Annotated in this window: 41 protein-coding genes, 1 rRNA gene and 1 pseudogene (1 of these 43 only partly in view); 12 read left to right on the forward strand and 31 right to left on the reverse strand. The window is 71.3% G+C overall.

The features are described 5' to 3' along the window. The 3 genes from RBJ65_RS38265 to RBJ65_RS38275 all read left to right on the forward strand — a co-directional run. Positions 1 to 37, forward strand: partial view of an AfsR/SARP family transcriptional regulator gene (locus RBJ65_RS38265; protein ID WP_306332200.1) — the 3' end only. 2645 nt of this gene lie to the left of the window's left edge; only the last 37 of its 2682 coding nucleotides appear in the window; its start codon lies beyond the left edge, outside the window; it ends in the stop codon at positions 35 to 37. A 62-nt stretch (positions 38 to 99) separates the two neighbouring features. Beyond that, on the forward strand, positions 100 to 555 hold the full coding sequence (locus RBJ65_RS38270) for a peptidoglycan-binding protein (RefSeq protein WP_306323986.1): 456 nt from the start codon (positions 100 to 102) through the stop codon (positions 553 to 555). After that, positions 549 to 1484, forward strand: coding sequence for a hypothetical protein (locus tag RBJ65_RS38275; RefSeq protein WP_306323985.1), 936 nt, complete (start codon positions 549 to 551; stop codon positions 1482 to 1484). Before RBJ65_RS38270 ends, RBJ65_RS38275 begins: the two co-directional genes overlap by 7 nt. A gap of 39 nt (positions 1485 to 1523) precedes the next feature. Here RBJ65_RS38275 and der read toward each other — a convergent pair whose 3' ends face one another. The 6 genes from der to RBJ65_RS38305 all read right to left on the reverse strand — a co-directional run bounded on the left by der (position 1524) and on the right by RBJ65_RS38305 (position 6543). Next, the gene (gene der, locus RBJ65_RS38280) at positions 1524 to 2999 is read right to left on the reverse strand and encodes a ribosome biogenesis GTPase Der (protein ID WP_306323984.1); all 1476 of its coding nucleotides are present in this window, start codon (positions 2997 to 2999) and stop codon (positions 1524 to 1526) included. 82 nt (positions 3000 to 3081) lie between these two features. After that, positions 3082 to 3729, reverse strand: a complete 648-nt coding sequence (locus tag RBJ65_RS38285; RefSeq protein ID WP_306323994.1) for a 1-acyl-sn-glycerol-3-phosphate acyltransferase — start codon at positions 3727 to 3729, stop codon at positions 3082 to 3084. An 8-nt stretch (positions 3730 to 3737) separates the two neighbouring features. Beyond that, entirely contained in the window at positions 3738 to 4433 is a 696-nt protein-coding gene (gene cmk, locus RBJ65_RS38290; RefSeq protein ID WP_306323983.1) for a (d)CMP kinase, read from the reverse strand. Between the two features lie 112 nt (positions 4434 to 4545). Beyond that, on the reverse strand, positions 4546 to 5631 hold the full coding sequence (locus RBJ65_RS38295; RefSeq protein WP_306323981.1) for a prephenate dehydrogenase: 1086 nt from the start codon (positions 5629 to 5631) through the stop codon (positions 4546 to 4548). Further along, positions 5628 to 5990 carry a chorismate mutase gene (gene aroH, locus RBJ65_RS38300; RefSeq protein WP_306323993.1) on the reverse strand — a complete coding sequence of 121 codons (363 nt, stop codon included), beginning with the start codon at positions 5988 to 5990 and terminating at the stop codon, positions 5628 to 5630. Before aroH ends, RBJ65_RS38295 begins: the two co-directional genes overlap by 4 nt. 118 nt (positions 5991 to 6108) lie before the next feature. Then, positions 6109 to 6543, reverse strand: coding sequence for a YidB family protein (locus RBJ65_RS38305; RefSeq protein ID WP_306323980.1), 435 nt, complete (start codon positions 6541 to 6543; stop codon positions 6109 to 6111). Between the two features lie 128 nt (positions 6544 to 6671). On the opposite strand from RBJ65_RS38305, the gene RBJ65_RS38310 reads away from it, so the two are divergent. The 4 genes and pseudogenes from RBJ65_RS38310 to RBJ65_RS38325 all read left to right on the forward strand — a co-directional run. Next, positions 6672 to 7349: a hypothetical protein gene (locus tag RBJ65_RS38310; protein WP_306323979.1), complete on the forward strand. Its 678-nt coding sequence runs from the start codon at positions 6672 to 6674 to the stop codon at positions 7347 to 7349. A gap of 26 nt (positions 7350 to 7375) precedes the next feature. Continuing rightward, positions 7376 to 7960 (forward strand): DUF6529 family protein, encoded by a 585-nt coding sequence (locus tag RBJ65_RS38315; RefSeq protein WP_306323978.1) that lies wholly within the window; start codon positions 7376 to 7378, stop codon positions 7958 to 7960. Beyond that, positions 7957 to 8433, forward strand: coding sequence for a Rieske (2Fe-2S) protein (locus RBJ65_RS38320; RefSeq protein ID WP_306323977.1), 477 nt, complete (start codon positions 7957 to 7959; stop codon positions 8431 to 8433). Before RBJ65_RS38315 ends, RBJ65_RS38320 begins: the two co-directional genes overlap by 4 nt. A gap of 11 nt (positions 8434 to 8444) precedes the next feature. Beyond that, positions 8445 to 8564: pseudogene (locus tag RBJ65_RS38325) on the forward strand (nucleotidyltransferase); the annotation flags it as partial. On the opposite strand, the gene RBJ65_RS38330 reads toward RBJ65_RS38325, so the two are convergent. The 11 genes from RBJ65_RS38330 to RBJ65_RS38380 all read right to left on the reverse strand — a co-directional run bounded on the left by RBJ65_RS38330 (position 8561) and on the right by RBJ65_RS38380 (position 21420). Then, complete coding sequence (locus RBJ65_RS38330) at positions 8561 to 9592, reverse strand: ADP-ribosylglycohydrolase family protein (protein WP_306323976.1); 1032 nt, start codon at positions 9590 to 9592, stop codon at positions 8561 to 8563. The pseudogene RBJ65_RS38325 and the gene RBJ65_RS38330 sit on opposite strands and share 4 nt — an antisense overlap. Next, entirely contained in the window at positions 9589 to 10335 is a 747-nt protein-coding gene (locus RBJ65_RS38335) for an NUDIX domain-containing protein (protein ID WP_306323975.1), read from the reverse strand. The genes RBJ65_RS38330 and RBJ65_RS38335 overlap by 4 nt, the downstream gene beginning before the upstream one ends. A gap of 78 nt (positions 10336 to 10413) precedes the next feature. Beyond that, positions 10414 to 11541, reverse strand: coding sequence for a pseudouridine synthase (locus RBJ65_RS38340; RefSeq protein ID WP_306323974.1), 1128 nt, complete (start codon positions 11539 to 11541; stop codon positions 10414 to 10416). 10 nt (positions 11542 to 11551) lie between these two features. Then, positions 11552 to 12187, reverse strand: coding sequence for an SMC-Scp complex subunit ScpB (gene scpB / locus RBJ65_RS38345; protein ID WP_306323973.1), 636 nt, complete (start codon positions 12185 to 12187; stop codon positions 11552 to 11554). Further along, entirely contained in the window at positions 12184 to 13284 is a 1101-nt protein-coding gene (locus RBJ65_RS38350) for a ScpA family protein (RefSeq protein WP_372341460.1), read from the reverse strand. Before RBJ65_RS38350 ends, scpB begins: the two co-directional genes overlap by 4 nt. Before the next feature lie 18 nt (positions 13285 to 13302). After that, positions 13303 to 13926 (reverse strand): hypothetical protein, encoded by a 624-nt coding sequence (locus tag RBJ65_RS38355; protein ID WP_306323972.1) that lies wholly within the window; start codon positions 13924 to 13926, stop codon positions 13303 to 13305. Further along, positions 13911 to 15092, reverse strand: coding sequence for a ParA family protein (locus RBJ65_RS38360; protein WP_306323971.1), 1182 nt, complete (start codon positions 15090 to 15092; stop codon positions 13911 to 13913). Before RBJ65_RS38360 ends, RBJ65_RS38355 begins: the two co-directional genes overlap by 16 nt. A gap of 342 nt (positions 15093 to 15434) precedes the next feature. Next, positions 15435 to 16550, reverse strand: a complete 1116-nt coding sequence (gene ald / locus RBJ65_RS38365; protein ID WP_306323970.1) for an alanine dehydrogenase — start codon at positions 16548 to 16550, stop codon at positions 15435 to 15437. A gap of 146 nt (positions 16551 to 16696) precedes the next feature. Continuing rightward, positions 16697 to 18679, reverse strand: coding sequence for a tetratricopeptide repeat protein (locus RBJ65_RS38370; protein ID WP_306323991.1), 1983 nt, complete (start codon positions 18677 to 18679; stop codon positions 16697 to 16699). Positions 18680 to 19016: 337 nt separating this feature from the next. After that, a complete protein-coding gene (locus tag RBJ65_RS38375; protein WP_306323969.1) occupies positions 19017 to 19655 on the reverse strand; it encodes an NUDIX domain-containing protein in 639 nt (212 codons plus the stop codon). Positions 19656 to 19743: 88 nt separating this feature from the next. Then, positions 19744 to 21420: a CTP synthase gene (locus RBJ65_RS38380; protein WP_306323968.1), complete on the reverse strand. Its 1677-nt coding sequence runs from the start codon at positions 21418 to 21420 to the stop codon at positions 19744 to 19746. A gap of 492 nt (positions 21421 to 21912) precedes the next feature. Between RBJ65_RS38380 and RBJ65_RS38385 the strand changes: the two genes are divergently transcribed. Beyond that, positions 21913 to 23715: a glycoside hydrolase family 15 protein gene (locus tag RBJ65_RS38385; protein ID WP_306323990.1), complete on the forward strand. Its 1803-nt coding sequence runs from the start codon at positions 21913 to 21915 to the stop codon at positions 23713 to 23715. On the opposite strand, the gene RBJ65_RS38390 is transcribed toward RBJ65_RS38385, so the two are convergent. Then, entirely contained in the window at positions 23712 to 25325 is a 1614-nt protein-coding gene (locus RBJ65_RS38390) for an NAD(P)/FAD-dependent oxidoreductase (protein WP_306323967.1), read from the reverse strand. The two genes, RBJ65_RS38385 and RBJ65_RS38390, sit on opposite strands and share 4 nt — an antisense overlap. 34 nt (positions 25326 to 25359) lie before the next feature. Next, entirely contained in the window at positions 25360 to 26895 is a 1536-nt protein-coding gene (locus tag RBJ65_RS38395; protein WP_306323966.1) for an APC family permease, read from the reverse strand. 163 nt (positions 26896 to 27058) lie between these two features. Here RBJ65_RS38395 and RBJ65_RS38400 point away from each other — a divergent pair, with 163 nt between their 5' ends. Beyond that, positions 27059 to 28816 (forward strand): PucR family transcriptional regulator, encoded by a 1758-nt coding sequence (locus tag RBJ65_RS38400; protein ID WP_306323965.1) that lies wholly within the window; start codon positions 27059 to 27061, stop codon positions 28814 to 28816. Positions 28817 to 28819: 3 nt separating this feature from the next. On the opposite strand, the gene RBJ65_RS38405 is transcribed toward RBJ65_RS38400, so the two are convergent. The 5 genes from RBJ65_RS38405 to RBJ65_RS38425 form a co-directional block, all read right to left on the reverse strand. Then, a complete protein-coding gene (locus tag RBJ65_RS38405; protein WP_306323964.1) occupies positions 28820 to 29950 on the reverse strand; it encodes a glycosyltransferase family 4 protein in 1131 nt (376 codons plus the stop codon). Between the two features lie 303 nt (positions 29951 to 30253). Then, positions 30254 to 31978 carry a DNA repair protein RecN gene (gene recN, locus RBJ65_RS38410; protein WP_306323989.1) on the reverse strand — a complete coding sequence of 575 codons (1725 nt, stop codon included), beginning with the start codon at positions 31976 to 31978 and terminating at the stop codon, positions 30254 to 30256. A gap of 163 nt (positions 31979 to 32141) precedes the next feature. After that, positions 32142 to 33071 carry an NAD kinase gene (locus tag RBJ65_RS38415; RefSeq protein ID WP_306323963.1) on the reverse strand — a complete coding sequence of 310 codons (930 nt, stop codon included), beginning with the start codon at positions 33069 to 33071 and terminating at the stop codon, positions 32142 to 32144. Beyond that, complete coding sequence (locus RBJ65_RS38420) at positions 33068 to 33883, reverse strand: TlyA family RNA methyltransferase (RefSeq protein WP_306323962.1); 816 nt, start codon at positions 33881 to 33883, stop codon at positions 33068 to 33070. The genes RBJ65_RS38415 and RBJ65_RS38420 overlap by 4 nt, the downstream gene beginning before the upstream one ends. Before the next feature lie 6 nt (positions 33884 to 33889). Then, a complete protein-coding gene (locus RBJ65_RS38425) occupies positions 33890 to 34159 on the reverse strand; it encodes a hypothetical protein (RefSeq protein WP_306323961.1) in 270 nt (89 codons plus the stop codon). 42 nt (positions 34160 to 34201) lie between these two features. Between RBJ65_RS38425 and RBJ65_RS38430 the strand changes: the two genes are divergently transcribed. Next, positions 34202 to 34549, forward strand: coding sequence for an SCP2 sterol-binding domain-containing protein (locus RBJ65_RS38430; protein WP_306323960.1), 348 nt, complete (start codon positions 34202 to 34204; stop codon positions 34547 to 34549). Here RBJ65_RS38430 and RBJ65_RS38435 read toward each other — a convergent pair. The 3 genes from RBJ65_RS38435 to RBJ65_RS38445 all read right to left on the reverse strand — a co-directional run bounded on the left by RBJ65_RS38435 (position 34533) and on the right by RBJ65_RS38445 (position 37533). Beyond that, the gene (locus RBJ65_RS38435; RefSeq protein WP_306323959.1) at positions 34533 to 35360 is read right to left on the reverse strand and encodes an ABC transporter ATP-binding protein; all 828 of its coding nucleotides are present in this window, start codon (positions 35358 to 35360) and stop codon (positions 34533 to 34535) included. The genes RBJ65_RS38430 and RBJ65_RS38435 overlap by 17 nt on opposite strands. Positions 35361 to 35425: 65 nt before the next feature. After that, positions 35426 to 36490 (reverse strand): iron chelate uptake ABC transporter family permease subunit, encoded by a 1065-nt coding sequence (locus RBJ65_RS38440; protein ID WP_306323958.1) that lies wholly within the window; start codon positions 36488 to 36490, stop codon positions 35426 to 35428. Then, positions 36487 to 37533 carry an iron ABC transporter permease gene (locus RBJ65_RS38445; protein WP_306323957.1) on the reverse strand — a complete coding sequence of 349 codons (1047 nt, stop codon included), beginning with the start codon at positions 37531 to 37533 and terminating at the stop codon, positions 36487 to 36489. The genes RBJ65_RS38440 and RBJ65_RS38445 overlap by 4 nt, the downstream gene beginning before the upstream one ends. A 63-nt stretch (positions 37534 to 37596) precedes the next feature. On the opposite strand from RBJ65_RS38445, the gene RBJ65_RS38450 reads away from it, so the two are divergent. Continuing rightward, complete coding sequence (locus RBJ65_RS38450; protein WP_306323956.1) at positions 37597 to 38415, forward strand: siderophore-interacting protein; 819 nt, start codon at positions 37597 to 37599, stop codon at positions 38413 to 38415. Positions 38416 to 38465: 50 nt separating this feature from the next. Here RBJ65_RS38450 and RBJ65_RS38455 read toward each other — a convergent pair whose 3' ends face one another. Further along, positions 38466 to 39533: an HAD hydrolase-like protein gene (locus RBJ65_RS38455; protein WP_306323955.1), complete on the reverse strand. Its 1068-nt coding sequence runs from the start codon at positions 39531 to 39533 to the stop codon at positions 38466 to 38468. 72 nt (positions 39534 to 39605) lie between these two features. Between RBJ65_RS38455 and RBJ65_RS38460 the strand changes: the two genes are divergently transcribed. After that, positions 39606 to 40907 carry a DUF1015 domain-containing protein gene (locus RBJ65_RS38460; protein ID WP_306323954.1) on the forward strand — a complete coding sequence of 434 codons (1302 nt, stop codon included), beginning with the start codon at positions 39606 to 39608 and terminating at the stop codon, positions 40905 to 40907. Positions 40908 to 40975: 68 nt separating this feature from the next. Here the strand turns inward: RBJ65_RS38460 and RBJ65_RS38465 are convergent, their stop codons facing one another. The 3 genes from RBJ65_RS38465 to rrf form a co-directional block, all read right to left on the reverse strand. Next, the gene (locus RBJ65_RS38465) at positions 40976 to 41716 is read right to left on the reverse strand and encodes a tetratricopeptide repeat protein (protein WP_306323988.1); all 741 of its coding nucleotides are present in this window, start codon (positions 41714 to 41716) and stop codon (positions 40976 to 40978) included. Next, positions 41608 to 42681 (reverse strand): hypothetical protein, encoded by a 1074-nt coding sequence (locus tag RBJ65_RS38470; RefSeq protein ID WP_306323995.1) that lies wholly within the window; start codon positions 42679 to 42681, stop codon positions 41608 to 41610. Before RBJ65_RS38470 ends, RBJ65_RS38465 begins: the two co-directional genes overlap by 109 nt. 32 nt (positions 42682 to 42713) lie before the next feature. Continuing rightward, a 5S ribosomal RNA gene (rrf, locus tag RBJ65_RS38475) occupies positions 42714 to 42830 on the reverse strand. Positions 42831 to 42942 lie beyond the last annotated feature (112 nt).

Here is a 42942-nt window from a genome sequence, read left to right on the forward strand (position 1 = left end):
CCTCGACGCGGCGGAGGAGGACGACTCCCGCGACTGAACGGATTGTGAACACCCACTCCTTACGGTGCCGTTCAGCCGACCCCGAGAAGGAGCGTCCCTATGGCACCCACATCGTTTCCGCGCCGCCGCGCCGCCGCACTCGCCGCCGGCTTCGCCCTGGGGCTCGGAGCCCTGACGGCGGGCGCCCTGCCCGCGGGCGCGTCGCCCGCGCAGCAGCGAGCGGTCGACTACGCGGCGGCCGACTACGACTGCACCTTCAGTTCCGAAGGGCCTCAGCTGTACGCCGGGCACTACGCCGGCTCCACGGCGGTGCCGGCGCGGCACGCGGTCTCGGCCCCCGGCATCGAGGCGCAGTGCCTGCTGCTCTCCATCGGGTACGACCCCGGCCGGATCGACGGCGTCTTCGGGCCCCGCTCGCAAGACGCGATGAAGCGGTTCCAGCGCGTCTACCTGGGGGACCCGGACGCCGACGGAATGCCGGGCCCGAACACCTGGACCACGCTGCGCTACACCGCCTACGACCCTTCGACCGACGACGGTGCGACGACATGGTGACTCCGGGGCCTGACGACCGTACCGCCGAGACGCCTCGCCTCTCCTGCCTGGGCCTCGTGGCCGTGGCCGGCGTACTGGTGATCGTCACGTCGCTGCTCGCCGGGAACAGCCTGCTGCTGTGGGTGGCAGTCGTCGTCGCCGCCGACTGGTGGATCGCGCGGGCCCCGGAGCGCCGCGCCTTCCCCGCGCTCCCTTCGACCGGTCTCGGCGCGGCGGGCGCCGTCTGGAAGTGGTGTTTCGCCGCGCCCGTGTACTGCGCCGAGCGGTGCTTCGGGCCGCGCGGCGAGCGGCGGATCGACGATCCGTTGGCGGCGGAGGTGAGCCGCTGGCGGGCGGCGCTGGGGCTCGGGTTCGTCATCGGCGTGCACCAGTTGGTGCTGCACGACACGGGCGCGCACGCCGGGGCGTTCGCGGACGCGCTGCTGAGCACGGTGGTGCTGCTCGCACTCGGGGTCCCCTTGACGGTGGGCCTGTTCCTGCTGGTGGCGCGACCGGCCGACCGGGCGGGGATCCGCCCCGGGCTGCTGCACGGGGTCCTCGCCCTCGGCGCGTTCGCGGCGACGCTGGCCGCGCTGGCCGGTGTCTCCGCGCTGACCGGCCTCATCGGCGGTCCCGTGGCCGTGCTGATCGGCGTGCTGGTGGTCAGCTGGGGGCTGCTGTTCCTGATGGCCGCCGCGTTCGAGGTACAGGAGCACTACTTCGGGGTGGCCGACATCCACCCGCTGCTGCTGCCGGTCACCGCGGTCGTCGGCGTCTGGCTGCTCAACGTCGTGTCCCCGCTGCTGGGTTCGGACCGCAACCAGAACGCCGCCGAGTGGATCCTCTCCCTCGGCGGCGCCCTGTCGGTCACTGCTCTTGCCGTGTGGCAGTTCCACCGCATGCGCAGCGTGCACGGAGTGCGGCTGCGCGGCACGGTGGGCGCGGGCTGAGCCGCGTACTGCTCCTACCCGCGTACTGCTCCTATCCGCCTACTTCTTCTTGCCGCGCTTCTCGCGCACCCGCACGGAGATGTGGATCGGCGTGCCCTCGAAGCCGAACTCCTCGCGCAGCCGGCGCTCGATGAAGCGCCGGTAGCCGTGCTCGATGAAGCCGGAGGCGAAGAGCACGAAGCGCGGCGGCTTGGAGGCGGCCTGGGTGCCGAACAGGATGCGGGGCTGCTTGCCGCCGCGCACCGGGTGCGGATGGGAGGCGACGAGCTCGCCGAGGAACGAGTTCAGGCGGCCCGTCGGGATACGCGTCTCCCAGCCCTCCAGGGCCGTCTCGATCGCGGGGACCAGCTTCTCCATGTGGCGTCCGGTGCGCGCCGACACGTTCACCCGGGGCGCCCACGCGACCTGGCCGAGCTCGGTCTCGATCTCGCGCTCCAGGTAGTAGCGGCGCTCCTCGTCGAGGGTGTCCCACTTGTTGTACGCGAGGACGACGGCGCGGCCCGCCTCGACGGCCATCGTCACGATCCGCTGGTCCTGGATGGAGATCGACTCGGAGGCGTCGATCAGGATGACCGCGACCTCCGCCTTCTCCACGGCGGCGGCGGTGCGCAGCGAGGCGTAGTAGTCGGCGCCCTGCTGGAGGTGGACGCGCTTGCGGATGCCCGCCGTGTCGACGAACTTCCAGGTGACACCGCCGAGTTCGATCAGCTCGTCGACCGGGTCGCGGGTGGTGCCCGCCAGTTCGTTGACGACGACGCGGTCCTCGTCGGCCACCTTGTTCAGGAGCGAGGACTTGCCGACGTTCGGGCGGCCGATGAGCGCGATGCGGCGCGGGCCGCCGAGCCCGGCGCCGCCGAAGGTCTGCTGCGGGGCCTCGGGCAGGGCCTCGAGGACGGCGTCGAGCATGTCGCCTGTGCCGCGGCCGTGCAGCGAGGAGACCGGGTGCGGCTCGCCGATGCCGAGCGACCACAGGTACGCGGCGTCCGCCTCGCCGCTGGGGCCGTCGACCTTGTTGGCGCACAGCACGACCGGCTTGTTGGCCTTGCGGAGCAGGCGTACGACGGCCTCGTCGGTGTCGGTGACGCCGACCTTGGCGTCGACGACGAAGACGACCGCGTCGGAGGCCTCGATCGCGTACTCGGCCTGCGCGGCCACGGACGCGTCGATGCCGAGGACGTCCTGCTCCCAGCCGCCGGTGTCGACGACCTTGAAGCGGCGGCCCGCCCACTCGGCCTCATAGGTGACGCGGTCACGCGTGACGCCGGGCTTGTCCTCGACGACGGCCTCGCGGCGCCCGATGATGCGGTTCACCAGGGTCGACTTGCCGACATTGGGGCGGCCGACGACGGCGAGCACCGGCAGCGGTCCGTGGCCCGCGGCGTCGATCGCGCCCTCGACGTCCTCGAGGTCGAAGCCCTCCTCCGCGGCGAGCTCCATGAACTCCGCGTACTCAGCGTCGCCCAGCTCCCCGTGCTCGTGTTCCGGGGAGCCCTCGGGCTGGATCTGGTCGTTCATGAAGTCCGTACCTCGTCGTTCATTCGTGGTGATCGGTGCGCCCGCTTCGCAAGGGAAGCCGGTGCACTACTGAAAGTCTCGCTCAGCGCCCGGTCAGGCGCCTGGCGTTTTCCAGGTGGCCGCTGAGCCGCTCCTGGATGCGCACGGTGGCCTCGTCGAGCGCCTTGCGCGTGCGCCGCCCGCTGCCGTCGCCCGCTTCGAAGGGGTCGCCGAAGACGACGTCGACCCGGCTGCGCAGCGGGGGCAGCTTCTTTATCAACCGTCCCGAGCGCTCCGTGCTTCCCAGTACGGCGACCGGGACGATCGGCGCCCCGCTGCGCACCGCGAAGTACGAGAGCCCGGCCCGCAGCGACGCGAAGTCGCCCTCGCCGCGCGTGCCCTCCGGGAAGATTCCGAGCACGCCCCCGTCCCCCAGCACATCGAGCGCACGGGTGATGGCCGTACGGTCGGCGGAGCTCCGGTCGACCTTCACCTGCCCGATCCCCTCCAGGAACGGGCCGAGCGGTCCGACGAACGCCTCCTGCTTGATCAGGAAGTGTGTCGGACGCGGGGCGACGCCCATGACCATGGGGCCGTCGATGTTGTGGGAGTGGTTCACCGCGAGGATCACCGGGCCGCTCGCCGGGACCCGCCAGGATCCCAGGACCCGCGGCTTCCACAGCCCGTACATGAGGCCGACGCCGATCCGCCGACCGACCTCGGCGCCCCGCTCGGAAGGCGCGTCGCTCACCGCGTCGGTCACTTGGAGGCTCGCTTCTCCTCGACCAGGGTGACGACGCACTCGATGACCTGCTGCAGCGTGAGGTCGCTTGTGTCGACCTCGACGGCGTCGTCGGCCTTGGCCAGCGGAGACGTCTTGCGGCTGGAGTCGGCCTTGTCGCGGGCGACGAGGGCCTCCTGCGTGGCCTTCACGTCGGCGCCCTTGAGCTCGCCGGAGCGGCGCGCGGCGCGGGCCTCGGGCGAGGCGGTGAGGAAGATCTTGAGGTCGGCGTCGGGCAGCACCGTCGTACCGATGTCACGGCCCTCGACGACGATGCCCTTCTCGGCGCCGAGCGCGATGGTGCGCTGCAGCTCGGTGATCCGGGCGCGCACCTCGGGCACCGCGCTGACGGCGCTGACCTTGGAGGTGACCTCGGTCGTACGGATCGGGGCGGACACGTCCGTGCCGTCCACCGTGATGGTGGGGGCGGACGGGTCGGTGCCCGAGACGATGTCGGCCTTGCCGGCGACGGCAGCGATGGCGGACGGGTCGTCCAGGTCGATGCCGTTGTGCACCATCCACCAGGTGATCGCCCGGTACTGGGCGCCGGTGTCCAGGTAGCTGAGGCCGAGCTGGGCGGCGACGGCCTTCGAGGTGCTCGACTTGCCCGTGCCGGAGGGTCCGTCGATGGCGACGATCACTGCTGCCGGGGCGGCGGTCGCGGCGGTTTCCATAGGTGACGGACACCTTTCTCAGTGCACGGGGGCATGGGTACGGAGCGCGGAAGCGCCCCGCACAAGGTTACTGGCTCTGGAAGACCCCTCTTCACCCACGGGCCCCCGCGGCCTACTGGCGCATCGCCCAGCCGCGCTCGCGCAGCGCGGCGGCCAGCTTGGGAGCCGCGGCGGGCTGCACCATGAGCTGGATGAATCCGGCCTGCTGCCCGGTCGCGTGCTCGATCCGCACATCCTCGATATTGACGCCGGCGGCGCCCGCGTCCGCGAAGATCCGCGCCAGCTCGCCGGGCTCGTCGGAGATGAGGACGGCCACGGCCTCGTACGTCGCCGGGGCCGCGCCGTGCTTGCCGGGGACCCGGGACTGGCCCGCGTTCCCGCGCCGCAGCATGGTCTCGACGCCGTCCACGCCCTCGCGCCGCTTGGCGTCGTCGGAGGACTGCAGGGAGCGCAGCGCCCGCACCGTCTCCTCCAGGTCGCCCGCGACGTCGGAGAGCAGGTCGGCGACGGGGCCCGGGTTCGCGGAGAGGATGTCGATCCACATCCGCGGGTCGGAGGCCGCGATCCGTGTCACATCGCGGATGCCCTGGCCACAGAGGCGTACGGCGGACTCGTCGGCCTTCTCCAGGCGGGCCGCGACCATGCTGGAGACCAGGTGCGGCATGTGCGAGACGAGGGCGACGGCCCGGTCGTGGGCGTCCGCGTCCATGACGACCGGGACGGCCCGGCACAGCGCGACCAGTTCGAGGGCGAGGTTCAGGACCTCGGTGTCGGTCCCGCGGGTCGGCGTCAGCACCCACGGCCGCCCCTCGAAGAGGTCGGCGGTGGCGGCGAGCGGGCCGCTGCGCTCCCGGCCGCTCATCGGATGCGTACCGATGTACGGGGTGAGGTCGAGGCCCAGCTCCTCCAGCTCGCGGCGCGGGCCGCCCTTGACGCTGGCGACGTCGATGTAGGCGCGGGCGGCACCGCGCCGCATCGCGTCGGCGAGCGAGGCGGCGACGTGCGCGGGCGGCACCGCGACGACGCACAGGTCGACGGCTCCCTCGGGCGCCTCGTCGGTGCCCGCGCCGAGCGCGGCGGCGGTGTGCGCCTGCGACGGGTCGTGATCGGCGAGGTGCACGGTGACGCCGCGCGAGGCCAGGGCCAGGGCGGCGGAGGTGCCGATCAGGCCGGTGCCGATGACGAGTGCGGTTCTCACTGGGCGATGTCCTTGCGGAGAGTGGCCGCGGTACCGAGGTAGACGTGCGCGACCTCGGCCTTGGTCCGCTCGGTCTCGATGTGCGCGAGGATCCGGACGACGCGCGGCATGGCCCCGGCGATCTCCAGCTCCTGCGCGCAGATCAGGGGGACGTCGACGATGCCGAGCTTGCGGGCGGCGGCCGCCGGGAAGTCGGAGTGCAGATCGGGGGTGGCCGTGAACCAGATCGAGATCAGGTCGTCGGCGGTCAGCTCGTTCCGCTCGAGGACGGCGGTGAGCAGCTCGCTCACCTGCTCGTCCATGTGCCCCGCCTCGTCCCGTTCGAGTTGGACGGCGCCCCGGACCGCTCGTACCGCCACGGTGTTCACCCCTTGATTCTGTGCGTACGTCGTTGCGCCGCCCAGCGTAATTGGGGCCGTACGCGCGAGTACGCGGCGCCCGTCCTTCGAGACGGCCGCCGCGCATCGTGGGACCCGGCTACATCTTCTGCCGCTGGACCAGCTCGTCGAGCGAGAGGCCGGGGACCTCCCCGTCGGGGGTCAGCTTGTCGACGGCCGTGGGCAGCGCCCCGGCGATCTCCTTCGCGGCCTCGTCGGGCGTGACGCCGGACTCGGCGGCGACCTTCTGCAGGGTCACCTCCGGCAGTCCCTCCTTGACCTGGTCGGGGGTGAGCGACTTGTTCTCGCCCTTGCCGACCCAGGAGTCGACCTGCTCCTGACCGACAAGCCCCGACTTGGTGATCTGCTCAAGCAACCCGCCCAGTGGGTTGCCGCCCGCCGAACCGCTCTGCCCCTTGGTGAAGGCGGCGAGCAGCGACGTGAGCACGCTGCCCGCGGAGCCACTGCCTCCCTTGTCGCCCAGGAGACCGCCGAGAAGACTGCCCAGGTCCAGGCCGCCGTTGTTGCTCGCCATGAGTCACGCCTTTCGCGACGTACTTCGGGATCCCTGCCAATGTCACCCGAACCGCCCCCTGTCGCCACTCGACCGGAGCTGCTTGCATGGAGGGCGGTACCGCTGCCGCCTCGGGGGGAGGCTCGGCCATGAAGCGCTCGGGACCGCTGTTCACACTGCTCGCCGGACTGGCCCTCGGCCTGTTCGTGCTGTCGCTCAACGCGACGACGGGCGAGGGCACTTCGTCGTACGGGAAGGCGCCCGCGGCGTCGGTCGCGGACTCGCCGTCCGCGAAGCCGTCCGCGAAGCCCTCCAAGAAGTCCTCCGAGAAGCCGTCGAAGGCGAGCCCCACCCGCACCGCCCGCCCCAAGACGAACTACGCGGGCCGCACCGACGACGACTCGTCCGCGATCTCCATCTCCGTACGCGGCGACAAGGCGATCGCCTACTTCTGCGACGGCCGCTCCAAGGAGTCGTGGCTCAAGGGCCCCGTGGAGGACGACGGTTCGATGAAGCTGACCGGCAAGAACGGCGCGAAGCTGGACGGCAAACTCACCGGCGACCGGGTGCGCGGCACCACGACCATCGAGAAGCACCCCTACGGCTTCACGGCGAAGAAGGCCGTCAAGCCGTCCGGCCTGTACCGGGCCACCACCGAGGTGCGCGGCGCGAAGATCGACGGCGGCTGGATCGTGCTGCCCGACGGCCGGCAGGTCGGCATCGTGCGCCGCGACGACAAGCCGAGCGGCGCGCCGCCCATCGACCCGGAATCGGGCGCGGTCACGGTCGACGGCGACCGTCTGACGGCCCGCCCGGTGACGCCGTGACCCTGTGACCTGCTGAGAGGGTTCCGATGACCGTCGACCCGAACGCCGCCACCCAGGGCTTCCCGAGCCCCGACCCCGACCACCGCCGCCCGTCCGCGGCCCGCTACCTGGTGCCCGCGATCGTGGCGGCGGCGGTGGCCGTGGCGCTCGGCGCGTACGGCAAGGTGCACGACCCGGAGGGCACGGCCTTCAACCTCGCCGGGTTCTCCAGTACGAGCGCGGTGAAGTCCTGGCTGGCGACGGCGGCCTTCGCCTTCGCGCTCGTCCAGATCGTCTCGGCCTTCATGGTGTACGGGAAGCTGCGCGGCCCGTCGTGGGCGCCGGCGCTGCACCGCTGGTCGGGCCGGGTCGCGTTCCTGCTCGCGGTGCCGGTGGCGGTGCACTGCCTCTACGCGCTCGGCTACCAGACGTACTCGACGCGGGTGATGTGGCACTCGTTCCTGGGCTGCTTCTTCTTCGGCGCGTTCAGCGCCAAGATGCTGCTGCTGCGCACGGAACGGCTGCCGGGCTGGCTGCTGCCGGTCGTGGGCGGCCTCGCGTTCGCCGTTCTTACGCTGCTGTGGCTGACGTCGGCGCTGTGGTTCTTCCGGACCGTGGGGGTGACGACATGAGGCGCGGCACGGCGTCCCGCAGGAGCGTGCTGATCGTGGGTGCGGCGGCGCTGGCGGCGGGCTGCAGCAAGTACGGGGACGAGAACGAGGGCGGCAACGGAGAAGCCCAGAAGTCGAAACCCGCACCCTCGGCCTCGGCCTCGGCCTCGAAACCGACGGGCACCGGCTCCCAACAGCCGCCCGCCGCCGACGCGTTGGCGAAGACCTCCGACATCCCGGTCGGCGGCGGCAAGGTCTTCCCCGACGACAAGGTCGTGGTGACCCAGCCGGCCAAGGGCGACTTCAAGGCGTTCTCCGCGATCTGCACGCACCAGGGCTGCACGGTCAAGGACGTCTCCGGCGGCACCATCAACTGCCCCTGCCACGGCTCGAAGTACAAGATCGCCGACGCGTCGGTGGCGGGCGGCCCGGCGCCCCGCCCCCTCGACAAACGCCAGATCAAGGTCACCGGAAACTCGATCACGCTGGCCTGACGACTCCGCGGCCGACGCACGTCGAGAGCCCGGCCGATGAACGGTTCCCGTGGGAGCTGGAGCGCTTCTGCGAACTGGCGCTGCGCGAGGCGTTCCTCTCCCGCCAGACACACGAGACATTCGCCCGCTACACGGCGTCCCACTCCGCCCCGAACTCCAGCAACTCCTCCCGGTGTTCGATCCGCGCCACCCACTCCCGGGGCCACGCGCCGGCGCCGCAGTACGCCCCCGCGAACGCCCCGGTCAGCGCCGCGATCGAGTCGGAGTCGCCGGAGGTGCAGGCGGCGCGGCGCAGCGCGAGCACCGGCTCGTCGACGAACAGCAGGAAGCACAACAACCCCGTGGCGAGCGCCTCCTCGGCGATCCAGCCGGCGCCGGTGGCGAGGCACGGATCCGTCTCAGGGGACTGCTCGCGCAGCGCGCCCCGCAGCCGGTCGAGGACGCCGAGACACTCGTCCCAGCCGTGCGCGATGAACCGCTGCGGCGTCGGCTCCGAGCCGCGCCGCCACAGGTCACCGAGCCAGGCCTCGTGGTACGTCTCCCGGTTCTCGTAGGCGTACGAACGCAGCATGCCGACGAGACCCGTCGGCTCGGCGCCCTGCGCGAGGAGCCGTACGGCGTGCGCGGTGAGGTCGGCGGCGGCGAGGCCCGTGGGGTGGCCATGGGTGAGTCCGGCCTGCAACTGGGCGGCGCCCGCCCGCTGTTCATCGCTCAGCCCAGGGACGAGCCCGAGCGGCGTGACCCGCATATTGGCGCCGCAGCCCTTGGAGTGGATCTGGCTGGCGTCCTGCCACCCCCGGCTCCCGGTCTCCAGCAGCCCGCACGCGCGCAGGCAGGTCCGACCGGGCGCGCGATTGTTGTCCGGCGAGCGGAACCAGTCGACGAACTCCTCGCGCAACGGCCGCTCGAACCCCTTCGGCCCGAGCGTCCCCCGCCCCGTCCCCTCGCGCAGCGCCCGCGCCACGGCGAGCGCCATCTGCGTGTCGTCGGTGATGTACGCGACGGAGCTGCCGGGCAGCTCCATCTCCCGCCACGGCCCGCACTTGTCGAGGATCGCCGGTACGTCGTGGAACTCGGTCGGGAAGCCGAGCGCGTCGCCGAGGGCGAGGCCGAGCAGCGAACCGGTGGCGGGGCGGCGGGTCGTCGTCATAGGCGTCATCGGCGGCCTCCTTCCGAGGGTTCGTGCGCGGGCCGCAGCAGCGGCGGGTGCAGGGACATCGCGCCGCCCGCCGCGTACAGCGCCGCCGGCTTGCCGCGCCCGCCGGTGAGCCGGGACGCGCCGGGGATCGGCTCGACGAAGCCGGGCGTCGCGAGCACCTTGCGGCGGAAGTTCGCCGGGTCGAGATCGGTCCCCCACACCACCTCGTAGACCTGCCGCAGCTCGCCGAGCGTGAACTCGGGCGGGCAGAACGCGGTGGCCAGGCAGGTGTACTCCAGCTTTCCGCCGATCCGGTCGTGGGCGTCGGCGAGGATCCGGTCGTGGTCGAAGGCGAGCGGGCCCTGCGTCCCGTACGGCAGCCAGGCGGCCCGCGCCGCGTCCCCGCCGCCGTACGCCTGCGGGGCGTCCGGCACGAGCGCCGCGAACGCGACGGACACCACCCGCATCCGCGGATCGCGGCCCGGTTCGCTGTACGTACGCAGCTGTTCCAGATGCAGCCCGGCGACATCGGCGAGCCCGGTCTCCTCGGCGAGCTCGCGCCGCGCCGCGCTCTCCGCGGACTCGTGCGGCTCCAGGAACCCGCCGGGCAGCGCCCAGCGCCCCGCGTACGGCTCGTGCCCGCGCTCGACGAGCAGGATCTGCAGGGCGCCGCCCCGGAGCGTGAAGACGGCGAGGTCGACGGTGACGGCGAACGGTTCGTAGGCGTACTTGTCGTAGCCCGGCACGTGGCTGTTGTCGGACATGCGGAGACCCCCTCCCTTATTGGTCCAATCGACTTTAAAAGGAGGGGGTCTCCGCACACAAGACCTGTGCGGCCGTGCCTACAGGTCGACCTCCTGCATCAGCATGCCGACCTCGGTGTTCGACAGGCGCCGCAGCCAGCCCGACTTCTGGTCGCCCAGGGTGATCGGCCCGAAGGCGACCCGCACGAGCTTGTCGACCGGGAACCCGGCCTCGGCGAGCATCCGCCGCACGATGTGCTTGCGGCCCTCGTGCAGGGTGACCTCGACGAGGTAGTTCTTGCCGGTCTGCTCGACGACGCGGAAGTGGTCCGCGCGCGCGTACCCGTCCTCCAGCTCGATGCCGTCCTTGAGCCGCTTGCCCAGGTCGCGCGGGATCGGCCCGACCAGGTGCGCGAGGTAGACCTTCTTCACGCCGTACTTCGGGTGCGTGAGGCGGTGGGCCAGCTCGCCGTGGTTGGTGAGCAGGATGACGCCCTCGGTCTCCGTGTCGAGGCGGCCGACGTGGAAGAGCCGCGTCTCACGGTTCTGCACGTAGTCGCCCAGGCACTGCCGCCCCTCGTTGTCCTCCATCGTGGAGACGACACCGACCGGCTTGTTCAGCGAGAAGAACTGGTACGACTGCGTGGCCACGGTCAGCCCGTCGACCTTGATCTCGTCCTTCTCCGTGTCGACACGGAGGCCCTGCTCCATGACGATCTCGCCGTTGACCTCGACGCGGGCCTCGTCGACCAGCTCCTCGCAGGCGCGCCGCGATCCGTAACCGGCGCGGGCCAGCACCTTCTGCAGCCGCTCGCCCTCCTGCTCGGCACCGGGGAACGTCTTCGGGAGCTTGGCCGCCGGCTTACCGGCGTACCGCTCGCGGTTGCGCTCCTCGGCCCGCGTCTCGTACTCGCGCGAACGCGAGGGAGCCGTACGGCCGCGGCCCTGGTCCTGGCCGCGCTTGGGGCCGCCCTTCGCGCCGCCGCGCGCGGAGGCGCCGCGGCCCGACTTCGGGCCCTCCTTCGAGGCGTTCGGACCTACGTCGTAGAGCCGCTCCTCGGGACGCGGCCGCTTGGGGCGGCCGCTGCCCTGCTGCTTGTCGTCGCGGTTGTTGCCGGCGCCGCGGTAGTTGCCCCGGCCCCCGCTCTTCCCGCCGCGGCCGCTGCTGTTGCCACCACGGCTCCCGCCGTTGTTTCCGCTGCTGTTCCTGCCGCTGTTGCTTCGCATCAAATTTCCGTTAGTCGTGTACTGCCTCGACACCCGGCGCATCGGGTGCGTCCGGGTCGAACGACGGGACCCCTTCCTGCGTATCGCCCTCGATCGCGTCCGCCTCGGGGAGGAAGGGCGCGAGTTCCGGCAGCTCGTCCAGGCCGCGCAGGCCCATCCGCTCCAGGAAGTAGTTCGTCGTCCTGTACAGGATCGCACCTGTTTCGGGTTCCGCGCCCGCCTCCTCCACCAGCCCCCGCTGCAACAGGGTCCTCATGACCCCGTCACAGTTCACTCCGCGCACGGCGGAGACCCGGGAACGGCTGACCGGCTGCCGGTACGCGACGACGGCGAGCGTCTCCAGGGCCGCCTGGGTGAGCCTCGCCACCTGCCCGTCGAGCACGAAGCCCTCGACGGCGGCCGCGTACTCGGGCCGGGTGTAGAACCGCCACCCGCCGGCGACGAGCCGCAGCTCGAAGCCCCGCCCCTGCACGCGGTACTCGTCGACGAGCTCGCGCAGCGCATCGCTCACGGCCCGCCGTGGCCGCCGCAGGATCTTCGCGAGGTGCTCCTCGGTGGCAGGCTCGTCCACGACCATGAGTACGGCTTCCAGGGCGGGCTTGAGCTCCAGTTCCGCCACCCCACCGGGATCGTCCTGCACACTCACGCGACAGCCTCCTTCTGCTCCGGCCCCTCGGGCCCATCGGGCACCTCGGGCGCCCGGTCGAACTCGTCCGTGACCACGGGCTCGTCGTCCCCGTCCCCACCGGTCCACCGCACGAGCAGCTCGCCCAGCGGAGTCTCCTGCTCGAGCCCGACGGCCTTCTCCCGGTACAGCTCCAGCAGCGCGAGGAACCGGGCGACGACGGTGAGCGTGTCGTCGGTATCGGCGACCAGCTCCCGAAACGGCGCCTCCCCGACCTCCTTGAGCCGCGCCACGACGTACTGCGCCTGCTCCTGCACGCTCACCAGCGGCGCGTGGATGTGCTCGATGTACACCTGCGGCTTCGGCTTGGGCTGCATCGCCTTCACGGCGAGCTTCGCGAACCCCTCGGCGCCGATGTTGATGACGACGTCGGGCAGCAGCTCGGCGTGGTGCGGTTCGAGCCCCACGGTCCGCGGATACCTCCGCGCCTCGTCGTCCATCCGCCCGCTGAAGATGTCGGCGATCTCCTTGTACGCGCGGTACTGCAGCAGCCGCGCGAACAACAGGTCCCGCGCTTCGAGGAGGGCCAGATCGGCCTCGTCCTCCACCTCTGCGGCGGGCAGCAGCCGGGCGGCCTTCAGATCGAGCAACGTAGCGGCGACGACGAGGAACTCCGTCGTCTGATCCAGGTCCCAGTCACTGCCCATGGCCCGGATGTGCGCCATGAACTCATCGGTGACCTTGGACAGCGCGACCTCGGTGACATCGAGCTTATGCTTCGAGATCAGCTGCAACAGAAGGTCGAACGGCCCCTCAAAATTGTCCAGCCGAACCTTGAACTTCCCATCACCAACCTCGGCCTCCCCCGCCTCGCCCTCCGGCTCCGCCAGCCCCGCCTTGGGCAATCTGCCGCCTAGTGGGGTCTCCCCTGCTCGGAGCTTGTCGGAGAGCTTGGGGAAGGCAGGGTGGGCAAGGCGGCCCCCGGTTCCGGCCGCAGGGTCGGACGACGCCGACTCCGGCGCGGCAAGCGCACCCCGCCCCAGCGCACGCCGAGTCGCACCCCGGTCGGGCGAAGGCAACGGCGAAAGCGAAGACGCGGCAGGTTCGTTATCGGGCATCACTGCCGGAGGCTACCGCTACCGCCCACGCAGCCGACGTACAAGAATGCTCGCGTCACCCCGCGACTCCAGGTCGGCCAGGACCACGGCGACCGCCTCACGCACGATCCGCCCGCGGTCGACCGCGAGCCCGTGCTCACCGCGCAGCACGAGCCGCGCGTGCTCGAGGTCCATCAGCTCCTCGGCGGACACGTACACCGTGATCTTCTCGTCGTGCCGCTCACGCCCACTGGGCCGCCGGTTCGCCGCACGCGACGAGGACGACCTCTTCCGCGCCTGCCCACCGGAACCGGCACCGCCACCGGCCCCTCGCCCACCGGAACCTTCCTGCGCCCCGCCGGAGGCCCTCCGTACGGTCTTGTCCGCGGCCTCCGCGGCGGCCCGACTCCGCGATCCGGCCTCCGACTCGGCCTCCGCGGCGGAGTGTTCACCGGAACCGGAGGACGCGGGAGCCGACTCCCCGTCACCGTCCTGCCCACCGCCCGACGACGCTGCCGCCGCCTCGTCACTCTCCCCGGCGGGCCCCGGAACCCTCGCGGCCTCCCCGTTCGCCGAACGTCTCGGCGAAGACGCCTGCAGTCCCATGCCCCCGGTCGTACGGAACAGTTCGTCGGCCCCCGGCAGACTCACTCGGCGTGACACCGGGCGAGCACCTCCCTGGCGAGCTGGCGATAGGCGGCGGCACCGACGGAGTTGGACGCGTACGTGGTGATCGGTTCACCGGCGACCGTGGTCTCCGGGAAGCGCACGGTCCGGCCGATCACCGTGTGGTAGACGTTGTTGTCGAACGCCTCGACCACCCGCGCGAGCACCTCACGGCTGTGCACGGTCCGCGAGTCGTACATCGTGGCGAGGATCCCGTCGAGCTCCAGGTCGGGGTTGAGCCGCTCCTGGACCTTCTCGATCGTCTCGGTCAGCAGCGCCACACCGCGCAGCGCGAAGAACTCGCACTCCAGCGGGACGATGACCTTGTGAGCGGCGGTGAGCGCGTTCACCGTCAACAGCCCCAAGGACGGCTGACAGTCGATCACGATGTAGTCGTAGTCGGCCATCAGCGGCTTGAGCGCCCGCTGCAGCGTGGACTCGCGCGCGACCTCGCTGACCAACTGCACCTCGGCAGCGGACAGGTCGATGTTGCTTGGCAGCAGGTCCATGTTCGGAACCGCGGTCTTCAGCAGCACCTCGTCGGCGGCCATGCCCCGCTCCATGAGCAGGTTGTAGACCGTGAGGTCGAGCTCCATCGGGTTCACACCCAGGCCCACGGAGAGCGCGCCCTGCGGGTCGAAGTCGACGAGCAGGACGCGGCGTCCGTACTCGGCGAGCGCGGCACCCAGGTTGATGGTCGACGTGGTCTTGCCGACGCCGCCCTTCTGGTTGCACATCGCGATGATCTTCGCCGGCCCGTGGTCGGTCAGCGGTCCTGGAATCGGGAAGTACGGCAAGGGACGTCCGGTGGGGCCGACGCGCTCGCGGCGCTGGCGGGCAGCGTCGGGTGCGAGCGTGGCCGCGTACTCGGGGTCGGGCTCGTATTCGGCGTCGGGGTCGTAGAAGTGCCCCTCGGGCAGTTCGTCGTAGTCGGCGAAGCGGCTGTTTGCGTCGCCACTTCGGTCGCCGGCCATGGCGTTCACGTGATGGCCATCCATGCTCTGGTGTGCTGTCTGCGTCGGCGTCTGCTGGGGGATGCCCTGATAACTGCTCTGCTGCTGGGCAGCGAAGGTACGCACAGCGACGGAGCCGACAGCCTGAAGCCCCGCGGGAACCTGTCCGCCTGGCTGGCCACCTCCGGGAGTAAATGTCGACTCATTCACAAGTCGTCTTACCTCCTTGGATATGACCAGGAACATTTATCGATAGGTCAGCGTGGCACCATGCCGACGGTTGGCGACTCTATGGCGTGTCACCGCTCCGCAGCAACACAATCCGCCGGACCCGGCACGATGTGTCGGTAACGAAACACCCTCATGTCAAGGGCGTACGACGGCTCTTCGGTGCATTTCGTCGGTGCGCGAATCGGTTAAAGGGTTACGTTCAAGGCGAGTTGACCATGTCCGGACCCGTACCGTTCCCCTACACGTACGGCCGGACCCCTATCAAGGTCCGGCCGTAGGCGTGAGATTGACGACTTTTGTTGACGTCGCCTTGGAGACAGGTCAGCCGAGGAGGCTCTCCAGGTCGAGGTGCTCGAGGCCGTGCGCCTCGGCGACCTCCTTGTAAACGACCTTGCCGTCATGGGTGTTGAGGCCCAGGGCGAGAGCGTCGTCGCGGCGCAGGGCCTCGGCCCAGCCGCGGTTCGCCAGCTCGACGATGTACGGGAGCGTGGCGTTGGTCAGCGCGTACGTCGAGGTGTTGGGCACCGCGCCGGGCATGTTGGCGACGCAGTAGAAGACCGAGTTGTGCACCTTGAAGGTCGGCTCGGCGTGCGTGGTCGCGTGCGAGTCCTCGAAGCAGCCGCCCTGGTCGATCGCGATGTCGACAAGGACACTTCCCGGCTTCATGCGCGATACGAGCTCGTTGGTGACGAGCTTCGGGGCCTTGGCGCCCGGGATGAGGACGGCGCCGATGACGAGGTCGGCGTCGAGGCAGGCCTTCTCCAGCTCGAAGGCGTTGGAGACGACGGTCTGGATCTTCGTACCGAAGACCTTGTCCGCTTCCTTGAGCTTGTTGATGTCCTTGTCGAGCAGGGTCACGTGGAAGCCCATGCCGATGGCGATCGTCGCGGCGTTCCAGCCGGAGACGCCGCCGCCGATGACGACGGCCTTGCCCGCGTGCACGCCCGGGACACCGCCCGGCAGCACACCGCGGCCACCGTTGGCGGCCAGCAGGTGGTAGGCGCCGACCTGCGGGGCGAGGCGGCCCGCGACCTCGGACATCGGGGCGAGCAGCGGCAGCTGGCGGTTCGCGGTCTCGACCGTCTCGTACGCGATCGCGGTCGTGCCCGACTCCAGGAGCGCGTCCGTGCACTCCTTGGACGCGGCCAGGTGCAGGTACGTGAAGAGGGTCTGGTCCTTGCGGAGGCGGTGGTACTCCTCCGCGATCGGCTCCTTGACCTTCAGCAGCAGGTCGGCCGTGGCCCAGACCTCGTCGGCTGTGCCGAGGATCTGCGCGCCCGCCGAGACGTACTCGTCGTCCGTGATCGAGGAGCCCACGCCGGCGTTCTGCTCGACGAAGACCTGGTGGCCGTGACGGACCAGCTCGTGGACACCGGCAGGGGTGATGGCCACCCGGAACTCGTTGTTCTTGACCTCGCGGGGGATGCCGACCTTCATCGTCGATCACGGTCCTTGGCTCAGGGGGTTAAAACGGGCAATGCACTACGAACCGGTACATCACGGGACGCACCGGGAGACGCCACGGATCACCGCGGCAGAGCCAGTCTAATGAAGGTTTTTGAGCTGTCTAGCCTTCCGATGCATCAATCTTCTGCGGATGTGCTGCGGATTTCGCAGGCGTTAGGTTCCTGTTCCGAAGGTTTTGCTTCCGCTCCTTCCGGAGCCGCCAGCTCCTCTCCCAGCATGCGCTCGGCGGCACCCCGGTGCAGCTTGGCCGAGGCCGGGTCGCCGAGCCGGTCGAGGGTGTCGGCGAGCCGCAGCTGGAGCGCCGCCTGCAGCCGTACGTCGTGGGCCTGGCGCGCCCACTCGACCGCCTCCCGGCAGGTGTGCAGCGACTCCTCGGGGCGGCCCGCGTATTCGAGCACCCGGGCCAGCTCGCTCAACGCCCGTGCCTGCGCGGGCACATCGCCCTCCTTGCGGTACCCGGCGACGGCCGATCGCCAGCTGCGCAGCGCCTCCCCGTATCTCCCCGCGTATGTCTGGACTCCCGCGATACGTCCGTGCAGGCGCGCGGCGTCGGCCCGCTCGCCGCGCGTGAGCCGCTGGGCGAGGGCCCGGCCGTACCAGTCGGCGGCCCGCTGCCAGTCCCCCAGCTCCTGATGGGCGCCGCCTACGGATTCCATCGCACGGCCGGTCGCGTACGGGTCCCGGGCCTCGCGCCCCGCGTCGAGCGCGGCCCGGTAGCGGGTGAGCGCCTCCTGGGTACGTCCCGTCCTGGCGTCGAGGTCGGCCAGGTTGAGCAGGGCGGCGGCCTTCTCCCTCGGGAGGTCGCGGCGCTCGGCGACGTCGAGCACGAGCCGGTGCAGCCCGTACAGCTCGGGGGCGGCCTCCTCGGTCCCCTTGTGCGCCACCACCGCGCGTACGAGAGCGGCCATCAGGCGGCGTGCGAGGGTGTCCAACTCGCCGTCGGCGACGGCCAGTCGGGCCGCGGCGAGCAGTGCGGGCTGCCGTACGCGCAGCCATTCGGCGGCCGTCTCCCGGTCGGCGAAGCGCAGCGCCGTCGGCAGCCCCGCGAGCTTCTTGCGGGCCGCGGAGCCCTCGGGTTCGGTGACGGCGCGGCACGAGGTGAGCAGCCGCACGGTCCGCTCCAGCATCCGGGCGCGGGCCAACTGCACTTCGGCGGGCCGGTCGAGGGTCTCGGTGAGGCCGCGCAGGAACGGCGCGAGGCACCCCGGCACCTCGTACTGCGGCAACTCGGAGTCCACGGGCCGGACCAGGCCGAGCGTGACGAAGGCGTCGAGGGTGCTGTGGGCCGCGGCGACGGAGCAGCCGGCGAGGGCGGATGCGGTGTGCGGATCGACGTAGCCCTCGGGGGCGAGGCACAGATAGCGCAGTATCCGGGCGGCGGGCCCGGGCAGCGCTTCGTACGCGAACCGGAACACGCGCGCGAGGGCGGAGCCGTCCGGCTCCAGGGCGTGCAGCTGCTTCGCCAGATCGGCGACGGACTCCTTGGGGCGCGCGGCGAGCCAGCCGCCCGCGATGTTCAGGGCGGCGGGTTCGGCGCCGCACAGTTCCACGAGCGATTCCGCCGAGCGCGGGTCGCAGGTGACACGGACGGAGCCGGTGTGCCGGGTGAGGAGTTCGAGCGCGGCCTTGGTGTCGAGCCCGCCGAGCGTGCAGGGCCGGACATCCGGGATGCCGGTGAGCGGCCCCTCGGCGACAGCCACGGCGAGGCAGTCCGGGGTGTCCGGCAGCAGCGGGTCGACCTGCTCGGCGCTGCCCGCGTCGTCGAGCAGCAGCACGACGCGGCGCACGGCGAGGCCTTCGCGGAGGCGTTCGGCGAGGTCGTCGGCGTTTTCGCCGGGGGGTGCGGGGAGGTCGAGCGCCGTCAGCAGGTCACGCAGGACCCGGTCGGCGGGGATCGGGGTGCCGTCGGGGGCGGTGAGCCGGGTTCGCAGGGTGCCGTCGGGGTACTGGTCGGCGACCTTGCGCACCAGTTCCTCGGCGAGGGCGGTACGCCCCGTGCCCGGGCGCCCCGCGATGAGGAGCACCCGCGCACGTGGCGCCTTCCGCCCGGAGAGCGTGTCGAGTCCGGCCCGCTCGATGTCGGCCCGGAGCTGCGACAACTCCCGCTTGCGCCCCAGGAACTGACGCTCCGCCACCTCTTGCCCCCGACGGGTGCGACGCCGCTTGCGGGACCGTCCGGGGGCCGACTCGACCTCCGTCACGTCGTCCGACTCGACCGCCTGATCCGTCACGGGCCACGCTCCGTCTCACCCATCCCCTCCGGGGGTCGGCAGGGGGCGTTCCCGAGCCTAGTTGAGGGGGTGTGGGTGGCCCTGGCGGGCGGCGCGCGTGGATCGCCTGATCGGATCAGCGGATCGTGTGACCACATCAAGCCCCTCCGGCGATTGAGGAGCGGGGTCCGGGGCAGAGCCCCGAGACCGTAACGGCGTCGCGGCGCTACGCCTCGAAGGGGCGCGCCGGCCACTCCGCCTGGGCCGGACGGAGCGCGTCAAGACCGTCACCCGCAAGCACCGCGGCCAGCGAAAGCGCACCGACGACAAGGCAGTTGTTGTGCAGCTCGCCCGCGAGCACACCCCGGACCAGCTCCGGCAGAGGCACCCGCGCGAACTCCATGTCCGCCTCTTCCTCCTCCACCTCGAACCGCTCACCGTCCGCCTCGGAGAGGTCCCGCGCGAGGAAGATGCGTACGGCCTCGGAGCAGCCGCCCGGCGTCGTGTAGACGTCGGTAAGGACCCGCCAGTCCTCCGCCTTGACGTGCACCTCTTCGTACAGCTCGCGCTGCGCGGCGTGCAGCGGGTTCTCGCCGGGGATGTCGAGCAGGCCCGCCGGGATCTCCCAGAGCTTCTCGCGCACGGGGTGCCGGTACTGCTTGAGCAGCAGCACCCGGTCCTGGTCGTCGAGCGCGACAACCGCCACCGAGCCGGGGTGCACCTGGTAGTCGCGCCGGGCAACGGATCCGTCCGGCATGACGACGTCGTCCGTACGTACCGAGGTCTTGTTCCCGACGAAGGGGGTCGCGGTCCCGCGGACCTCCCACTCCTCGGCCGTGTCCACGAGCGGCGTCTTGGCCGTCATACCGAAAGCCCTCCTACGTAAGAAACCGGGGTGCATGCCCACAAAAGGCATGCACCCCGGTAACCGTACATCGCTTGTGTTACAAGCCTTACTTGGCCTTCTTGGCCCCAGCCTGCGCACCCTTCACCTTGCGCTCCACGGCCGCCTTCACCAGTCCGGCGAACAGCGGGTGCGGACGCGTCGGGCGCGAGCGCAGCTCGGGGTGCGCCTGGGTGGCGACCAGGTACGGGTGGACCTCGCGCGGGTACTCGACGTACTCGACGAGCTTGCCGTCCGGGGAGAGGCCGGAGAACTGCAGGCCGGCCTTCTTCTCCAGCTCGGCGCGGTACGCGTTGTTCACCTCGTAGCGGTGCCGGTGGCGCTCCTCGACGTACTCCTTGTCGCCGTACACCTCGCGCACGATGGAGCCCTCGGCGAGCTTCGCCGGGTACATGCCCAGCCGCATCGTTCCGCCCATGTCGCCCTCACCGGCGACGATGTCGAGCTGCTCGGCCATGGTGGAGATGACCGGGTGGGCGGTCGCGGCGTCGAACTCCGTGGAGTTGGCGTCCGGGATGTCGGCCAGGTTCCTGGCCGCCTCGATGACCGTGCACTGCAGGCCGAGGCAGAGGCCGAGCAGCGGGATCTTGTTCTCGCGGGCGTACTGGATCGCGCCGACCTTGCCGGACACGCCGCGGTCGCCGAAGCCGCCGGGGATGCAGATCGCGTCGACGTCGCCGAGCGTCTTCTTGGCTCCGGCAGGCGTCTTGCAGTCGTCCGACGTGACCCACTTGATCTTGACCTTGGCCCGGTTGGCGAAGCCGCCGGCGCGCAGCGCCTCGGTCACCGACAGGTAGGCGTCCGGCAGGTCGATGTACTTGCCGACCAGCGCCATGACGATCTCGTGGTCCGGCTTGTGGACGCGGCCGAGCAGGTCGTCCCACTGCGTCCAGTCCACGTCACGGAACGGCAGGTCCAGCTTGCGGACGGCGTACGCGTCCAGGCCCTCGGAGTGCACGACCTTCGGGATGTCGTAGATCGAGGGGGCGTCGGGGCAGGCGACGACCGCGGCCTCGTCGACGTCGCACATGAGGCTGATCTTGCGCTTGATCGCGGTCGGCACCTCGCGGTCGCAGCGCAGCACGATGGCGTCCGGCTGGATACCGATATTGCGCAGCGCCGCAACCGAGTGCTGGGTCGGCTTCGTCTTCAGCTCACCGGACGGGCCGATGTAGGGAAGGAGCGAGATGTGGACGACCAGCACGTTGTCACGGCCGACCTCGTGACGGACCTGCCGGACCGTCTCCAGGAACGGCAGCGACTCAATGTCGCCGACGGTGCCGCCGACCTCGGTGATCACGACGTCGACCTCGTCCGTCGCCATGCGGCGGATGCGGTGCTTGATCTCGTTCGTGATGTGCGGGATGACCTGGACGGTGTCGCCCAGGTACTCGCCGCGCCGCTCCTTGGCGATGACCTGCGAGTACACCTGGCCGGTGGTCACGTTGGCCGAGCCGTCGAAGTCGATGTCGAGGAAGCGCTCGTAGTGGCCGATGTCCAGGTCGGTCTCGGCGCCGTCGTTGGTGACGAACACCTCGCCGTGCTGGAAGGGGTTCATCGTGCCGGGGTCGACGTTCAGGTAGGGGTCGAGCTTCTGCATGACGACACGGAGGCCACGGGCCTTGAGCAGCATGCCGAGGCTGGAGGCGGTCAGGCCCTTGCCGAGCGAGGAGGCGACACCCCCAGTGACGAAGATGTGCTTGGTCGTCGAAGATTTCGGCTGCATGGCCAAGAGGGGGCTCCCGTGGTCGCGGTCGTGGGGTGCGTGCCGACGCGCTCTGCCGTTTTTTCGGGAGGCGCCGTCGCTGCGGTTCGGGGGTTCGATGACCACCGGCTCACGGGCTACCAGGGTATCAGCGACGAGACGAGGCTGCTTCCGGCCACGCTCCGCGCACGGGTCAGCAACCCATCGCGACGAACGGTCCGCGCTCACCCGTACGGCCCAGACGTGTTGGAGTGAGCGGCACGCGGATCACTTGAGCGCGTCGTATCCTGCTCGGACACTCGGCTGGCGAGTCACAACGGAAAACGGCGTCACGACGGCAACACCCCCGCCCGTTCCCCACCGTTCCTTCGGAGCACCACGTCCGATCGCCGCACTCCCCACCCGGAACAACCGGCTCGTCAGTTCGTTTGACAACGACGTATCCGGACGGCGTATCAACGGACAGCAGGATCCGCCGTCTTCACAACCGTGGCCGTTCGACTGGAGATGCACGTGGCCGGGCGCATCGAGGATTACGCACTCATCGGAGACATGCAGACCGCCGCCCTGGTCTGCCGGGACGGCACAGTGGACTGGCTGTGCCTGCCCCGCTTCGACTCGCACGCCATTTTCGCCGGGCTGCTCGGCACCGAGGATCACGGCTTCTGGCGCCTCGGCCCCGCGCACGCCGCCGACGCCGAGCCACCAACGGCGGCGCGGCGCGAGTACCGCGGCGATTCACTGGTCCTGGAGTCCGAGTGGGACACCCCGCGCGGCACCGTGCGGGTCACCGACTTCATGCCGCCGCGCGACGGCGCTCCCCAACTGACCCGGATCGTCGAGGGCGTGAGCGGACGGGTGCCGATGCGCTCGGCGCTGCGGATGCGCTTCTCGTACGGGCGGATCACTCCGTGGGTGCACAAGGTGGACGGCCGTACGGTCGCCGTGGCGGGGCCCGACTCCGTATGGCTGGACACGTCGGCGGAGACGTACGGCAAGAACCTGACGACGTACTCGGACTTCACCGTGGCGCCCGGGGACCGGGTGGCCTTCACGATCCAGTGGCAGCCCTCGCACAAGGAGCAGCCGCCGCTGCCCGACCCGGAGTGCGCGCTCACCGCGACCGAGCAGTTCTGGCGGGAGTGGGTCGAGCACTGCACGTACCACGGGCCGTACCGCGAGGCCGTCGTGCGCTCGCTGATCACACTGAAAGCGCTGACGTACGCGCCGACCGGTGGCATCGTCGCCGCGCCGACGACCTCGCTGCCCGAGGAGATCGGCGGCGTACGGAACTGGGACTACCGGTACACGTGGCTGCGGGACGCCGCGATCACCCTGTCCTCGCTGCTGCGCACCGGGTACCGGGAGGAGGCGCGGGCCTGGCGGGAGTGGCTGCTGCGGGCCGTGGCCGGGGACCCGGAGAACCTGCAGATCATGTACGGCATCGCGGGCGAGCGGGAGCTCGGCGAGGCGGAGCTGGACTGGCTGCCCGGGTACGAGAACTCGGGCCCGGTACGGGTCGGGAACGGCGCCGCGCACCAGCTCCAGCTCGACGTGTACGGCGAGGTCACCGAGGCGCTGCACCTCGCGCACATGACGGGGCTCGCGAGGAACGACTACGCGTCGCTGCTCCAGCTCAAGCTCATCCGGTACCTCGAAGGGCACTGGGACGAGCCCGACGAGGGCATCTGGGAGGTGCGCGGGCCGCGCCGGCACTTCGTGCACTCGAAGGTGATGGCGTGGGTGGCCGTCGACCGGACCATCAAGCTCATCGAATCGGGCGACGCCGACGGGCCGTTGGAGAAGTGGCGCGAGCTGCGCGACGACATCCACCGGGACGTCTGCGAGAAGGGGTACGACAAGGAGCGCAACACCTTCACGCAGTCGTACGGCAGCAAGGAGCTGGACGCCTCGCTGCTGCTCATTCCGCAGATGGGGTTCCTGCCGCCCGACGACAAGCGGGTCATCGGGACGATCGAGGCCATTCAGCGGGAGCTTTCGACGCCGGACGGGTTCATCCTGCGGTACCCGACGGACGGCGACGACGCCGGTGTCGACGGCCTGCCGGGAGACGAAGGGGCCTTCCTGGCCTGCTCGTTCTGGATGGCGGACGACCTCGCGATGATCGGCCGGGTCGACGAGGCCCGCAAGCTCTTCGAGAAGCTGCTCGCGCTCCGCAACGACCTGGGGCTGCTCGCCGAGGAGTGGGATCCGCGGCTGCAGCGCCAGGTCGGCAACTTCCCGCAGGCGTTCAGCCATGTGCCGTTGATCGACACGGCGCTGCGGCTGACGGCGAGCGGGGCATACGGGGGTTAGCCCACGGCGTTGATGACTTCCTTGGCGGCGCGTTCCCCTTCGGTCGCGCCGCCTTCCATGAAGCCCTGGAAGTCGTAGGAGCAGTGTTCGCCGCCGATGTGGATCCGGCCCTGGGCGACGCCCTCGTACCCCGCGTACCGGTGGAGATAGCCCACCGGCCAGTACGAGTAGGCGCCCAGGGCGTACGGGTTCTTGTGCCAGGCGGAGAGTTGGGCGCGGCCCGTCCAGGCGGCCTTGGTGCCGGGGAAGACGCGGTCGACGCCGCTGAGGTACCGGGCGCCGAGGTCGCGGACGTACGGGTCGGTCTCGGTGCTGAACGGGCCTGCCGGGGCAAGGGACTTGGCGAGGGAGCCGCCGCCGTACTGGATGAGGATGCCGCCCGTGCCCGGCTGCACCTTCGTCGTGTCCCACGTCTGCTGCCAGTCGGCGTCCGTGAAGCAGTCGCCCGCCGAGACGCCGGGCCAGGCGCCCGTGCCGCGCCAAGGGCGGCTCGTGAACTGCATGTTGAGTTTGGTGCAGTAGCCCATGCGGGCGTCGCGCAGCAGGTTCATCATGCGGGTGTCGAAGCCCGCCTTGGAGAGGTCGAGGCGTTGGAGGACCGGCAGCGGTACGCAGAGGATCGTGTGGTCGGCGGTGGCGGTGCGGGTGGCGCCGCCGATCTCGGTGAAGGTGAGGGTCTGGGTGCCGTCGGTGTTGGCCTTGAGCGCGGTCAGCGACATGCCGTGGCGGAGGGTGCCGGACGGGAGGAAGTCGGCGATGGCGTGCGGGAGTTGGTCGTTGCCGCCGGTGATGTGGTAGCGCTCGTTGGACAGGCCCCAGATGTTGAAGTTGCCGGGATTGGTCTGATAGCCCATCAGGAGGACGAGGGCCAGGGCCGATTGGTCCTGGGTGTCCGCTCCGTACTCGACGTTGTACGCGACGTCGAACCAGCGGCCGAGCGGGGAGCCGTGGCCGCCGGGGACGCGGGATTCGATCCACTCGTACAGGGACATGTTGTCGAGGGCCGTGCCGGTGGGCGTGGTCTGGTTCCAGAAGACCTCGCCGGAGTCCTGGACGTCGCGGCGCAGTGACTGGTAGACCGCGTTGAAGTCCTCGTCGGCCTGTTCGCGCGGGTAGTAGGCGCCGTTGAACCAGAGGATCTCCTCGGCGCCGTTCGGGCCGCCGCCCAGGAAGTCCTCCAGGGGGAGGCTGAAGCGGCGGGCCAGCTCCTGCATCTTCTTGTGGCTGGTGTCGATCAGCTCGCCGCCGATCTCGGAGGTCTGGCCGTACGCCCAGTGGTCGGCTTGCGAGTACATGCGGCCGCCGACGCGGTCGGGGTTCGCCTCGTAGAGGGTGCAGGCGAGGCCCGCGTCGTGGAGGGTGAGGGCGGCGGTGAGGCCGGCGATTCCGGCGCCGACGACGGCGATACGGGGTGCCGCCGCCGCGCGCGCCTGCGGGGCGGGGAGCGCGGTGGCGGCGAGGCCGGTGGCGGCCGCGGCCTTCAGGACGGTGCGGCGGCTGGTGGTGGCGGACCGGGCGCGGAACTCCGCTACAGGGACTCCGAGTTGGGCCGCCGCCCGATGTTCCGTTGCCAGGCGTCTCAGGGCGTGCATCAGGTTCGTACGAGCCATGACGTCGTTCTCCTTGATGACAGAGGTGACGGGTTCAGACGGAGGGGGCGGGGGCCGGCCGGTCCTCGCGTTCGGCGGCGTCCTCCAGGACGATGCGGCCGATGACCTCGTAGCGGTGCGGGTGGCGGGACCTGACGTACAGGCCGAGGGCCAGGCCGCCGAAGAAGACCAGGCCGACGACCCACGGGATCGCCTTGAAGAACAGGGAGTCGGCGGCCGTGCCCGCGGCGGTGTCCATGTTGACGACCAGGAGGACGACGACCGCGATCATGCCGATGCCGCCGAGCAGCGGGGCGACGAGGGTCCTGAACCAGTGCCGGTCCTCCGGGTGGTTGCGCCGGAAGTAGCCGATGACGGCGAAGGAGCACAGGGTCTGGACGATGAGGATCGACATCGTGCCGAGGATCGCGAGGAGCGTGTAGAGGTGGATGTACGGGTCCTGGCCCGTCACCCAGAACGCGCCGACCAGCACGACGGCGATCACCGACTGCACGAACGACGCGACGTACGGCGAGCCGTGCTTGTGGTGGGTGCGGCCGAGCGCGGGGTGCAGGAAGCCCTCGCGGCCGATGGCGTAGAGGTAGCGCGACGCACACTGGTGGAAGGCCATGCCGCAGGCGAACGAGCCGGTGATCAGCAGCCATTGGAAGGCGTCGACGGCCCACGCGCCGATGAAGGAGTGGGCCGGGTCGAAGAAGAGGTCGAGCGGGGTGGAGCCGGACGAGACCTTCACCGAGCCGCTCAGACCGTTGCCGGCGATCGTCATCCACGAGACGTAGATGTAGAAGAGGCCGACGCCGACGACCGAGATGAGGGTCGCGCGCGGGATGACGCGCTTGGGGTCGCGGGACTCCTCGCCGTACATCGCCGTCGACTCGAAGCCGACCCACGACCAGAACGCGAAGAACAGGCCGAGGCCTGCGGAGGTGCCGGTGAAGGCGTTCTTCGGGTTGATCGGTTCTACGGGGATGCCGTCGGGGCCGCCGCCGTGGATCAGGACCGCCGTCGCCACCGCGAAGAGCACCGCGATCTCGGCGATCAGCATCACGCCGAGCGCCTTCGCGGTGAGGTTGATGTCGAAGAAGGCGAGCACGGCCGTGACGGCGAGCATGGCGGCCGCGTAGCCGATCCACGGGACGTCCCAGCCGAGCTGGTCGTGCACCGTGGTCTGCGCGAAGTACGAGAAGACGCCGACGATCGACGCCTCGAACACGATGTACGCGAGCACCGCGAGCATCCCGGAGGCCATGCCGGCGATCCGGCCGAGGCCGTGCGAGATGTAGCCGTAGAAGGCGCCGGCCGCCGTGATCCGCTTGGCCATGGCGACGTAGCCGACGGAGAAGACGGTGAGGACGAGCGTCGCGAAGAGGTAGCCGGCGGGGGCGCCCGTGCCGTTGCCGAAGCCGACGGCGATGGGCAGGTTGCCGGTCATCGCGGTGATCGGGGCGGCCGTCGCGACGGCCATGAAGACCACGCCGACGAGCCCCACCGAGTTCGCCTTCAGGCGCTGCACCGGTTGCTGGGGCGACTGGTGGGCCGGCTGCTGGGCTCGCTGCACTGGCTCTGACATTTTCGTCCCTCTCTTGGGGGCGTGCCACGAAATCCGAAGATCGAGATGCGGTGCTTGTGCGGAAACGACAGTGTGGCCGTGACGTGACGTGCACCACAACAGACACCTGGTCGTGCAATTCCGGTGGGGGCACGACGGGTTGTCGCGAGGTAGCGTCCGTGTCATGGACAGCACCTCGCCCGACCTCGCCGCCCTCTCCTCGCCCGGTGGCATCACCGTGCGGCGCGCCCTGGAACTGCCGGGGCTGCGCAGTGGGCTGCCCGAGGTGGTGGCGGGCGGGGAGCGGCTGCTGCGGACCGTGCGCTGGGTGCACGCCGGCGAGGTGCCGAACATCGCGTCGCTGCTCAAGGGCGGCGAACTGCTGCTGACCACGGGGTACGGGATCGGGACCCGCCCCGCCGAGCAGCGCGCCTTCGTGCGCAAGCTGGCCGAGCGGGGCATCGCGGCGCTCGTCATCGAGCTGGGCCAGCGGTTCTCCCGGCTGCCTTCCGCGCTCGTGGAGACGGCGCGGACGGCGGGCCTGCCGCTGGTGCAGCTGCACCGCGAGGTGCCGTTCGTGACGGTGACGGAGGAGATCCACACCGAGATCGTCAACGGGCACTACGCGCTGCTGCGGCGCGCCGAGGAGGTGCACAGGCGCTGCACGGACGCCCTGCTCGGCGGCGGTGGCGTCCCTCAAGTCCTGGGTATTCTCGCCGAGTTCAGCGGGAACCCGGTGTTCCTGGAGACCGCCGACGGGCAGCTGCTCTACGCGGCCGGGGCCGAGGGCGACATCAATGATCCGCTCCAGGTGTGGGAGGGGATGCGGGGCACGCACCAGGACGAGCCGCCGGGCGGGGCCGTGCTGGTGGACGTGCCGGGCGGCGGTCCTGGCGCCGGTTCCGTCCGGGCGCGCCTCGTGCTGTTGCCGGTGTCGGGGACGCTCGCGCCCGTGCACCGGATCGCCGCGGAGCGGGCCGCCGGTTCGCTCGCCGTGGTGCTGATGCAGGCCCGCCAGGAGGAGGAGCTGGCCGCGCGCGGGCGCGGCGACTTCCTGACCGATCTCGCGGAGGGCCGGATCGCGGCGGACGACGCCCCTGCGCAGGCGCGTGTACTCGGGTTCAAGCCGACGGGGGGCGGGGCGGCCGGGAGCGGGGTGACCGGGAGCGGGGTCGCCGGGAGCGGGGCGGCCGGGGGCAGACCGGCCGGGAGCGGGCCGCTGCTGCCCGTGGTGATGCGGCTGCCGGAGGCGTCCGTGGGGGCCGTGGGGTTGTCGCCGGGCGGCGGCTGGGCGGTGCTCGCGCGGGCCGTGTCCGAGGAGCTGGCCTCGGTGGGGGTGCCGGTGCTGCTCGGCGTACGTCCCGTGGAGGGGCGGGTGCCGCTGCTGCTCGGGCTGCGTACGGAGTCGGAGCGGGCGGCGGTCGCGGACCGGGTGGCGGCGGCGCTGCGGGCGGGCGTCGCGCGGGCCGGGATGCAGCGGGCGGGGGCGCAGCCGCCGGTGGTGGTGGTCGGCGGGGCGGGCGGCTGGGCCGCGGCGGCGGCCGGGCTTCGGCACGCGGCGGAGACGGCGACGGCGGCGCAGGGCCTGGACGACCGGCCGTGGTTCGACGCGCGGCGCCTCGACATCGACCTGCTGCTGTGGCGGCTGCGCAGCCACGGCGACGGAGCAGCTCTGGCGGCGTTCGTGGAGCGGGCGATCGGACCGCTCCAGGACCACGACCGGCGCGCGAAGCCGCCGCTGCTGCCGACGCTCCAGACGTATCTGGCGCACGCGGGCCGCAAGGCGGAGACGGCGCGCGAACTGCACCTCAACCGGCAGACGCTCTACAACCGCCTGGCGCGGATAGGGGAGTTGCTCGGGACGGACCTGGACGACCCGCAGACGGTGCTGGCGCTGAGCCTGGCGCTGCGGGCGCGGCGGCACACGCCCGCCACGCCCTGAGGTTCAGTGAAAGCCCGTCAACTCATCGTAGACACTGAGGACTTGGGCAACCGTCGCGTCCTCGGTCGGCCAGGTCGCGGCCTGCGCGGCGCCCCGCTCCTTGAGCCGCTCGCGCCGCGCGGGGTCGTCGAGCAGCCGCCGCACGGCGTGGGCGAGCGCGGCAGCATCGTCGTGCGGAACCAACTCGGCGCCGTCACCGACGAGTTCGTCGACGCCTCCGGCATCCGCCGCCACGAGCGGCACGCGCGCGTGCAGCGCCTCCTGCGCGAGCAGCGAGCGTGGCTCCCAGCTCTTCGGCAGCACCGCGACATCGGCGGCGTGCAGCAGCTCGGCGACGTCGTCGCGGCGCCCCGCGAGCCGCACCGGCAGGCCCTCGTCCTCGATGCGCCGCTGCAGCGCGCCCCGTTCCGGCCCCTCCCCCGCGATCACCAGCAGCGGCACGGGGTCGAGCGCGAGCAGCTCGTGCGCGGCGTCGAGCAGCACGTCGTACCCGCGCCCCCGCTCCAGGCCGCCGACGGCCATCAGCAACGGCCGGTCCACGCAGCCCAGTTCGGCCCGCGTCTTGTTGCGGGTGCGCTCGGCCTCCTCGCCCTCCGGGAGCGGTCCGCGCGGCGGCGGCAGCGACACCGCGGCGAGCCGGGCGTCCCGCGCGCCGCGCGCCCGCGCCCGGTCCACGAGGTCGGAGGAGGTGCCGAGCACCACGGCCGCCGCCCTGGCCACACGCCGCTCCAGCACGCGCAAAAGGTGGGCGCGGGTGCCCTCGGCGGACGAGCGGGTGTGCCAGGTGACGACGAGCGGGACGCGGCGGCCGCTGAGCGCGAGGGAGGCGCGCAGCGCGGCGTGCAGCCCGTGCGCGTGCACCAGGTCGGCGTCGGCGCAGGCGGCGCGGAGCGCGGCGACGGCGGCCGGGTCGCTGCGGCGCGGCACCGGAAGGTGGTGCGCGCCGGCCTCCGCGAACCCGTACGCCCGCTCGGCCGCCATCGGCGCGCAGACCGTCACCCGCACCCCCCGTGCCACCAACCCCTCGGTCAAGGACCGCACATGAGCACTGCTGCCCGCACTGCCGCCGCCCACCACCTGCACGGTACGCAGCGCCGCCTTTCCGTGCGCTGACTGGCTGCTGGGGTGGATCACGCGGCCGGACTCCTGGTGGGTATCGGCGAACTCAGTAGGTACGGAAGGCGTTCGGAAGGCGTCAGTGTTCGGAAGGCATCGGTATACGGAGAGTACGGGCTCAGGGGTACGTACACCGTCAGACCCAGAATGCCAGTCCGCACGACCACTCCGGCACCGGCCACAGTCCCGCACCGCACGGGCCTGGGCAACACGGCACACCGGACCACTCACATGGGTGAGTTGATGAACCCGATACTGACGTACGGTGCCGCGCAACAGCCCCGGCCAACCGCAGCCGCAGCCGCAGCCGCAGCCGCGACGTCACCCGTCGTCGCGCGCCGTCGCCAGCAGCTCCTCCGCGTGCGCCCGCGCCGTCTCCGAGTCCTCCTGGCCGGCCAGCATGCGCGACAGCTCGCGTACCCGGTCCTCCCCTTCGAGCACGGTCACGCCGGAGCTCGTCACGGAGCCGTCGTTGGTCTTCTCGACCAGCAACTGCCGGTCGGCGAACGCCGCGACCTGGGGCAGGTGCGTGACGACCACGACCTGCGCGGACTTCGCCAGCTTGGCGAGGCGGCGGCCGATCTCGACCGCGGCTTTGCCGCCGACACCGGCGTCGACCTCGTCGAAGAGATACGTAGGTACGGGGTCGTTGCCCGCGAAGACGACCTCCACCGCGAGCATGACGCGCGACAGTTCACCGCCGGACGCGCCCTTCGCGATGGGCCGCGGCGGCGCCCCCGGGTGCGGCGCGAGCAGCAACTCCACCTCGTCGACGCCGTGCGGTCCGCAGGACACGTTCCGGCCGCCGACCTCGACGCCGTCCGCCGCGTCCGTCTCCGTCTGCCGGATGTCGAAGGACACCCGGGCGTGCGGCATCGCGAGCGAGGAGAGTTCCTCGGTTACCGCCGCCGCGAAGCGGTCGGCCGCCTCCACGCGCGCGTGCGTCAGTTCCTGTGCCAGTACGCCGAGTTCGCCGCGCAGCGCGTCGCGCTCGGCCGTCAGCTCGTCGATCCGCTCGTCGTCACCGTCGAGTTCGAGGAGCCGCGCCGCGCTCTTCTCGGCCCACGCGAGCACCTCCGTCACGTCCTCGCCGTACTTGCGCGTCAGCGCCGTGAGCGCCGCCCGCCGCTCCTCCACCGCGGCAAGCCGCAGCGGATCCGCGTCCAAGTCGTCGGCGTACCCCGCGAGTTCGGCGGCGACATCGGTCAGCAGGATCTGCACCTCGCCGATCCGCTCCGCGAGCGCGCCCAGCGCCGAGTCGTGCGAGCGCACCGCCTCCAGGGCCCGGTGCGCGCCACCCACCAGCGTCTGCGCGTCGACCCCCTCCGGGTCCTCCGGGTTTCCGGCGAGCGCGGCGTGCGCGGCCGCCGCCGCCGAGGCCAGCGCCTCCGCGTGCCCGAGCCGGGACGCCTCCTCGGCCAGTTCCACGTCCTCGCCGGCCCGCGGCTCCACGGCGCCGATCTCCTCGAGCCCGAAGCGCAGCAGATCCGCCTCCTGCGCCCGCTCACGGGCGCGCGTGGTGATCTCCTCCAGCTCCGCGCCGACGGCCCTCAACCGCTTGTACACGGCCGTGTACTTGGCCAACGGCGCGGCGACGGCGTCCCCCGCGTACCGGTCGAGCGCCTGCCGCTGCCGGCCGAGCTTCAGCAGGCCCTGCTGGTCGGTCTGGCCGTGCACGGCGACGAGATCGTCGGCGAGTTCGCTCAGCACACCCACCGGCACGGACCGCCCGCCCAGATGCGCCCGCGAACGCCCTTCGGCGGAGACGGTGCGGCTGAGCAGCAGCACCCCGTCCTCCAGCTCGGCCCCGGCCTCCTCGGCCCGCACGAGCGCACCCGAGTCGGCGGGCACCGCGACGCACCCCTCGACCACGGCGTTCTTCGCGCCGATCCGTACGAGCGCGGGGTCGGCGCGCCCGCCGAGCAGCAAGCCGAGGCTGGTGACGACCATGGTCTTGCCCGCGCCCGTCTCACCGGTCACCGCCGTGAACCCGGGCGAAAGCTCCACCACGGCGTCGTCGATGACTCCGAGCGACCGTATCCGCATCTCCTCCAACACGCCTCTGACCTTACGAGGTCGGAGGCCGTCCTTGCGACGGACCCTGGCCCCCGGCACCGTATCCGCAGGTCGGAGGCCAGATGCGGCGACAAACCTTCACGCCGCCGTCACTCGAACGTGCCGGTCGGCACGGCGGCGCGCTCCACCCCGGTCAGTGCGGAGCTCCCCGCCACCCCGCCACCGGCAGCGCGAACTTCGCCACCAACCGGTCCGTGAACACCGCGTGGTGCAGCCGTGCGAGCCGCACCGGCACCTCGCCGCGCCGCACCTCGATCCGCGCCCCCGGCGGCAGCTCCACCGTGCGCCGCCCGTCGCACCACAGCACCCCGTGCGGCGTGTGCTGCTGCACCTCGACGGCGAGCACCGAGTCCGGCGACGTAATGAGCGGCTTGGCGAACAGGGCGTGCGCGCTGATCGGCACCATGAGCAGCGCCTCGACCTCCGGCCACACGACCGGCCCGCCCGCCGAGAACGCGTACGCCGTCGACCCGGTCGGCGTCGCGCACACGATCCCGTCGCAGCCGAAGCCGGTGACCGGCCGACCGTCGATCTCGAGGACGACCTCCAGCATCCGCTCGGGCTCGATCTTCTGTACGGCCGCTTCGTTGAGCGCCCAGTCGCGGTGCACGACGTCGCCGTTGCGGTGCACGGCGACGTCGATCGTCATGCGCTCCTCGACCTCGTACTCCTTGGTGACGACGCGGTCGACGACCTTGTCCAGGTCGTCCCGCTCCGCCTCCGCGAGGAAGCCGACGCGCCCCAGGTTCACGCCGAGCATCGGCACCCCGGACGCCCGCGCGAACTCGGCGCCGCGCAGCAGCGTGCCGTCCCCGCCGAGCACGATGAGGAGTTCGCAGCCGTCGAGGCAGGAGGGCGTCGCCTCCGACTCCTTCACCAGTTCCACGGCGTCGGGCACCGGCAGGTCCTGCGCCTCCGTCTCCAGGACCCGCACGCCGAGGCCGCTGCGCAGCAGCCCCTGTACGACGAGTTCGGCGCTGCGGACGGCAGCGGGCCGGCCCGTGTGGGCGAGCAGGAAAACCGTACGGGCTGGGGTGTTCGGCCGCTGGGTCAGCGTTGTCAACGGGGGCCCTCCGCAACTGCGCGATCTACGTCGGCCGGGTCCAGCTGATCCGCCCCGGCACGCAGCCACAGAAAGTACTCGACATTCCCCGACGGTCCCGGCAGGGGGCTCGCGGTCACGCCACGCACGCCGTACCCGAGCTTCCATGCCTGGTCGGCGACGGTGCGCACCGCCTCGGCCCGGAGCTGCGGGCTGCGTACGACGCCGCCGCTGCCGAGCCGCTCCTTGCCCACCTCGAACTGTGGCTTGACCATCAGCACGAGGTCCGCGTCCGGTCCCGCGCAGCGCGCGAGGGCGGGCAGCACAAGGCCGAGCGGGATGAAGGACAGGTCACCGACGACCACGTCGACGGGTACGTCATCGATCGCCTCCAGCGTCAATTCGCGTACGTTCGTACGGTCCTTGACGGTGACGCGTTCATCGCTCTGCAGTGACCAGGCGAGTTGTCCGTAGCCGACGTCGACGGCGACGACGTGCGCCGTCCCGGCCCGCAGCAGCACATCGGTGAAGCCTCCGGTCGAGGCGCCCGCGTCGAGCGCGCGCCGCCCCTTCACCACGAGCCCTTGCGGCCCGAACGCCTCCAGCGCGCCCGCGAGCTTGTGCCCGCCGCGCGAGACGTAGTCGGGGTCGCCTTCGTCGTCCTTGACGACGATCGCCGCGGCCGTCTCCACCTGTGTCGCGGATTTCGTCGCGACGGTCTTGCCGACGCTGACCCGCCCGGCGGCGATCAGCTGGCTCGCGTGCTCGCGCGAGCGGGCCAGCTTCCGGCGGACGAGTTCGGCGTCGAGGCGGCGACGTGCCACACCTGCCACGGTGGTTCAGCTCCTGAAGTCAGACGGAGACGGGGAGGACCCTGCGTCCAGCGCGGTCAGCGCGTTCCGCAGGCCCTGATGTACATCCTCGTACACCTCGACGTGTCCGTCCGCCGCGAGGTGGTCCACATCGCCGAGCCGCTCCAGCTGCGCGTCCACCTCGGCGTTGTCCGTGGGGGTGCGCTCGATGCCGAGGGGGGCGGGGGCGGCGGGGTCGTACGACGGTTCCTCTGCGGGTTCCGGCACGTCGGTGGCCTCGGTGGGCGTCTCGCTCATGCCCAGACGCTACCTCGGAAGCCCGGTGTACCGTCGATCGCGATGGCGACGACGGAGGAGTGCCGGGCGGCACTCGAAAAACTCTCGGACAACATGGCGGGGGCCGAAGGCGACGTGCGCGCGGCAACGGCCCTGGACCGCTCCGTGACCTGCCGCATCACCGACCTGGACGTGACGTTTTCCGGCCGTCTCACGGACGGCCGGATCGCGGTGCACGACACATACGCCGGGCCGCCCGCGTACAAGGCGCAGATCCGGCTCGCCATGACCGGCGACGACCTGGTGGCGATGGTGAACGGCGAGCTGAACTTCGCGAAGGCGTGGGCCTCCGGGCGCGTCAAGCTCGAAGCCTCGTTCCGCGACCTGCTGCGGCTCAGGACGCTGCTGTAGCGACCGCGCCCGCCTCCGTCTTGCGGCGCGCCTTGCGCGCGGCCGGCACCACCAGCGGGGTCCCCGTCTCCGGGTCGTCGATGACCTGGCACTTCATGCCGAAGAGCCGCTCGACGAGCTCCGCCGTCACGATGTCCTTGGGCGCGCCCTCGGCGATCACCGCGCCGTCGCGCAGGGCGATGAGGTGGGTGGCGTAGCGGGCGGCGTGGTTGAGGTCGTGGAGCACGGCGACGAGCGTGCGCCCCTGCTCCTCGTGCAGCTCGGCGCAGAGGTCGAGGACGTCGATCTGGTGCTGGATGTCGAGGTACGTCGTCGGCTCGTCGAGCAGCAGCAGCGGCGTCTGCTGGGCGAGCGCCATGGCGATCCACACGCGCTGGCGCTGGCCGCCGGAGAGCTCGTCGACGTACCGGTCGGCGAGTTCGCCGACGCCGGTCGAGGCCATCGACTCCTGCACGATCCGCTCGTCCTCGGAGGACCACTGGCGAAGGAGGCCCTGGTGCGGGTAGCGGCCGCGGGCGACGAGGTCGCCGACGGTGATCCCGTCGGGCGCCACCGACGACTGCGGCAGCAGGCCGAGCGTCTTGGCGACCTTCTTCGCGGGCATCGACTGGATGACGCCGCCGTCGAGCAGGACGCGTCCCGCGCTCGGCTTGAGCATCCGCGACAGGGCCCGGAGCAGCGTGGACTTGCCGCAGGCGTTCGGGCCGACGATCACCGTGAACGAGTTGTCGGGGATCTCCACCGACAGCTTCTCGGCGATGACGCGCTGGTCGTATCCGAGGGTCACGTCGTCGGCTATCAGCCTGTTCACTGCGGTGCTCCTTTGGTGCGTCCGGTTCGTACGAGAGGGGTGCGGGCCATGTCCGCTACGAGAGGTCATATCCGCCCCGCCTTCCGCTCGGTGACGAGCAGCCACAGCAGGTAGACGCCGCCGACGACGCCGGTGACGACACCGACGGGCAGCTGGTCGGCTCCGAACGCCCGCTGCGAGACCAGGTCGGCGACGATCAGCAGGGCCGCCCCGAGGATGGTCGACGCCGCGAGGTTCGGCCCCGGCGACTTGGTCAGGCGCCGGGCGATCTGCGGGGCGGTGAGCGCCACGAAGGTGACCGGGCCCGCGGCGGCGGTCGCTGCGGCCGTCAGGACGACGGAGGCCGTGAGCAGCAGCAGCCGGGTGCGCTCGACGCCGACGCCGAGGCCGCCCGCCGCGTCGTCGCCCATCTCCAGCATCCGCAGCGGACGCGCGTACGCGGCGACCAGCGGGATCAGGACGACGAACATGATCAGCAGCGGCCAGACCTGCGTCCAGTCGCGGCCGTTGAGCGAGCCGGTCATCCACACGGTGGCGCGGGCGGCGTCCACGAAGTCGGCCTTGGTGAGCAGATAGCCGTTGACCGCGGTGACGAAGGCGGATACGCCGATGCCGACGAGGACGAGCCGGTAGCCGTGCACGCCCCGCTTCCACGCGAGTACGTAGATCGCGAGGCCGGTGACGAGGCCGCCGACGAGCGCGCCGATCGCGACCTGCCCCGCGCTGCCCCCGAAGATCACGATCATGACGAGCGCGCCCGCGGTCGAGCCCTGCCCGAGGCCGAGCACGTCGGGGCTGCCGAGCGGGTTGCGGGACACGGACTGGAACAGCGCGCCGGACAGGCCGAGCGCCGCGCCGACGAGCAGTCCGACGAGGACCCGCGGCAGCCGCAGGTCGTTGATGATGAATTCCTGCCCCGCGTTGCCGTTGCCCGCGAGGGTGCGCAGCACGTCGGAGACCGGGATCGGGAAGTCGCCGGTGCCGATGAGGAACACGCTCGCGGCGAGCGCCGCCACGAGGAGGATCACCACGACGACGGCCGAGCGGACGTCGAGCCGGACGGAGAGCCCGCCCGGGGTGCGTATCGCCTTGGTGCTGCGCGTACGCGGCTTGGTTTCGGTCGCGTTCACAGCTGGGCCATCCTTCGGCGACGTACGAGCACGATGAAGACCGGCGCGCCGATGACGGCGGTGATGATGCCGACCTGGAGCTCGGAGGGACGGGCCACGACGCGGCCGACGACGTCGGCGCCGAGCAGCAGCACGGGCGAGAGAACCGCCGCGTACGGCATGATCCAGCGCATGTCGGGGCCGGTGAACGAGCGCACCATGTGCGGCACCATCAGGCCGACGAAGGCGATCGGGCCGCAGGCCGCGGTGGCCGCGCCGCACAGCAGGGTCGCGGCGATCATGCTGAGGGCGCGGGTGCGGCCGAGGTGGGCGCCGAGCGCGCGGGCGGTGTCGTCGCCCATGGCCATGGCGTTGAGCGGCCGGGCGAGGCCGAGCGCGAGGAGAGCGCCGACGGCGATGAACGGCCACACCTGCTCGATGGTGTGCATGGTGGCGGTGGCCAGCGAGCCGACCTGCCAGAACCGCATCCGGTTGAGGGCCATGTCGTCGGTGATCATCACCGCGTAGAGATAGCCGGAGAGCGCCGCGTTGATCGCGGTACCGGCGAGCGCGAGCCGCACGGGCGTCGCGTTCCGGGTGCCCCCGAGCGCGTACACGAGCACCCCCACGGCAGCAGCCCCCGCGAACGCGAACCACACATAGCCGCTGAGCGAGGTCACCCCGAAGAAGCTGATGGCGGAGACGACGGCGGCCGACGCGCCCATGTTGATGCCGAGGATGCCGGGGTCGGCGAGCGGATTGCGGGTCAGCGCCTGGAGCACGGCGCCTGCGAGGCCGAGCGCGACTCCGGCGAGGAGCCCGAGCAGCGTGCGCGAGACCCGCTCCCCGACCACCACGTCCGCGTAGTTCCCGGTGTCCTGGAACAGGCCGTGCCAGACCTGGTCGAGAGAGAGCGGCTTGGCGCCGACGGCGATACTCGCCACCAGCACCGCCACCAGCACAAGGACAGACGCGAGCAACCCGACGGTGCGTATCAGCGCACGGCGGTCGGGGGGCGCGGGAGTGGTCACCGCGCTGGCTTCGGGGGGACTGTCGACCAACACGAGGTTAGGTTAGCCTACCCTGCAATTCGGCCACATCCCGCTGCCCGGAGAGAAGCATCTCCCATGACTCCTGCCTCACGTTCCACGCCCCCCTTCGACCTCTTCGACCTGCACGTCCTGCGCGCCTCCCGCCTCACCCCCTCGATGATCCGGGTGGTCTTCGGCGGCGCGGACCTGTCCCGCATGGAGTCGGCGGGCCGCGACCAGCGCATCAAACTCTTCCTGCCGGCGCCGGGCCAGCAGGCCCCGCAGGTCCCCGACAACAGCGACGGCAACTGGTACCCCGCCTGGCAGGCCCTCAACCCCGCCACCCGCGGCATCATGCGCACGTACACGATCCGCGACCTGCGCACCGCCCCCACCGCCGAGCTGACCGTCGACTTCGCGGTCCACGGCGACTCGGGCCCGGCCTCCCGCTGGGCCCTGCGCGCCCGGCCGGGCGACCGCGTCTCGGTCCTCGGCCCGGTCGTCGAGGAGAACGCCGCGTACGACTTCCGCCCGCCGCCGGACACGGACTGGGTCCTCCTGACGGCCGACGGCTCGGCGCTCCCGGCGGTGGCGGCCATCCTGGAACATCTGCCCCACTCCCTCCCGGTCCACGCCTGGATCGAAGGCGCCCCCCAGCCCCTCACCCCGAACCGCCCGCACACCACCATCACCTGGCTCCCACCCACCACCTCCCCGGTCGAAGCCCTCCGCGAGTCGACCCTCCCCGAGGGCCTCCCCTACGCCTGGGTGGCCGGCGAATCCTCCACGGTGAAGGCCATCCGCCGCCACCTGGTCACAGCCCGCTCCATGGACCGCAACCGCGTGAAGTTCTCCGGCTACTGGCGCAAGGGCACCTCCGAAGACACCCTCATGACCAACGCCGAAGCGGCATAGAAGCAGGACGGGGCGGGGCGGCGGGGGCGACTCCTCGGACGCGCCCGCCCTTACAACCCCAGCCGCGCGACCACCTTCCCCGACTCCAACCCACAAACCCCGTCCCCGGCAACCGTCCACGCCACCGCACACAACGCCCTCAACCCATCAATCGCCGCACCGTCCCCCTCCAACCGAAGCTCCCCGTCCCCGGCAAAGGCCTTCCACCCCCCACACCGGAACCCGACGTCCCCGCCCCCCACCTCGACAACCTCCGGCTGCCCGACCAACAACCCCCGCAAGTCGACATCCACATACGTCGGCCGATGCCGCGGCTCCGCTGCCAACAACTGCCCCGCATCCGTCACCCCGGTCAACACCAGCAGCGAATCCACACCCCCGTTGAACGCCCCCTCGATATCCGTGTCGAGCCGATCCCCCACCACCAGCGGAGCCTCCGCCCCGGTCCGCAGAACCGTCTCCCGATGCATCGGCGGCAACGGCTTCCCCGCGACCCGCGGCTCCGCCCCCGTCGCGATCCGGACGACTTCCACCGCCGCCCCGTTCCCCGGCGCGATGCCCCGCGCACTCGGAATCGTCAGATCGGTATTGGACGCGAACCACGGCACCCCGCGCGCAATGGCATAACAAGCCTCGGCGAACCTCCCCCACGCCATGTCGGGCCCGCCGTACCCCTGTGCCACGGCCGCCGGATCCTCATCCGCGGAGTCCACCGGCACGAGCCCCCGCTCCCGCAGCGCGACGCGCAGCCCTTCACCACCGATCACCAACACCCGCGCGCCACTGGGCACTTGCTCACTGATCAGCCGCGCGACAGCCTGCGCCGACGTAATGACGTCATCCGCCCCGGTCGGAATCCCCAGCTCGGTCAGGTGCTCGGCGACGGCGTCCGGCGTGCGCAGCGCGTTGTTGGTGACATACGCGAGCCCCATCCCGCCCTCGCGCGCCACGGCCAACGACTCCACGGCATGCGCGATGGCCCGCCCACCCGCGTACACGACCCCGTCGAGATCGAGCAGCGCGGTGTCGTACACCTCGCTCAGCGCCCGCTCGCTGCCCCCGGGCCGCACCCGAACCGCTCCGCCGGCCGCCGCCCCCGCACTCTCGCCCTGGCTCATTCCGCATCGCTCCTCGCTCGATCCCACTCCCCCGATCATCCCCCACGCCACTGACACTCGTAGGATGCGGGGATGAAAACTGGGGGTCGCACGGCTCAGACAGGCAGCAACGGCCTGGACCTGATTCCGTTCCGGGGTGTCCGCTATGTTCCCGAACGGGTCGGCAGCCTCGCCGCCGTGACCTCGCCCCCGTACGACGTAGTCGTACGGCCCGACGGACTCCACCACCTGGAGAACGCGGACCCGCACAACATCGTCCGCCTGATCCTGCCGCAGGCCGTGGAACCCCAGGCCCGCAACGACCTGGCGGCCGCCACCCTGCACCGCTGGCTCACCGAGGGCGTCCTCGCCCCCGACACCGAACCGGCCCTCTACGTATACGAGCAGCGCAACGGCGATGTCCTGCAACGCGGCATCATCGGCGCCCTGCACCTCTCCGAAGCGTCCGAAGGCGTGGTCCTCCCCCACGAGGACGTGATGCCGCACGTGGTCGAGGACCGCGCGGGCCTGATGCGCACGACGGCCGCGAACCTCGAACCGCTCCTCCTGACGTACCGCGGCAACGGCAACGCGACCGGCGCCACCGCCGTCATCGAACGCACGGTCCAGCGCGCCCCGCTCCTCTCCACGACCACCGAGGACGGCTACAGCCACCGCCTCTGGTCCCTCACGGACCCCGAGGACCAGCGCCAGGTGCAGGGCGACCTCGCCGCCCACCAGGCCCTGATCGCGGACGGCCACCACCGCTGGGCCACCTACCTGCGGCTGCGTACCGAACACACCGCGCCGGGCCGCACCCCCTGGGACTACGGCCTGGTCCTCCTGGTCGACACGGCCCGCTACCCCCTCCGGGTCCGCGCCATCCACCGCCTCATGGGCCGCCTCCCCCTCGACCGGGCGCTGGCGGCGGCCCGCCCGCACTTCCGTGTCCGCGAGGTCACGGGCCCCCTGCCGCACGCGATGGACGCCCTGGCCCAGGCCGCGTCCGAAGGCAACGCCTTCCTCCTGACCGGCACCGAGGACACGTACCACCTCCTGGACCGCCCCGACCCGGCGCTCCTGGACCGTACGATCCCTGCCGACCGCCCCGAGGCCTGGCGCACGCTGGACGCGACGGTCCTGCACTCCACGCTCCTCGACCACGTCTGGGAGATCCCCGAGGACTCCCCCGCCGACGTCTCGTACATCCACGACACGGCGGCGACGGTCGACAAGGCACGCCGCGACGGCGGCACGGCCGTCCTGATGCACCCGGTCCGCGAGGAGGTCGTCCGCGACCTCGCCCAACAGGGCGTGACGATGCCCCGTAAGTCCACGTCCTTCGGCCCGAAGCCGGCCACGGGCCTGGTCCTGCGCACCCTGACGGACGCCTGAGAAACGCCTGAGAAACGACGCGTGGGCGGGCTCCCCTCCGGGGGAACCCGCCCACGCGTCACTCACACCTACTTGTCGTCGCGCTCAGCGCCCGCACCCTCGGGGGCCGGCGCCCCGTCGTCCTCGCTGTCGTCGAAGGCGTCGACGAACTCGACGCCGTCCATCTCGGCGAGCCGGTCGGACGCGTCGGTGCTGCCGTCCTTGTCGGCCTCGACGGCCTTCGCGAACCACTCGCGCGCATCGTCCTCGCGGCCGGCCTCGAGCAGCGCGTCGGCGTACGCGTAGCGCAGTCGCGCGGTCCACGGCTGGCTGGAGTTCGAGGCGAGCTCGGGGCTCTGCAGCGTCACGATGGCGGCGTCGAGCTGCCCCATGTCACGCCGCGCACCGGCGGCGACGAGCCGCATCTCGACCTGCCCGGCCTTGTCCAGCTTCGACACCTCGGGCGCCCCGGCCATGTCGAGCGCCTTCTCCGGCCGCCCGAGCCCACGCTCGCAGTCGGCCATGAGCGGCCACAGATCCACGTTCCCGGTCATCCGCCGCGCGGCCCTGAACTCGGCGAGCGCCTCGCTGTACTTCTGGTTCCCGTACGCGGCGAAGCCCGCGGCCTCCCGCACGGCGGCCACGCGCGAGGCGAGCCGCAGCGCGATCCTGGAGTACGCGTAGGCGCCCTCCGGGTCCTCGTCGATCAGCCGCGCCACCATCACAAGGTTCTTCGCGACGTCCTCGGCGAGCCCCTTCGGCAGGGACTGCAACTCCTGCTGTACGTCCTTGTCGAGCTCGGCCCCCGAGACGTCCTCCGGAATCGGCAGCCGCTTGATCGGCTCCCGGTCCCGCTCCCGCTCGTCCCTGAACCGGGGCCCACCGCCCCGCCGGTCGTCACGACGGTCCCCCCGCCGGTCGTCCCGCCCACCACGGAACCCACCGGGACGCCCACCCCGGTCGTCACGCCGCGGCCCACGCCCACGGTCGCGGTCGTCCCGCCGGTCACGGAAGCCGCCACCACGGTTGTCGTCCCGCCGGTCGTCACGCCGGAAGTCCCGCCGGTCATCACGACGGTCGTCGCGACGCGGCCCACGATCGCGGTCACCGTACGGACGGTCGTCACGCCAGTCACGGAAGCCACCGCCACGGTTGTCGTCCCGCCGGTCGTCCCGCCGGTCGTCCCGCCGGAAGTCCCGCCGATCGTCACGGCGGTCGTCGCGACGCGGCCCACGGTCACGATCATCACGCCGGTCACGGAAACCGCCACCACGGTTGTCGTCACGCCGGTCATCACGCCGGAAGTCCCGCCGGTCATCACGGCGATCATCCCTACGCGGCCCACGATCGCGGTCATCGCGCCGGTCGCGGTCATCACGACGGTACGAAGGCCGGCCCCGGTCGCGATCACGGTCACGGTCGCCGTACGGGCGGTCATCGCGACGCGGCCCACGGTCCCGGTCGTCGCGCCGGAAGTCCCGCCGGTCATCACGGCGGTCGTCGCGGCGCGGCCCACGATCGCGGTCATCGCGCCGGTCGCGGTCATCACGACGGTAGGAAGGACGCTCGCGGTCGCCATCGCGCCGGTCACGGCGCGGACCACTGTTGCTGCGGTACCCGCCCCGGTCACCACTGTCCCGGCGGCGCTGATCGCGCTCCGGTCGATCGTCGGGAGAGTTGGTGGCCATCGGTCGACTCCTGTCTTCGGTACCGCAGTCATTCTCGCGCAACCGGGGTACCGGCGCGCTCCGAGAAGAGCTCTGTAAATACAAAAAGGACCCTTGGTCCCCAGCATGTGTGCCGGGACCAAGGGTCCTCTCAAGAATTGTTCGGCGGCGTCCTACTCTCCCACAGGGTCCCCCCTGCAGTACCATCGGCGCTGTAAGGCTTAGCTTCCGGGTTCGAAATGTAACCGGGCGTTTCCCTTACGCTATGACCACCGAAACCCTTTCAGACATCCCTCAAAAGGGACATGTGAACAGGGCGGCGAACTAGCACACTCTTCAGTTGAATAAGTGAAACTGTTCTGCCAGCACAACTGTTCGTTGTCTGGGAA

It is taken from the genome of Streptomyces sp. KL109B (assembly GCF_030766935.1).
GTDB lineage: Bacteria > Actinomycetota > Actinomycetes > Streptomycetales > Streptomycetaceae > Streptomyces.

Bases quoted from the DNA above. Each gene is read 5' to 3' on its own strand.
- RBJ65_RS38270 (WP_306323986.1), top strand. From the start codon at position 100: ATGGCACCCACATCGTTTCCGCGCCGCCGCGCCGCCGCACTCGCCGCC.
- RBJ65_RS38275 (WP_306323985.1), top strand. From the start codon at position 549: ATGGTGACTCCGGGGCCTGACGACCGTACCGCCGAGACGCCTCGCCTC.
- der (WP_306323984.1), bottom strand. From the start codon at position 2,999: ATGAACGACCAGATCCAGCCCGAGGGCTCCCCGGAACACGAGCACGGG.
- cmk (WP_306323983.1), bottom strand. From the start codon at position 4,433: ATGGAAACCGCCGCGACCGCCGCCCCGGCAGCAGTGATCGTCGCCATC.
- RBJ65_RS38305 (WP_306323980.1), bottom strand. From the start codon at position 6,543: ATGGCGAGCAACAACGGCGGCCTGGACCTGGGCAGTCTTCTCGGCGGT.
- RBJ65_RS38310 (WP_306323979.1), top strand. From the start codon at position 6,672: ATGAAGCGCTCGGGACCGCTGTTCACACTGCTCGCCGGACTGGCCCTC.
- RBJ65_RS38315 (WP_306323978.1), top strand. From the start codon at position 7,376: ATGACCGTCGACCCGAACGCCGCCACCCAGGGCTTCCCGAGCCCCGAC.
- RBJ65_RS38320 (WP_306323977.1), top strand. From the start codon at position 7,957: ATGAGGCGCGGCACGGCGTCCCGCAGGAGCGTGCTGATCGTGGGTGCG.
- RBJ65_RS38330 (WP_306323976.1), bottom strand. From the start codon at position 9,592: ATGACGCCTATGACGACGACCCGCCGCCCCGCCACCGGTTCGCTGCTC.
- RBJ65_RS38335 (WP_306323975.1), bottom strand. From the start codon at position 10,335: ATGTCCGACAACAGCCACGTGCCGGGCTACGACAAGTACGCCTACGAA.
- RBJ65_RS38340 (WP_306323974.1), bottom strand. From the start codon at position 11,541: ATGCGAAGCAACAGCGGCAGGAACAGCAGCGGAAACAACGGCGGGAGC.
- RBJ65_RS38350 (WP_372341460.1), bottom strand. From the start codon at position 13,284: ATGCCCGATAACGAACCTGCCGCGTCTTCGCTTTCGCCGTTGCCTTCG.
- ald (WP_306323970.1), bottom strand. From the start codon at position 16,550: ATGAAGGTCGGCATCCCCCGCGAGGTCAAGAACAACGAGTTCCGGGTG.
- RBJ65_RS38375 (WP_306323969.1), bottom strand. From the start codon at position 19,655: ATGACGGCCAAGACGCCGCTCGTGGACACGGCCGAGGAGTGGGAGGTC.
- RBJ65_RS38380 (WP_306323968.1), bottom strand. From the start codon at position 21,420: ATGCAGCCGAAATCTTCGACGACCAAGCACATCTTCGTCACTGGGGGT.
- RBJ65_RS38390 (WP_306323967.1), bottom strand. From the start codon at position 25,325: ATGGCTCGTACGAACCTGATGCACGCCCTGAGACGCCTGGCAACGGAA.
- RBJ65_RS38395 (WP_306323966.1), bottom strand. From the start codon at position 26,895: ATGTCAGAGCCAGTGCAGCGAGCCCAGCAGCCGGCCCACCAGTCGCCC.
- RBJ65_RS38400 (WP_306323965.1), top strand. From the start codon at position 27,059: ATGGACAGCACCTCGCCCGACCTCGCCGCCCTCTCCTCGCCCGGTGGC.
- recN (WP_306323989.1), bottom strand. From the start codon at position 31,978: ATGCGGATACGGTCGCTCGGAGTCATCGACGACGCCGTGGTGGAGCTT.
- RBJ65_RS38425 (WP_306323961.1), bottom strand. From the start codon at position 34,159: ATGAGCGAGACGCCCACCGAGGCCACCGACGTGCCGGAACCCGCAGAG.
- RBJ65_RS38430 (WP_306323960.1), top strand. From the start codon at position 34,202: ATGGCGACGACGGAGGAGTGCCGGGCGGCACTCGAAAAACTCTCGGAC.
- RBJ65_RS38450 (WP_306323956.1), top strand. From the start codon at position 37,597: ATGACTCCTGCCTCACGTTCCACGCCCCCCTTCGACCTCTTCGACCTG.
- RBJ65_RS38455 (WP_306323955.1), bottom strand. From the start codon at position 39,533: ATGAGCCAGGGCGAGAGTGCGGGGGCGGCGGCCGGCGGAGCGGTTCGG.
- RBJ65_RS38460 (WP_306323954.1), top strand. From the start codon at position 39,606: ATGAAAACTGGGGGTCGCACGGCTCAGACAGGCAGCAACGGCCTGGAC.
- RBJ65_RS38470 (WP_306323995.1), bottom strand. From the start codon at position 42,681: ATGCTGGGGACCAAGGGTCCTTTTTGTATTTACAGAGCTCTTCTCGGA.